Source organism: Niallia sp. FSL R7-0648 (genome assembly GCF_038007005.1).
GTDB classification, from domain to species: Bacteria; Bacillota; Bacilli; order Bacillales; family Cytobacillaceae; genus Niallia; species Niallia circulans.
The window spans coordinates 3,343,147-3,400,817 of record NZ_JBBOWE010000001.1; the positions used below are offsets into that span (position 1 = coordinate 3,343,147).

56 protein-coding genes and 1 riboswitch (2 of these 57 only partly in view) are annotated in these 57,671 nt (G+C 35.0%); of the genes, 14 read left to right on the plus strand and 42 right to left on the minus strand.

What is annotated here, in order from left to right; all coding sequences use genetic code 11:
- The 13 genes from sufD to NSQ89_RS16575 form a co-directional block, all read right to left on the minus strand.
- Window positions 1-1,300, minus strand: partial view of a Fe-S cluster assembly protein SufD gene (gene sufD, locus NSQ89_RS16515; RefSeq protein ID WP_095259305.1) — the 5' portion only. The gene continues 8 nt to the left of window position 1, outside the view; 1,300 of the gene's 1,308 nt are visible here — the first part of the coding sequence; its start codon is at window positions 1,298-1,300; its stop codon lies off the left edge, out of view.
- A gap of 19 nt (window positions 1,301-1,319) precedes the next feature.
- Window positions 1,320-2,114, minus strand: a complete 795-nt coding sequence (gene sufC / locus NSQ89_RS16520) for a Fe-S cluster assembly ATPase SufC (RefSeq protein WP_047942270.1) — start codon at window positions 2,112-2,114, stop codon at window positions 1,320-1,322.
- 491 nt (window positions 2,115-2,605) lie between these two features.
- Complete coding sequence (locus tag NSQ89_RS16525) at window positions 2,606-3,454, minus strand: MetQ/NlpA family ABC transporter substrate-binding protein (protein ID WP_047942271.1); 849 nt, start codon at window positions 3,452-3,454, stop codon at window positions 2,606-2,608.
- Between the two features lie 12 nt (window positions 3,455-3,466).
- Window positions 3,467-4,135, minus strand: coding sequence for a methionine ABC transporter permease (locus NSQ89_RS16530; protein ID WP_047942272.1), 669 nt, complete (start codon window positions 4,133-4,135; stop codon window positions 3,467-3,469).
- Window positions 4,132-5,154 (minus strand): methionine ABC transporter ATP-binding protein, encoded by a 1,023-nt coding sequence (locus NSQ89_RS16535; protein WP_047942273.1) that lies wholly within the window; start codon window positions 5,152-5,154, stop codon window positions 4,132-4,134. Before NSQ89_RS16535 ends, NSQ89_RS16530 begins: the two co-directional genes overlap by 4 nt.
- A 147-nt stretch (window positions 5,155-5,301) precedes the next feature.
- Window positions 5,302-5,407, minus strand: a riboswitch (SAM riboswitch).
- Between the two features lie 276 nt (window positions 5,408-5,683).
- A protein-coding gene (locus NSQ89_RS16540; protein ID WP_341132683.1) for an IS3 family transposase occupies window positions 5,684-7,242 on the minus strand; the annotation gives its coding sequence in 2 pieces (ribosomal slippage) (window positions 5,684-6,603 and window positions 6,603-7,242; 1,560 coding nt in all).
- A 103-nt stretch (window positions 7,243-7,345) separates the two neighbouring features.
- Window positions 7,346-7,696: an alkyl sulfatase C-terminal domain-containing protein gene (locus NSQ89_RS16545; protein WP_172866040.1), complete on the minus strand. Its 351-nt coding sequence runs from the start codon at window positions 7,694-7,696 to the stop codon at window positions 7,346-7,348.
- A 194-nt stretch (window positions 7,697-7,890) separates the two neighbouring features.
- Entirely contained in the window at window positions 7,891-8,202 is a 312-nt protein-coding gene (locus NSQ89_RS16550) for a thioredoxin family protein (protein ID WP_144581279.1), read from the minus strand.
- Complete coding sequence (locus tag NSQ89_RS16555) at window positions 8,199-8,552, minus strand: toprim domain-containing protein (RefSeq protein WP_082138325.1); 354 nt, start codon at window positions 8,550-8,552, stop codon at window positions 8,199-8,201. The genes NSQ89_RS16550 and NSQ89_RS16555 overlap by 4 nt, the downstream gene beginning before the upstream one ends.
- Before the next feature lie 228 nt (window positions 8,553-8,780).
- A complete protein-coding gene (gene gcvH / locus NSQ89_RS16560) occupies window positions 8,781-9,164 on the minus strand; it encodes a glycine cleavage system protein GcvH (RefSeq protein WP_047942277.1) in 384 nt (127 codons plus the stop codon).
- 67 nt (window positions 9,165-9,231) lie between these two features.
- Window positions 9,232-9,588 carry an arsenate reductase family protein gene (locus tag NSQ89_RS16565; protein WP_047942278.1) on the minus strand — a complete coding sequence of 119 codons (357 nt, stop codon included), beginning with the start codon at window positions 9,586-9,588 and terminating at the stop codon, window positions 9,232-9,234.
- 253 nt (window positions 9,589-9,841) lie between these two features.
- On the minus strand, window positions 9,842-11,596 hold the full coding sequence (locus tag NSQ89_RS16570) for an acyl-CoA dehydrogenase family protein (protein WP_047942279.1): 1,755 nt from the start codon (window positions 11,594-11,596) through the stop codon (window positions 9,842-9,844).
- 51 nt (window positions 11,597-11,647) lie between these two features.
- A complete protein-coding gene (locus tag NSQ89_RS16575; RefSeq protein ID WP_341132930.1) occupies window positions 11,648-14,020 on the minus strand; it encodes a 3-hydroxyacyl-CoA dehydrogenase/enoyl-CoA hydratase family protein in 2,373 nt (790 codons plus the stop codon).
- Between the two features lie 203 nt (window positions 14,021-14,223).
- On the opposite strand from NSQ89_RS16575, the gene NSQ89_RS16580 reads away from it, so the two are divergent.
- From NSQ89_RS16580 to NSQ89_RS16590, 3 genes are all read left to right on the plus strand, one after another.
- Window positions 14,224-14,358 carry a YuzL family protein gene (locus NSQ89_RS16580; RefSeq protein WP_082138326.1) on the plus strand — a complete coding sequence of 45 codons (135 nt, stop codon included), beginning with the start codon at window positions 14,224-14,226 and terminating at the stop codon, window positions 14,356-14,358.
- A 21-nt stretch (window positions 14,359-14,379) separates the two neighbouring features.
- The gene (locus NSQ89_RS16585) at window positions 14,380-14,652 is read left to right on the plus strand and encodes a hypothetical protein (protein WP_047942281.1); all 273 of its coding nucleotides are present in this window, start codon (window positions 14,380-14,382) and stop codon (window positions 14,650-14,652) included.
- A gap of 178 nt (window positions 14,653-14,830) precedes the next feature.
- Window positions 14,831-15,169 carry a spore coat protein gene (locus NSQ89_RS16590; protein ID WP_047942282.1) on the plus strand — a complete coding sequence of 113 codons (339 nt, stop codon included), beginning with the start codon at window positions 14,831-14,833 and terminating at the stop codon, window positions 15,167-15,169.
- Window positions 15,170-15,253: 84 nt separating this feature from the next.
- On the opposite strand, the gene NSQ89_RS16595 is transcribed toward NSQ89_RS16590, so the two are convergent.
- The 3 genes from NSQ89_RS16595 to NSQ89_RS16605 all read right to left on the minus strand — a co-directional run bounded on the left by NSQ89_RS16595 (window position 15,254) and on the right by NSQ89_RS16605 (window position 18,489).
- Window positions 15,254-15,502: a DUF2573 family protein gene (locus NSQ89_RS16595; protein WP_047942283.1), complete on the minus strand. Its 249-nt coding sequence runs from the start codon at window positions 15,500-15,502 to the stop codon at window positions 15,254-15,256.
- Window positions 15,503-15,710: 208 nt separating this feature from the next.
- Window positions 15,711-16,856 (minus strand): rod shape-determining protein RodA, encoded by a 1,146-nt coding sequence (rodA, locus tag NSQ89_RS16600; protein WP_047942284.1) that lies wholly within the window; start codon window positions 16,854-16,856, stop codon window positions 15,711-15,713.
- Between the two features lie 346 nt (window positions 16,857-17,202).
- Window positions 17,203-18,489 carry a methyl-accepting chemotaxis protein gene (locus NSQ89_RS16605; protein WP_341132931.1) on the minus strand — a complete coding sequence of 429 codons (1,287 nt, stop codon included), beginning with the start codon at window positions 18,487-18,489 and terminating at the stop codon, window positions 17,203-17,205.
- Between the two features lie 452 nt (window positions 18,490-18,941).
- Between NSQ89_RS16605 and NSQ89_RS16610 the strand changes: the two genes are divergently transcribed.
- Window positions 18,942-19,133, plus strand: coding sequence for a hypothetical protein (locus NSQ89_RS16610; protein WP_141231662.1), 192 nt, complete (start codon window positions 18,942-18,944; stop codon window positions 19,131-19,133).
- A gap of 147 nt (window positions 19,134-19,280) precedes the next feature.
- Here NSQ89_RS16610 and NSQ89_RS16615 read toward each other — a convergent pair whose 3' ends face one another.
- The 5 genes from NSQ89_RS16615 to NSQ89_RS16635 form a co-directional block, all read right to left on the minus strand.
- Window positions 19,281-20,015 (minus strand): amino acid ABC transporter ATP-binding protein, encoded by a 735-nt coding sequence (locus tag NSQ89_RS16615; protein WP_047942286.1) that lies wholly within the window; start codon window positions 20,013-20,015, stop codon window positions 19,281-19,283.
- Window positions 20,016-20,072: 57 nt separating this feature from the next.
- Window positions 20,073-20,774: an amino acid ABC transporter permease gene (locus NSQ89_RS16620; protein ID WP_095320544.1), complete on the minus strand. Its 702-nt coding sequence runs from the start codon at window positions 20,772-20,774 to the stop codon at window positions 20,073-20,075.
- Complete coding sequence (locus NSQ89_RS16625; protein ID WP_047942290.1) at window positions 20,761-21,582, minus strand: amino acid ABC transporter substrate-binding protein; 822 nt, start codon at window positions 21,580-21,582, stop codon at window positions 20,761-20,763. The genes NSQ89_RS16620 and NSQ89_RS16625 overlap by 14 nt, the downstream gene beginning before the upstream one ends.
- A 199-nt stretch (window positions 21,583-21,781) precedes the next feature.
- Entirely contained in the window at window positions 21,782-22,327 is a 546-nt protein-coding gene (locus tag NSQ89_RS16630) for a hypothetical protein (RefSeq protein WP_047942291.1), read from the minus strand.
- A gap of 310 nt (window positions 22,328-22,637) precedes the next feature.
- Window positions 22,638-23,603: a carbohydrate kinase family protein gene (locus NSQ89_RS16635; RefSeq protein WP_047942293.1), complete on the minus strand. Its 966-nt coding sequence runs from the start codon at window positions 23,601-23,603 to the stop codon at window positions 22,638-22,640.
- Window positions 23,604-23,869: 266 nt separating this feature from the next.
- Between NSQ89_RS16635 and NSQ89_RS16640 the strand changes: the two genes are divergently transcribed.
- Window positions 23,870-24,709, plus strand: coding sequence for an undecaprenyl-diphosphate phosphatase (locus tag NSQ89_RS16640; protein WP_047942294.1), 840 nt, complete (start codon window positions 23,870-23,872; stop codon window positions 24,707-24,709).
- A gap of 56 nt (window positions 24,710-24,765) precedes the next feature.
- Here NSQ89_RS16640 and NSQ89_RS16645 read toward each other — a convergent pair whose 3' ends face one another.
- From NSQ89_RS16645 to NSQ89_RS16655, 3 genes are all read right to left on the minus strand, one after another.
- Window positions 24,766-25,794, minus strand: a complete 1,029-nt coding sequence (locus NSQ89_RS16645) for an AI-2E family transporter (RefSeq protein WP_047942295.1) — start codon at window positions 25,792-25,794, stop codon at window positions 24,766-24,768.
- Between the two features lie 244 nt (window positions 25,795-26,038).
- Window positions 26,039-29,164, minus strand: a complete 3,126-nt coding sequence (locus NSQ89_RS16650; protein WP_047942296.1) for an MMPL family transporter — start codon at window positions 29,162-29,164, stop codon at window positions 26,039-26,041.
- A 26-nt stretch (window positions 29,165-29,190) separates the two neighbouring features.
- Window positions 29,191-29,640, minus strand: a complete 450-nt coding sequence (locus NSQ89_RS16655; RefSeq protein ID WP_082138327.1) for a MarR family winged helix-turn-helix transcriptional regulator — start codon at window positions 29,638-29,640, stop codon at window positions 29,191-29,193.
- Between the two features lie 177 nt (window positions 29,641-29,817).
- Here NSQ89_RS16655 and NSQ89_RS16660 point away from each other — a divergent pair, with 177 nt between their 5' ends.
- Window positions 29,818-30,216 (plus strand): hotdog fold thioesterase, encoded by a 399-nt coding sequence (locus NSQ89_RS16660; RefSeq protein WP_082138328.1) that lies wholly within the window; start codon window positions 29,818-29,820, stop codon window positions 30,214-30,216.
- A gap of 401 nt (window positions 30,217-30,617) precedes the next feature.
- On the opposite strand, the gene NSQ89_RS16665 is transcribed toward NSQ89_RS16660, so the two are convergent.
- The 3 genes from NSQ89_RS16665 to NSQ89_RS16675 all read right to left on the minus strand — a co-directional run bounded on the left by NSQ89_RS16665 (window position 30,618) and on the right by NSQ89_RS16675 (window position 34,002).
- Complete coding sequence (locus NSQ89_RS16665) at window positions 30,618-32,282, minus strand: glycoside hydrolase family 13 protein (RefSeq protein WP_095259298.1); 1,665 nt, start codon at window positions 32,280-32,282, stop codon at window positions 30,618-30,620.
- Between the two features lie 57 nt (window positions 32,283-32,339).
- Window positions 32,340-33,365 carry a LacI family DNA-binding transcriptional regulator gene (locus tag NSQ89_RS16670; protein WP_047942299.1) on the minus strand — a complete coding sequence of 342 codons (1,026 nt, stop codon included), beginning with the start codon at window positions 33,363-33,365 and terminating at the stop codon, window positions 32,340-32,342.
- Between the two features lie 262 nt (window positions 33,366-33,627).
- On the minus strand, window positions 33,628-34,002 hold the full coding sequence (locus tag NSQ89_RS16675; RefSeq protein WP_047942300.1) for a winged helix-turn-helix transcriptional regulator: 375 nt from the start codon (window positions 34,000-34,002) through the stop codon (window positions 33,628-33,630).
- Between the two features lie 178 nt (window positions 34,003-34,180).
- Here NSQ89_RS16675 and hxlA point away from each other — a divergent pair, with 178 nt between their 5' ends.
- Entirely contained in the window at window positions 34,181-34,813 is a 633-nt protein-coding gene (hxlA, locus tag NSQ89_RS16680) for a 3-hexulose-6-phosphate synthase (RefSeq protein ID WP_341132932.1), read from the plus strand.
- A gap of 4 nt (window positions 34,814-34,817) precedes the next feature.
- Window positions 34,818-35,375 (plus strand): 6-phospho-3-hexuloisomerase, encoded by a 558-nt coding sequence (gene hxlB, locus NSQ89_RS16685; RefSeq protein ID WP_095259297.1) that lies wholly within the window; start codon window positions 34,818-34,820, stop codon window positions 35,373-35,375.
- A gap of 55 nt (window positions 35,376-35,430) precedes the next feature.
- On the opposite strand, the gene NSQ89_RS16690 is transcribed toward hxlB, so the two are convergent.
- Entirely contained in the window at window positions 35,431-36,333 is a 903-nt protein-coding gene (locus tag NSQ89_RS16690) for a hypothetical protein (protein ID WP_047942304.1), read from the minus strand.
- 236 nt (window positions 36,334-36,569) lie between these two features.
- Window positions 36,570-37,148 (minus strand): class D sortase, encoded by a 579-nt coding sequence (locus NSQ89_RS16695; RefSeq protein ID WP_047942305.1) that lies wholly within the window; start codon window positions 37,146-37,148, stop codon window positions 36,570-36,572.
- A 367-nt stretch (window positions 37,149-37,515) separates the two neighbouring features.
- Between NSQ89_RS16695 and NSQ89_RS16700 the strand changes: the two genes are divergently transcribed.
- Window positions 37,516-38,217, plus strand: coding sequence for a YoaK family protein (locus NSQ89_RS16700; RefSeq protein WP_047942306.1), 702 nt, complete (start codon window positions 37,516-37,518; stop codon window positions 38,215-38,217).
- 47 nt (window positions 38,218-38,264) lie between these two features.
- On the opposite strand, the gene abc-f is transcribed toward NSQ89_RS16700, so the two are convergent.
- Both abc-f and NSQ89_RS16710 read right to left on the minus strand, forming a co-directional pair.
- Window positions 38,265-40,151 (minus strand): ribosomal protection-like ABC-F family protein, encoded by a 1,887-nt coding sequence (gene abc-f / locus NSQ89_RS16705; protein WP_095258651.1) that lies wholly within the window; start codon window positions 40,149-40,151, stop codon window positions 38,265-38,267.
- A gap of 286 nt (window positions 40,152-40,437) precedes the next feature.
- Complete coding sequence (locus NSQ89_RS16710) at window positions 40,438-40,575, minus strand: RAxF-45 family protein (RefSeq protein ID WP_162837580.1); 138 nt, start codon at window positions 40,573-40,575, stop codon at window positions 40,438-40,440.
- A gap of 218 nt (window positions 40,576-40,793) precedes the next feature.
- On the opposite strand from NSQ89_RS16710, the gene NSQ89_RS16715 reads away from it, so the two are divergent.
- Window positions 40,794-41,771: a LacI family DNA-binding transcriptional regulator gene (locus NSQ89_RS16715; RefSeq protein ID WP_176473299.1), complete on the plus strand. Its 978-nt coding sequence runs from the start codon at window positions 40,794-40,796 to the stop codon at window positions 41,769-41,771.
- A 59-nt stretch (window positions 41,772-41,830) separates the two neighbouring features.
- On the opposite strand, the gene NSQ89_RS16720 is transcribed toward NSQ89_RS16715, so the two are convergent.
- From NSQ89_RS16720 to NSQ89_RS16760, 9 genes are all read right to left on the minus strand, one after another.
- Window positions 41,831-43,117: a Gfo/Idh/MocA family protein gene (locus NSQ89_RS16720; RefSeq protein WP_341132933.1), complete on the minus strand. Its 1,287-nt coding sequence runs from the start codon at window positions 43,115-43,117 to the stop codon at window positions 41,831-41,833.
- A 359-nt stretch (window positions 43,118-43,476) separates the two neighbouring features.
- On the minus strand, window positions 43,477-45,462 hold the full coding sequence (locus NSQ89_RS16725; protein ID WP_186325706.1) for a beta-galactosidase: 1,986 nt from the start codon (window positions 45,460-45,462) through the stop codon (window positions 43,477-43,479).
- A 29-nt stretch (window positions 45,463-45,491) separates the two neighbouring features.
- Window positions 45,492-46,595 (minus strand): beta-galactosidase BglB, encoded by a 1,104-nt coding sequence (gene bglB, locus NSQ89_RS16730; protein ID WP_095258641.1) that lies wholly within the window; start codon window positions 46,593-46,595, stop codon window positions 45,492-45,494.
- 63 nt (window positions 46,596-46,658) lie between these two features.
- Window positions 46,659-47,531: a carbohydrate ABC transporter permease gene (locus tag NSQ89_RS16735; RefSeq protein WP_047942359.1), complete on the minus strand. Its 873-nt coding sequence runs from the start codon at window positions 47,529-47,531 to the stop codon at window positions 46,659-46,661.
- Window positions 47,532-47,569: 38 nt separating this feature from the next.
- Window positions 47,570-48,469 carry a carbohydrate ABC transporter permease gene (locus NSQ89_RS16740; protein WP_047942313.1) on the minus strand — a complete coding sequence of 300 codons (900 nt, stop codon included), beginning with the start codon at window positions 48,467-48,469 and terminating at the stop codon, window positions 47,570-47,572.
- A gap of 130 nt (window positions 48,470-48,599) precedes the next feature.
- A complete protein-coding gene (locus tag NSQ89_RS16745) occupies window positions 48,600-49,895 on the minus strand; it encodes an ABC transporter substrate-binding protein (RefSeq protein WP_047942314.1) in 1,296 nt (431 codons plus the stop codon).
- Between the two features lie 178 nt (window positions 49,896-50,073).
- Window positions 50,074-51,615 (minus strand): response regulator transcription factor, encoded by a 1,542-nt coding sequence (locus tag NSQ89_RS16750; protein WP_061799107.1) that lies wholly within the window; start codon window positions 51,613-51,615, stop codon window positions 50,074-50,076.
- Window positions 51,616-51,619: 4 nt separating this feature from the next.
- Window positions 51,620-53,371 (minus strand): sensor histidine kinase, encoded by a 1,752-nt coding sequence (locus NSQ89_RS16755; protein WP_341132934.1) that lies wholly within the window; start codon window positions 53,369-53,371, stop codon window positions 51,620-51,622.
- A gap of 19 nt (window positions 53,372-53,390) precedes the next feature.
- Complete coding sequence (locus NSQ89_RS16760) at window positions 53,391-54,029, minus strand: YesL family protein (RefSeq protein WP_047942317.1); 639 nt, start codon at window positions 54,027-54,029, stop codon at window positions 53,391-53,393.
- Window positions 54,030-54,275: 246 nt separating this feature from the next.
- On the opposite strand from NSQ89_RS16760, the gene NSQ89_RS16765 reads away from it, so the two are divergent.
- The 3 genes from NSQ89_RS16765 (at window position 54,276) to NSQ89_RS16775 (ending at window position 55,783) form a co-directional block, all read left to right on the plus strand.
- A complete protein-coding gene (locus NSQ89_RS16765) occupies window positions 54,276-54,470 on the plus strand; it encodes a hypothetical protein (RefSeq protein WP_047942318.1) in 195 nt (64 codons plus the stop codon).
- A gap of 26 nt (window positions 54,471-54,496) precedes the next feature.
- Window positions 54,497-54,781 (plus strand): spore coat protein, encoded by a 285-nt coding sequence (locus NSQ89_RS16770; RefSeq protein ID WP_053215677.1) that lies wholly within the window; start codon window positions 54,497-54,499, stop codon window positions 54,779-54,781.
- Between the two features lie 180 nt (window positions 54,782-54,961).
- Window positions 54,962-55,783, plus strand: coding sequence for an STAS domain-containing protein (locus NSQ89_RS16775; protein ID WP_047942319.1), 822 nt, complete (start codon window positions 54,962-54,964; stop codon window positions 55,781-55,783).
- 285 nt (window positions 55,784-56,068) lie between these two features.
- On the opposite strand, the gene cdaS is transcribed toward NSQ89_RS16775, so the two are convergent.
- Window positions 56,069-56,692: a sporulation-specific diadenylate cyclase CdaS gene (gene cdaS / locus NSQ89_RS16780; RefSeq protein WP_047942320.1), complete on the minus strand. Its 624-nt coding sequence runs from the start codon at window positions 56,690-56,692 to the stop codon at window positions 56,069-56,071.
- A 149-nt stretch (window positions 56,693-56,841) separates the two neighbouring features.
- On the opposite strand from cdaS, the gene NSQ89_RS16785 reads away from it, so the two are divergent.
- A complete protein-coding gene (locus tag NSQ89_RS16785) occupies window positions 56,842-57,384 on the plus strand; it encodes a hypothetical protein (RefSeq protein ID WP_053215674.1) in 543 nt (180 codons plus the stop codon).
- Window positions 57,385-57,447: 63 nt separating this feature from the next.
- Here the strand turns inward: NSQ89_RS16785 and NSQ89_RS16790 are convergent, their stop codons facing one another.
- On the minus strand, window positions 57,448-57,671 hold the final stretch of the coding sequence (locus NSQ89_RS16790; RefSeq protein WP_047942321.1) for an aldehyde dehydrogenase. 1,150 nt of this gene lie beyond the right edge of the window; 224 of the gene's 1,374 nt are visible here — the last part of the coding sequence; the start codon falls outside the window, past its right edge — the gene reads right to left on this strand; it ends in the stop codon at window positions 57,448-57,450.

Genomic DNA, 57,671 nt, shown 5'->3' on the forward strand with positions numbered 1-57,671 from the left:
CTTTCCTTTCAATTACCTCAACTAATTGCTTTTTCACACCTTCAATTGGCAATTGTTCTACTACAGGAGCTAAGAAACCATGAATAACTAATCTTTCTGCTTCATGTTGTGGAATACCACGGCTCATTAAGTAATACAATTGTAAAGGATCTACTCTACCAACAGATGCTGCATGTCCTGCCGTTACATCGTCTTCATCAATTAACAGAATTGGATTCGCATCGCCTCTAGCCTTTTCGCTTAACATTAGAACACGAGATTCTTGCTCAGCGTTTGCTTTTGTTGCACCATGTTCAATCTTACCAATTCCGTTAAAGATGGAAGAAGCTTTATCTTTCATTACACCATGCTTTAAGATATAGCCTTCAGAGCTCTTACCGTAATGAACTACTTTTGTAGTGAAGTTTTGTTTTTGATCGCCGCGTCCAACTACTACAGACTTCGTATCGCCATATGAGCCATCACCCATCAAATATGTTGTATTATCAGAAATCGTATTACCGTCATTCATGAAGCCTAATGCCCATTCTATTTTAGCATCACGACCTGCAACACCACGGCGATTTACATACGTAGTAACCCCATGCGCTAGATTATCAACAGCACCATATTGAACTTTTGCATTTGCATTGGCTATTACTTCTGTCACAATATTGAATACTGCTTCTTCAGGATCCACAGTAGAAACATAGTTTTCTACATAAACAACAGAGCTATTATCTTCAGCCACTACAATAACATGGTTAAAAAGGTTCGCTTCCTTGTCATCATGTAAGAAAATGGATTGAATTGGTTCTTCTACTACTACGTTCTTAGGAACATATAAGAATACTCCACCATTTAAAAGGGCTGCATGTAAAGCCGTTAATTTATGCTCATCTATCTTTACAGCATCTTTCATAAAGTATTTTTGCAGTAAGTCACTGTATTCTCTTGCAGCTGTGAAAATATCAGTGAAAACTACGCCGCTTTCTTTTAATTCATTAGAAACAGCTAAAAAAGTTGGACGGTTATTTCTTTGGATATAAAGTGTTTTATTTTTTTCTAAATCGATAAGTGCTTTTACTTGTTCTGGTAAATCACTTACATCTGAAAAATCTTCACTGCTTACAATATGCTTTTCAAATTGGGTAAAGTTCCAGTTTTTAATATTTGTTTTGTCCGGTCTTGGCATCGGAAGAGCCTCTGCTTGTTGTAAAGCATTTACACGCAGCTCTGTCAGCCAAGAAGGTTCATTCATATCTTTCGAAAAAGAGGAAAGATACTCTTGGTCAAATGGTAATTTAATATCCGTTGTCATTGGTCAATCCTCCTAACAATTACGCTTCTTGTTCAACAGTTTCGTCTTCAATACCAAGCTCTTTTTTAATCCAGTCATATCCTTCTGCTTCTAAGCGTTGAGCAAGCTCAGGTCCACCAGATTTAACAATACGACCTTGCATCATTACATGAACGTAGTCAGGAGTAATGTAGTTTAATAAACGTTGGTAGTGAGTGATAATTAAGCAGCCGAACTCTTCTTTACGCTCTTCACGCATTTTGTTAATTCCTTTTGAAACAACTTTCAATGCATCGATATCCAAACCAGAATCGATTTCATCTAAGATCGCAATTTTTGGATTCAACATCATTAATTGAAGAATTTCATTACGTTTCTTCTCCCCGCCAGAGAAGCCTTCATTTAGGTAACGTTGTGCCATATCTGGATCCATTTCTAGGTACTCCATGTTATCATCCATTTTACGGATAAATTTCATTAAAGAAATTTCATTCCCTTCACCTAAACGGCTGTTTAAAGCAGAACGTAAGAAGTCTGCATTTGTTACACCACTAATTTCACTTGGGTATTGCATAGCTAAAAATAGACCTGCACGCGCGCGCTCATCTACTTCCATTTCTAATACATCTTCGTCATCAAGACTTACATCACCGCTTGTTACTTCATACTTTGGGTGACCCATGATTGCAGAAGATAATGTTGATTTACCCGTTCCGTTTGGCCCCATGATTGCGTGAATTTCTCCACCCTTTATTTCTAAGTTAAGACCTTTAATAATTTCTTTTTCTTCGATTGAAACATGTAAATCATTAATGACTAATTTAGGTTGACTCATATTATATACCTCCATAGTAAAAAGAAGTTTTGTTCACAAAATTGTCGAAACTTCATTATCAATTTATTATCATTCTAATCTTATAACAAATAAAATCTGATAGCAACCTATTGCTTCCCGTTCAATAAGGAAAATTCGCATGAAACAAATAAATACGCTTGATTCCTTATAATTTCGCATGAGTTTGCTTTCTTTAAAATAATTTCTCTCCTTATTACGGTCCCGAACAATTCACTGGCATAAACGATAACGATAGACTCAAAAATATATTCACTTGAATAGTTTCGTTTTAGTATTTATACACGAAATAAATTTAGCCCTAGTACTTATTGGAAGACGATTCCGCTAAATATTATTTGATCATACAAAAATAAAAAATGTTCCTATAAAGACTTCTACACATGCTATATCCATTATTAATAGAATCAACTTAATTCTCAATTGGATATATACTATATGTTTAATCTTTTATAGGAACATCTTCTTACTTATTATTCACTAACTGGTACAACTGCACCTTTATACTCTTTATTAATGAAATCTTGAATTTCTTTAGAATGCAGTACTTCTACTAAAGTTTTAATATCTTCACGATTTTCGTCTCCTTTACGAACAGTAATGATATTCGCATATGGAGATTCGCTTCCTTCGATTTCAATAGAATCTTTCACAGGGTTTAAGCCAGCATCTAATGCATAGTTGGCATTAATAACAACTGCATCCCCTTCATTATTATTAAAAATTTGTGGAAGTAACGCTGGCTCATAATCTGCTTTTAATTTAACATTTTTCGGATTTTCCGCAATATCTTCAATCTTTGCATTTACTTTATCAATTCCATCTTTAAGCTTAATTAATCCACCTTTTTCTAAAAGAGACAGTACACGGCCATGTTCAGCAACAGAGTTACTAAAAATAATGGTTGCTCCATCTGGAAGCTCATCTAAACTCTTATATTTCTTAGAGAATACAGCCATTGGCTCAATATGAATTCCACCAGCATTTACAAAATCATAACCATTTTCTTTAATTTGTTGGTTTAAGTATGGAATATGTTGAAAATAGTTTGCATCAATTTCTTTTGATTCTAAAGCTTTATTTGGCAATACATAATCTTGGAAAGGAACGATCTCTAAATTAATTCCTTTTTCCTTCAAAATTGGTTTTGCTTTTTCCAAAATTTCAGCATGTGGTACATTGGAAGCACCTACTACTAATTTAGTTGATTCTTTGTCACTGTTAGAAGCGCCGTTTTCCTTGCTATCATCATTAGAGCTGCCGCATGCCGCAAGCACAAATACAAATGTTAATGCAATCAGTAAAGACCATAATTTTTTCATGTGTTTTTCTCCTTATCTTTTGTCTATTTTTTTTGTTATAAAATCACCAATAAATTGGATGATAAAAACAATGATTAAAATAATAACAGTTGAAACAAGTGTCACATCACCATTACCTCGTTGAAATCCTTGTAAATAGGCTAAATTCCCAAGACCGCCGGCACCAATTATTCCAGCCATTGCGGTCGATCCTACTAATGCAATTGTAGTAACCGTAATTCCTGAAACAAGTGCTGGCATAGATTCTGGCAAAAGAACTTTAAAGATAATAGTAGTTGGTTTTGCTCCCATTGACTTTGCCGCTTCAATAACACCTTTATCCACCTCTCGAAGGCCAATTTCCACAAGTCTTGCATAAAATGGAGCAGCGCCAATGATTAAAGAAGGCAGCGCCGCTTTCGGTCCAATCATTGTCCCGATTAGTAAAGTTGTTAATGGGATTAATAGAACTAATAAAATAATAAAAGGAATGGAACGGAAAATATTCACGACTGCACTGATGATTCTATTAAAAAATACATTATTCCACATATTCCCTTTATCGGTTAAAAACAGCGTAATCCCAAGAATAATTCCAAGTATAAAGGTAAAAATAATCGAGAATCCAGTCATAAATAGGGTCTCTTTCGTGGCATTCCACATTATTTCCCAATCTACATTTGGCAATAATCTTTCCATCATCCTTCAATCACCTCCACACTAATTTCTTGCGCATGAAGATATTGAATAGCTTTTTCTATTTCTTGTTTCTCTCCATCTAAATGAATATATAATGTTCCATAGGATCCATGCTGTGTCGGGGAAATTTTCCCTTGAATGATATTCACAGAAACAGCAAAAGTTCGAATGAGATTGGTGATTACAGGCTGTTCAGCACTTTCGCCGACAAATCCCAGCATGACAATACTGCCTGTTTTATATTGCGCTATTAAGTGTTCAATCGTATCCTTCGCCTCTTCTGGTTCAATTACTTGTTGAACAAAACGTTTCGTAATTTCTTTCTTTGGCTGCTTAAATACATCAATCACTGGTCCTGTTTCTACTACCTTCCCGTCTTCCATCACTGCCACTCGATGACAAATCTTGCGAATAACGTGCATTTCATGGGTAATCAACACAATAGTAAGACCAAGACGTTTATTAATGTCCACTAATAAATCTAAGATGGCATCTGTTGTTTGTGGATCCAATGCTGAGGTTGCTTCATCACAGAGAAGTACTTTCGGATCACTAGCAAGTGCTCTTGCAATCCCAACCCGCTGTTTCTGCCCACCACTTAATTGAGAAGGATAAGCATCTTCTCGTCCTTCTAATCCAACCAGTTTGATGAGTTCTAATACCTTCTTGTCTCTTGCTGATTTTTTTACTCCCGCTATTTCTAAAGGAAAAGCAATATTTTCTTTTACGGTTCTTGACCATAGCAGATTAAAATGTTGAAATATCATACTGATTTCTTGTCTCGCCTTACGAAGTTTGCTTCCTTTTATTTTAGAAACTTCGTGACCTGCAACCGACACACTTCCAGCAGTAGGAATCTCCAATCCGTTCAGCATTCTGATTAATGTACTTTTACCTGCACCACTATATCCGATTATTCCAAATATCTCTCCTGAATCGATGGTTAAATCCACGTGATCAACCGCAGTGACCTTCCCACTTCTAGAGGAGTATACTTTTTTTACTGAGTTTACATTAATCAATGTATTCACCTACTTCTTATTTAAAATCACTCTATCGATCACTATATTTAAATAGTTTTTAACAAAGCATATCATATCATTCCAGATAACAAAAAAACCTTTCTGCAAGAAGAGCAGAAAGGTTTTTATTATGATTAATATCCCTTTCTCTCATCTATCAAAGCATGACGCTTTGTGTGAATTGGCACCGTTTCAGTATACTGACGGTTGCCGGGTTTCATAGGGCACATCCCTCCACCTCTCTTGATAAGAGTTTCGTTATTTATATGAAATGTAAAAATCGTTAATATGATAGATGTAATTTACCATTTCCCGAAATGACTGTCAACACCTTTTTTAACATAATTTCTTTTCTGAATTTTCAATTAAAATAAGTTAGATTTTCTGACATAATTAATTCAATGAGAAAGCTTGGATTTAAAACCAATATGGGGAAAAATTCTTTCAAAAAAAATAACCCGAAATACCTTCACTTTTTGTTAGTTGAACTGCCCCCTGTCAAGTAGACAGTGGAAATAATAAAAAAGATCTAAGCGGCTTTAACTCTATATTCCATAGGGCTAAGGCCGTTTAATCGTTTTTGATATCTATTGTTATTATAAAATTGGATATAGTCATCTATCGCAAGAGAAAGTTCCTCAAAGGTCTTATATTTGTGTAAATAATACTTTTCGCATTTCAGTGTCCCCCAAAAAGACTCCATTGGACCATTATCAATACACTTTCCAACTCGTGACATACTGTGTGTTATCTCTGCCTTGTCTACTTTAATCTTAAAACCTTTTGAAGTATACTGATACCCTCGATCACTATGGATAATTGGATGTTCTTCCTCCAATAAAAGTACGGTTGCTTGATCAAGCGTTTGGAATACAAGTTCATTATTATTCGAATGTCCTAAAACATAGCTAACAATGGATCCATCATAAAGATCTCGAATGGCACTTAAATATGCCTTCTTTGATGAACCATACTTAAATTCTGTCACATCCGTCACCCACTTTTCATTTGGTTTTGTTGCGGTAAATTCCCGATTTAAGATATTCTCTGCCACTTGTTGGGGAACGGAGCGTTTATAACGTTTTTTCTTGATACGAATGATCGAGCGTAAGCCAACCACTTTCATTAGTCGATAAATTCTTTTATGATTCAATCTTTCTTTAAACTGTCTATTCATGTGAAGGGTCATTTGGCGATAACCGAAGATGCCCTCCACTTTTTCATGGAGAATTTTCATCTCTTTCATGATTTTCTCATTCAATATCTCTTGAGAAGAAGGAACGCGATGAAGCCACTTATAATAGGCGGATCGTGCAATTCCCGCTATTTCACTCAGTAAACGAATGCTTATATTCTCTTCCTGATGGATCTCTTGAATAGCGATATACTTATCCTCCGATTGGATTTGACTTATTTTTGCCTCCTTTCGATCTCCTCTAACTTTTTTAAAAATAAGTTTTCTGCACGTAATCGCTCATTTTCTCTTTCTAACTTCTTCATTTGAAGAGTCATTTTCTCCTCTGGAGTTAGCTCGGATTCCTCTTTCGTAGAACCACGCCTATCTTTCAATGCATCTACTCCGCCATCTTCATACTTCTTAACCCATTGATAGATTTGTTGATAAGAAACCTGATGAGTATTAGCTGCTTCTTGATAGTCTTTTTTGTTCCCTAAACAATCTAGCACAATTTGTATTCGTTCTTCCCAAGTCGTTTTTCTTCCCTTAGTCATAGAGCTCGTCCTTCCTTGTGACGTATCTTTTATTTCACTATGACTATTATACTTCTTAATCCACCTTCTAAGGACAGATGGATCTGATATTTCATACATTCTCGTAATTTCACGAATCGAGTAATTTCCAGAGGCATAATCTTGAATAGCGGATAACTTTAGTTCTTTAGAATACTTTTTCCAGGAAGAAGTCTCTTTTAGTCCTTCTAAACCGAATGTATCAAATTTATATTTCCATTCCAAAACGGTAGAAAAGTGAACCTTATAAATCGATGAAACTTGGAGTGACGAATTTACTTCCCCTAAAGCTTTCACTATTTGATATTTCTCTTCTACAGAATAAGATTTTCTAGGCATAAAAATACTCCCCTACAAGTAACCAGATTTTTATTTTTTAATCTGTCTACCTATAGGGGAGCATATCATAGCAAAGGCGGATTCCAGGTAAACATCAAAACTATTATCCAGTGTGGGGAACTGAACGTGAACGGCTTAAGAAAAACAAAGATTCAAGTAAGAGGATTTTCCTTAAGGAGCCTTCTAATTGAATAGATCCATTCTTTTTTGCTTCTCTAAGAAGAAACTCGCCTTCCATAACGAGGCTAATACTAGTCATATCCCCCGTTAACCATATATCTGGATTATCATCATCCTTCATCCTTCTCCATGAAAAGCGATTGTTCTTAAGCTCCATATAATAGGATTCATTTTGACATGTTAACACTAAGGAAAGCGAAGCGTTTCGTAATAATGGTTTTAACGATTCTTTCCGATTCAGCTTTTCTACAAAATATTTCATCCAATCCTGCAAAAGCATCTCCTACTTTCTGCCGAACAATCTTATATTACTTATTCTTGCAGCAGCAGAAAAAAACCTTTTTTAAAAGTAATCTTTATAAAAAAGGCGATTGATGCTTTTAACCATGCTAGCTTTTTAAGGGCAGCATCCGTTTAATGGAATTGGCACTCTAATATAACCCTTTCATGAAAATGTCCATGTCCTGCTTATTTTATATAGTTATGGATAACTTCTACTAAATGAGGGACTGATTCAAAGCGATATACTTTTTCTTTTAACTCCCCCTTTTCCATAATAACTAGACAGGGAACACTTTCTACCTCATATTTTGCTGCTAAACCGGGGGCATAATTTAAATCCATTTTTCCTAAATTCAACTCTGGCTTCATTGTATGCAATACTGTCAACATTTTTGACGCAACCATACACGTACCGCAAAGAGGAGTATACAAGTAAAGAAAGGCAGCATCTCTATCCTTTACTTGTTTCTCCCATTGATCGAGGTTCCAATCTATCATAATCCATTCATCCTTGTATCTAAATATTTTGCTTCAATCTCAATATCAGCTTGTAATAATAGGGTTGCTAAGTGACATTCAGGAGAGGCAGCAACTTCTTTATATTTGCGATCTATATAAAGGAATTCTGCTTCAGGAAGTTCTCGTTTAAACTGTTTTCTTATCTTATCTCCTGACTTATCTGCATCCACTAAGATATACACATCTTTATCCATTAGCTCGTCTAGTAATTCATCCAGCTTTGAAACTCCAATTGTTCCATTCGTACAAATAATATCGACTGGTTCACGCACAATCTTCTCTACTTTTTGTTTGTCTGATTTGCCTTCAACAATGATTACTTTTTTCATATTGATCACCTAAAGGAGTTATTTCATTTACTTTAACATATTCAAACAGGAAGAGAAAGAAGTAGGTTTTCTGGTATATATCGGTGATAGATAGACATATCGCCCCTTTATATTCTCCTAAAAATTAAAAAAACCAAACAAGTATACGAAAATTTTTATTAGCATCTCCGTATACTTGTTTGGATTAATAGGTGGTTGAAATATCTTTATCCCGGTCTCTACATTAAATTAGCCTTCATTTGTCATTTCTTCATACTGCTCTGCTGACATAAGCGCGTCAATATCCGCTTTATCACTTGGCTCAATAACAACCATCCATGCTTTTTCATAAGGAGATTCGTTCACAAATTCTGGATTGTCACTAAGCTCTTCATTTACTTCAACTACTTTTCCGCTGATAGGAGCATATAATTCAGAAACTGTCTTAACAGATTCTACACTTCCAAAAGGTTCATTTGCTGTTACTTCATCGCCTACTTCTGGTAGTTCAACAAATACGATATCGCCTAATTCAGATTGTGCAAAATATGTAATCCCTACACGTGCGTTATCTCCTTCAACTTTTACCCATTCATGTTCTTTTGAATATCGCAAATCCTTTGGTACTGCCATTATAACCCCTCCGTATTTATCATTTTTACTCTGTTAAACAGAGTTACTATTAAAAAAAGCAGGTCGCTTAAGCCCAACTTTCTTTAAACATCTCTTCTTTAAAGCCTAATGTTACTTTATTTCCATCTGTAGTTAAAGGGCGTTTAATTAACATGCCATCAGAAGCAAGCAAATCTAGTAATTCCTCATCCGACGCTTCCTTTATTTTATCCTTTAATCCAAGATCTCTGTATTTCTGACCTGAAGTATTGAAGAATTTCTTTAATTCAAGGCCACTTTTTTTATACAAATCCTCTAATAACGCACGAGAAGGAGGATTGTCCACAATATGTACTTCTTCATATGACACATGATTTTCATCCAGCCACTTTTTCGCCTTGCGACAAGTTGAGCATTTTGGATACCAATAAAAAGTAACTTTCATTCCATCACCCATAATCTATGTATTTTGAAACATTCAACTAAATATTATCACAATTTGATATAAAGTAAAACTTCAATCAGTGCCCACTTGTGCCAACTGTTATTTCCTTTCTTGCATTTTTCAGCTATTTCTTTAAGCAGGATAGATTACGACAGAATCAAACTAGATGAATCCCTCAATCGATTGACTAAAAAGAGGGTTCTTCTGATTCGTTTATTCCAGAAGAACCTGTTTGACTATTTATGATTACGCCTTACCCAAGATACTCTCCAGCTGTTAATAAATGTTTAGCAGCCTCTCTTTTCCTTGCAATGATTGGCTTTGGTGTGTATCTTGTATATTTCTTTAATACAGATAGTGCTAATCTTAGTTCATCACCGCTCAGCATATATGCTAACGTGTCTATTGCCTCTGTGATTACTTGTTGAAAGGCCTCTTGGCAATATATTTCGGTATATAATAATTTTTGTTTTTCTTCTTGCCCATTTTTCCCCATTGCCTTTTCTGTTCTTAAAATACAAGAATCCATTGCAAATACAGCATTAAAAATATTTGCTAGATTGACCATAATCTCTTGCTGCTCTTCCAATTTTTCTTTATATTTTTTCAACATCATTCCAAATAGCAGATAACTGATTTTTCTAGTATTGGAAAGAAGCATTTTTTCTTGGGATAGCAGCTTATCATCCGGCTCTTTCGGTAGGAAGGAGAGCATTTCCTTTTCCGTCATTTTGGCTAGTGCCAACAATGGGATTTCTCCTTTTAAACTCTTTTTAGCTAAGGTAGGAGGAATTAATAAGCGATTAATTTCATTTGTTCCTTCAAAAATGCGGTTGATACGCGAATCGCGATACATTCTAGCAATATCATAATCTTCCATAAATCCATTGCCACCATGGAGCTGCACACATTCATCTACTACCATATCTAATACTTCTGAGGCAAAAATTTTATTTAAGCTGCACTCTATAACATATTCATTTATGATTTTCGCCATTAGTGTCCATTCTATATCTGCATCTACTCCATCCATGGCTGAGGACAGTAATCCTGCTGTACGATAGACACTACTTTCTGCCGCGTAAATATATGCTGCCATTGTTGCATACTTTTCAAGCGTAAGCGGAAAATGAGATAATGGAGCCGAGAATTGCATCCGCTTATCCGTATAAGCAATCGTCTTTTTTAATGCTTCTTTACTAGCACCAATTGCTCCCAGACCAAGCTTATAGCGACCAATATTTAAAATATTTAGTGCGATTAAATGGCCTTTTCCGATCTCTCCTAGCACGTTTTCCACTGGTACATCGACATGATCAAAACGAACGGCGCAGGTGGAAGAGCTCTTGATTCCTAATTTATTTTCTTCTTTCCCTATTGAAACACCTGGAAAGTCTTTTTCTACAATAAACGCAGTAAAATGTTCTGAGTTTACTTTTGCATAGACGATAAAGACATCTGCAATTCCTGAATTAGTAATCCACTGTTTTTCGCCAGTAAGGGAATAGTGCGTGCCTTCCTTATTTAAGACTGCAGTTGTTTTTATACTAAGAGCATCAGATCCTGCTGAAGGTTCCGTTAACGCATAGGAGGCGATTTTTTTACCAACGGCTAAATCCGGTAAATATTTTTCCTTCTGCTTCTTATTTCCAAATAAAACAATTGGTAATGAACCAATCCCTATATGAGCCCCATGGGTTACAGAAAATCCCCCTGCAACAGACATTCTTTCAGAAATAATGGCTGTGCTGATTTTATCTAAACCCAAACCGCCATACGGTTCTGGAATATCTGAACTTAACAGACCCAGATTCCCTGCCTCTTCCATCAGCTGTTTTGTTATTGTAAATTGGTGATTTTCCATCTCCGCCAAATGAGGTAGTACTTTTTTCTGAACAAACTCACTTGTCATTTCTGCAATCATTTGATGCTCTTCTGTAAAATCCTCTGGAGTAAAAATTGCGTCTGTGGTGACCTGTTCCGTTAAAAAACTTCCACCCTTTTGCATAGTAATCCTATCCTTCCTTTCTTCCAGCACTTAATGTTTATGATCAAAATATTATATCTTTTTCGTCGTTAATGGTTTTCCTGTTTGCAATAGATAAAGCATTCTTTTTTGTGTCTCCTGCTCTTGTATTAATTGGATAAACGCTTCTCTCTCTAAATCTAATAAATAGTCCTCTTCCACTAATGTACCAAATTCTACACTGCCACCTGTAAGAACCGTAGCAAGATTGCTGGCAATCTCGGCATCATATTCTGAGATAAAACCTATTTTTTTAAGTTTATCAACTTCTTTCATTAAGAAGTCATAACCCTTTTTACCTGTAACCATAATCTTTTCTTTTTTAGCCGCTTGAAACTTTTCATCCGCTAATTGTAGAACTGCTCTTTTTGCATCTCTTAATAAAAATCGATCATTATTAGTTATCCCATCTCTCTCTGTTAAGAAGCCTAGTTCTTTCGCTTGAACCGCAGAGGCAGCTACCTTAGCAGTCAAAATGGTCTGAAATACTTCTACAGTAAGCTTCAGCATTTCCTCTGGTAAAAGTTGTTGATTTCCCTGCCACTTATTGCAATATAAGGCTGTTGTTCCGCCTCCGCCAGGGATAAGCCCTACCCCTGTTTCTACTAGTCCCAGATACGTTTCTAACGATGCTTGCACCTTACCTGCCGCCAGACAAATTTCTGCTCCTCCTCCCAATGTTTTTTGATAAGGGGCAGCTACCACTGGCTTCTGGCAATATTTTATGCGCTTCATGGCTTGCTGAAAACGGCGGACGGCTATCTGCAGCTCTACAATATCCTCATTTTGGGCTTCTAATAGCATTAAAGCTAAATTAGCCCCTAGACTAAAGTTCTTTTTTTCACTGCCTATAATCAGCCCTTTATATGCTTCTGACTCTACTTTTTCGATCGCCTTATCAATCATCGCGAGAATATCCATGCCAATGCTCATATTGGAGCTGTGTAATTCCAGTAATAATACTCCGTCTCCGATATCCATTAAACTTGCTCCATTATTGGAAAGAAGCACGCCTCTTTGCTTCTTCCATTCTTGTATGCATATTTGGTCCTCACTTTTTGGAATAGGCAGATAGTTGCCTTGATGGTAATAATGTTCTACTCCATTAATCTCTTTATAAAAGGATTCAAATCCTTGATCCAACATTTCTTTAATCCATCCAGGAATCTCTCGTGAATCTTTTTCCATTCGTTCTACTGTAGATTTTAGTGATAGTTCATCCCATAAACGAAACGGCCCATTTCTCCAATTAAATCCAGACTGAACAGCTTGATCTATCTCATAAATAGAATCGGAAATCTCCCCAACCATTTTGGCTGAATACAGTAAAAATGGAGCAATTCCTTTCCAGAGAAATTGTGCTTTTGGATTTTTTTGTTCTAAAAATAGAGGAAGCGATTGTTTCGCTGCTTTCTTTTTCATTCCAGTCAAATTCTTATACGTCCATGTACGATAATCTAGAACTTGTAGCCCCTCTTCCGTTTTTCGATAAAATCCCTTTTGTACCTTTCTGCCCAACATTTTTTTCTTAAGCATTTCTTCTAATAAAACAGGAATTTGGTACATCTCTATTTCTTCTGTGTCATTCATTTTTCCTTGCATATTATGAATAACTTGATAAAAAGTGTCTAATCCAACCATATCTAGCGTATGAAAGGTGGCACTTTTTGGACGACCAATTAGTGGACCTGTTAATTGATCAACCTCTTCGATTGTTAAGTCTGCCTTTATCATTTCTTTTACAATATTTAAAAAAGCAAAGGAACCAATCCTATTTGCAATGAAGTTAGGAGTATCATTCGCTTTTACTACTACCTTTCCTAATTCTTCTTCTGCAAATTGACTGATTGTTTTTACAACATTTGAGGCAGTAACTTTAGTAGGAATAATTTCAAGTAATTTAATATAACGAGGTGGGTTAAAAAAGTGTGTACCTAAAAAATGGGCCTGAAAATCTGGAGAAAGATTTTCTTTCATCTGGTTAATCGATATACCAGAAGTATTGCTGCTGATAATAGATCCTTTTTTACGGTACTGATCTATCTTTTTAAAGAGTTCCTTCTTTATTTGCATATCTTCAATAATTGCTTCCACAATCCAATCTGATTCTTTTAATAAGGCAAAATCATCTTCTAGATTCCCAATTGTTAGTTGCGCTAAATTATTTAAAGATGTAAGCGGGCTGGGGGATTCTGATTTCATTTTTTCAATAGCAAGCCTGCCAAATCGATTCCTCACAACCTTATCTTTTAATGTAAGTCCTGCTTCTATTTCTTCTGTTAATAACTTAGTTGGCACGATATCCAGCAGAACCGTAGAAATTCCTGCATTAAGAAATTGTGCTGCAATCGCTGCCCCCATAACTCCAGAACCAATAACCGCAGCTGATTTTATCTCTTTCACCATGCATCCTCCTTGAAAAATGTATTAAAATTTGATGGTTTTCAAATGGCTTTAAAAAGGCTCCATTACTCTTTGTACGTCCAAGTGACGTGATTTTTAACAATAATTGTGTCAAATTATTCGTTTTTTCTCCATGCCGTGTACTCATTAAATAAGAAAAATAGGAAATGCTAGTAAAGAAATAGTAAAGGGAGGTGTATAAATAAATGGCTCGTCTTAAGAAGAACCCTTCTAAAGCAGGAGTTAGTGCGGCAAGTGTAAAAGGTAACGCTGGTCCAACAGTTGAAACAGATGGTGGCGGAAAAGTTAACAGTCAAAATAATCAATATAAAAAGCAATAGTTTAACAGGAGGTCGATTTTGATGCAGCAGCAACCAACTAATATGACACAACCTAACGGGATGATGATGAAACCACCTGTTATGGTAACAGTCAAAGATTCCCTTTACTTAACAGATATGCTTTCTTGGAATTTACTAGCAATGAAAAAAGCGCATTTTTTTGCACAAAATGCCCAAGATCCGGCAATTAAATCTCAACTTGAGAAATGTGGACAAATGCATCAGCATCATTATGAAAGAATACTTAGTCACTTAGATACTAATAGTCAGCCAATGGTACAGCAACAGCAATAGATAGTAACGAAAAAAATTAGTGATTGTTTATTCAATTTTGCTCATTCTGCTAAAGAGATTGCCAAACCTTTTTTAGTTGACTATGCCTTTTGTAGAATGAGCACCTTTTCTTCGTAAAGGACTTTGAATAAGCAATCATCTTACTAAAACAATGATTTTATGAGGGAGGACAAAGAAAATGGATCAACAAAAGCCAATTCAAAACCCTGAGTCACAGGTTCCCAAAACACCGCAAATGAATGATCGCGATTTTACTAACGACATGCTTTCAACAGAAAAATACATGACTGATGCTTATTCAACAGCTTTAAACGAAGCTAGTAATGAAACACTCTATCAAGATTTATTATCCATTTTTACCGAAACACAAAATATGCAAAGAGAATTGTATGATTTAATGTTTCAAAAAGGATGGTATAAGCTTGAAGCTGCTGAGCAACAAAAAATCCAGCAATCTTATCAGCAATTCAAAGGATACAGTAACCAATTTCCATATGGAAACACCACTATTCAGTAAAACTCTCATTTTTTATCCACCCAAACACATTGTTATGGGTGGTGTTTTTTTACGCTTTGTCCAGCTTTCTTTATAGCATATGTTTTATTTTTGATTTTGTTTTCTTATCTCATTCATTTTTTTTATTTCCGATATAATTTGAACTATTGTTTGTTTCCCATCAGGGAATTTAGCATTCCAATGTTTTACTAAACCTGGCATATTTTTGGACATATAGGTATAGAGCATCCATATTTGCACTTTTTCCTTTAATTCCTCATTCTCTTCTCCAAGAAGTAATTCCGTATAATTACTCAATAAGGCGTCAAACTCCTCTTGAAATTTCTCGTCCAATTTCTATTCCCCCTTCGATTTTCATTGACAACGTGATTGAGTTGCTCTATTATAAGAGTACACCTAATGATAATGATTATCAATATCATTAACTTCCCATAATTGATATTCTTTCCTTTTCTTTCCCCCTCATTTAAAGAATCGAGAAAGAATACACAAAAAGAGGCTGCTTCCCTGTCAGCCTCTTTTTGTCGTTAAATAAAAACCGTTATTCATCACTAGAAAACATATATTTTTTATAATGATATCGAATGGAAAAAATCAATCCCATCGAAAGCATATTTCCCATCAAGGAACTACCTCCATAGCTAATAAAAGGGAGTGGTATCCCTGTAATAGGAAGAATTCCTACCGTCATCCCAATATTTTGGAAAACATGAAAACAAAGCATACTAATAATCCCTACGCTCATACAAGTATAAAAAGTATTTTTTGTTTCTAAGGCAACTTTTGTTATGTGATAAATAAGCAAGAAAAATAAACTAATAATAATACTAGCTCCAATGAAGCCAAATTCTTCGCCGACTACACTAAAAATAAAATCAGTGTGATTCTCCGGAAGCACTACTTCACTTGTGCCAACACCCTTTCCCGTTGTCTGGCCAGAACCAATTGCAAGCAAAGACTGTGTTAAGTGATATCCCGTTGTACTTTGGTATGTATAGGGATCTAACCAGGAATAAATTCTTCCCATCTGATATTCCTTCACTCCAAAATACATGGTAATCCAATCTGGATGCCAAATAACAAGGTAGAGGACAGCTGTTGCAATCACAGCAAAACTAGAAAAAATCGGCGTTAAAATCTTCCAGGAAATACCGGATATAAAAATCATCCCCAGCATAATAGCAAGAAAAACTAAGGAGGTTCCCAAATCTGGCTGCTTCATGACAAGAAGAAGTGGAGGTACCGTTACAGCTCCAATTTTAAATAAGAGAAAAAAGTCACTTTGTATCGTCTTTACTATATACTTTTCCTGATGATCTACAATGATTCTTGATAGTGCCAGTACTAAAAATACCTTTACAAACTCAGAAGGCTGCAGAGAAAAACCAGGTAAAGTGAACCAACTTTTGGCACCATTAATTTCTCGGGCAATACTGGATGGGGCGAATATAAGCACTACCAATAAGAATAGACCAAAAGCATACAGATACCAGGTCAGTTTCTTCAACTGATCCGAATCTAAACGAATTACGCCAATAATAATACCTATACCAACTACATAATACATAACTTGCTTTAACACATAGGATGAGTTTGCTCCATATATAGCAATAAGGCTAGTTAAACATAGAAGCATTAATATTAGAACAAGTGTATAATCTATTTTCGATGAATTTTTTGGGGACATATTGTCATTGCTCCTTGTTCAGTAAAACTTTTAATAGCTTATCATTCTTCCATTCAGAAATAATCATTTTTCACCATTTATATTTACCCCTAAATAAATAGAGTCATTCACACACATTTACAATTCTCCATTATATTTGTATTTGCATGAAATAACAACTTTCGACAATCATTTTTATAAAATTATTTATTTTCATTTCTAACTTTAACCAAATTAATAAAAAACTGTTTAAAATGTCATATAACTTACTCTTTTTATTTTCCCCCAAAAAAAGAGAATGATCAAATTAGCTCCACACCCAGAAAATATTCTGGGATGTTAACTGCTACTTTGACCACTCTCTTATTTAGCCTTCTACATGTATGGTTTTTGTCAACTCCACTAAATCGTCTGCAATTTTAGCTAATGATTTAGTGGAGGAAGTGATTTCTTCCATTGCCGCCAGTTGTTCCTGAGAGGCTTCTGACACGTTCATGGAATTTTGACTGTTTTCCTTGGCAATGCCAGTAACTTGATCTACCGAACCTGCAACCTCTACTATATTCGTAGAAATTTTATGAGCAGCCTCTAAAATACTTTCCATTTGCTGACTCATGGATAACATCGATTCCGAAATTATCGTAAACTTTTCTTTTGTATCATTGGTAATATCAATGCCGTCTTTTACTTCCTCTGTCACTCGTTTCATTGTTTTAACAGAAGATAGAGTATCTTTTTGAATTTCATTTACCAGAACAGCGATTTGCTCAGCGGACTGATTGGACTGTTCTGCCAATTTCCTTACTTCCTCTGCTACTACTGCAAACCCTTTGCCTGCTTCGCCAGCCCTAGCAGCTTCGATGGCTGCATTTAATGCCAATAAATTTGTCTGATCAGCAATTTCTGTTATAACATTTAAAAATTGACCAATCTCCTGGGAACGCTCTTGTAATAATACAATAGAGTCATTCGATTCTTGCACTGAATTTTGAATCAAACTCATTTGCGTTACAGTATTATCAACAACTGCTTGTCCTTCTTTAGCTTTCAATACAGTATTATGAGTGCTTTTCACCATTTCTTCTGTATTCTTCGCAATATCTTTAATTTCATTATTCACAACAGCAACCGAATCAACAATGAAATCCATTCCTTTTGTCTGCTCTTCAGAACCAGCAGCAACACTTTGAATGGCAGCTGAAATCTGCTCTGATACATGGTTTGTTTCCACTGTATTAGCAGTCAGCTTTTCGGCAGAAGCATTTATTTGTTCAGATGTTTCATTCACTTTTTGTACTAAGTTGCGAATAAATTCTTTCATCAAAATAAACGCATCTGTTAGTTGGCCAATTTCATCATTAGAAGCTTTATGAATTTCAATATCTAATTCGCCTTCTGTAATTTTCTTTGTTGAATGCAATAATTTTTTCAGAGGAGAAATAATGATTCTCCGTGTAAATAATGCGACAATAACAGTTACAAAAATTAAATTAATGACAGTATTAACAAAAATACTGAATTCTTGTGGGAAGAAGCCGGCTTCTAGAATCATCTCATTTAGCTTAAAGGATACCATGGTGCTAAATAATGTAGCAAAAAAGATAATCACAATCATTTTTGTTCGTAAACTGCGAAAAATACTTCGTTTCTTCATATATATTCTCCTTCTTACCCTATAGTTATATATAGCTGTTTTTATACCAAGATAAAACTTTAACAATTATGTAATAAGACCTATTAATATCCAATATTAATAAATTGTTATAAATTAAATAGTTGTTTATACCTATTTTACAAAAAACAGTGTATTTAAGCAATTTTTATCCTTTTCCAAAAAAAAGGGGTATAGCCAAACGTACGGCTATACCCAAAGTGAGAGGAGGTTATGGGGTTACGGTATAAAGAATATGCTGTGTATTCAGCTTCTAAGAAGGTGATACAAGCTATTCTTTATACTTATTAGATATGCTTTTTTATAAAATCAGTGAGGGCTTATCCCCTTTATTAATAAAAAAGGGCAATCATCCTTTTGCCTTTTTAACGGTAGTATATTTCATTATTCGGACATATACTACATTATAAAGATTAGCGGAAAGAAGGTTCTAAATGAAAAACACCTTATATGTAAACTCCATCATCTATTGCTGTTTGTTGACTGTCTTTGCGACGACTCTTTTTTATATACTGACTGGTTTAACCGTTTTTACTATTGCCTCCTTGATTTCAGGGGTGTTAGTAGCTTTCATTAGTTTATTAGAAGAAGAGGTCATCCATAAGAAAATCCATGACGAACATTGAGTTTATTAAAAAAAAATAAATTAGTCTTTTATGTATAAAAAAAGAAAAAGGGGACCACAATGATACTACAAAGTGTAATTCCCCCTTTTGTTTAGAGCTGTTTCAGATTAATTCTCGCTTTTGAGAAATTCCTGACCAGCTCTTTTTTTATTGAATTAATTGAAGAAATTGCCGTGTTCTTGCTTCTTTAGGGTCAGAGAAGATTTCATGCGGGCTGCCTTTCTCTACAATATAGCCACCATCCATGAAAATTACTTCGTCCGCAACTTCTTTCGCAAATTTCATTTCATGGGTAACAATAATCATCGTCATGCCTTCATTCGCAAGTTGCTTTATTACTTTTAAAACTTCTCCAACAAGCTCTGGATCCAACGCAGATGTTGGTTCATCGAATAACATTACTTCTGGTTCCATCGCAAGTGCTCTGGCAATGCCGACTCGCTGCTGCTGCCCACCTGACAGTTGGAATGGGTAAAAATCGATTTTATCACCCAGTCCTACTTTATTTAGTAAATCAGCCGCTTTCATGCTTGCCTTTTCTTTTGATTGCTTTTTCACCGTGATGGGACCTTCCATCACATTCTCAATGGCAGTTTTATGGGGAAAAAGATTATAGCTTTGAAAAACCATTCCTGTTAATTTTCGAAAATCTGTTATAGCCTTTTTCGTTACTTTCGTCGAGAAATCCAATTGCTTATTCTCTATTGTAATATGACCACTAGTTGGTATTTCTAATATGTTTAAACATCGAAGCATCGTCGTTTTTCCTGATCCAGAAGGACCAATAACAACAATGACTTTCCCTTTGTCCACTTCTAAATTTATGTCCTTTAATACTTGTAAATCGCCAAAATGCTTAGACAACCCTTTAATTGAAATCATGATGTTCGCTCCTTCCTCTATCGATTATTTTAGTCTTCCTGCCTAATAGAAGCTTTTTTATTTACTTAAGTGACGGCCGAATCGATTTTCCAGTCCTTGCTGGATAATAGAAAGAGGGAAACAAATAAGCCAATACAATAGGGCTACCTCTGAATATAGCAATAAGAACTCATAATTCGTACTTGCGATTTCCTGTGCCTTTCGAAACATTTCTGTTACTAGAATTAAGGCTGCTAGAGACGAATCTTTAATTAAACTGATAAATGTATTAGACAATGGCGGAATCGAAACACGTGCAGCCTGTGGCAAAATAATTCTTTTTAAATTTTGAACATAGCTCATCCCAATGGAATAGCCAGCTTCCCATTGACCATTAGGAATACTTAAAATGGATCCTCTGACTATTTCCGATCCATACGCTCCAACACTTAATGAAAAACCTATAATAGCTGCTATAAAAGGTTCGAGCGTAATACCAACATTGGGTAACCCGTAAAAAATAATAAAAAGCTGTACGAGTAATGGTGTTCCGCGAATGATGGAAACATAGATTCCAGCAATCGCCCGAAAAATTTTTATACTGGATAATCTAGCTAAAGCGGTTAATACAGCTAAAATTATCCCAATAATAAAGGATATAATGGATAGTGGTATCGTATATAAAATAGCCCCCTTCACCAAAGGAAGAAGGGAACTAACTGCTATATCATAATATCGTTGGAATGCTTCTGGGTCAGTAAAAATGCTATTTAAGTACATCTTCTCCGAACCATTTCTCTGATATTGATTTATACGTACCATCATCAATCATTTCTTTAAGTGCTTTATTTACCGCTTTAACTAATGTATCATTTCCTTGTCTAAACATTAAACCACTATGCGCTACATCATCAGCAGTATCGACAATTTTAACTTTTACATCTGGCTTTTGCTTTTTAAAATCTAAGAAAGATAATTTATCATTAACGGTAACATCTACTCGTTTGGCGTTAAGAAGTTCAATCGCTTGATTAAATCCATCCACTCCAACTAACTCTGCACCATTCGTTTTGGCAATTTCCGCATAATTACTTGTTAATGATTGTGCTGACTTTAATCCTTTCATATCTTTAAAACTTTTCACATCTGAATCTTCTCTCGTGATAAGAACAGCAGCAGAAGAAATGTAAGGATCAGAAAATGTATACTTCGCTTTTCTTTCATCATTAATCCCTACTTGGTTTGCAATCATATCAAAGCGCTTTGCATCAAGGCCTGCAAACATGGCATCCCATTGTGTTTCCTTAAATTCAGCTTTCACCCCTAAACGTTTTGCCACTTCTTGTGCAATTTCCACATCAAATCCAGTTAGCTTCCCAGAATTATCATGAAAAGTAAAGGGAGGGTATGTACCTTCCGTACCAACTATTAATGTGCCCTTATCTTTAATTTGTGCCAATAAATCTGCGTTGCTATCAGCTTTTTTATCTGCAGAATCTTTTGATCCCTTATCTGAATTGCTGCCACAAGCAGCTAATACAATGGTAATACTTACCAACAAACTTAATAATATACTAAATTTTCTCATATTATTCCTCCTTATTCCGATAAGACTTGTCAGCAATAGCTATCATAGTATAGGGGATTACCATTTGTCAAAGCATTGATTCTCCTTTTTATTTTCACCAAAAGTTCTGACATTAACCATGTGAAATATATCCATTTGATACAAAAAAAAGCGACCTTTTAAACGGTCACTTTTTTCCAATTATATAAAAATAAATGCATTAGGCTGCCGGCTTTCTGAAAACAAGTGAGTATTGATGTAATTTCCCTTCATAGACTTTTTGCATTTTATATTCATCTAATAAATCATAGGGGGTCATTAAACATGGAGGCTTATTAAAAAATAGGACACCACTGTCATGCAAAATCGATGCAACAAATTGCGAACAAAAATAAGCATTTTTACGATTATATGGGATTTTTAGTAAAATAAATAAAAGCCCAAGTAAATTGTAGCGATAATTTCTTTGTTCTTTTTCCATCTGCTCAATTTTTTTCTTCATGTTTTCATATTGTGTTTGCGTAACAGAAATGGAATAAATAATACACCTACTGTTTCGAAAAAAACTATGCTGGACATTTTCCTTCACAAATCCACCGATAAATGGATTGCTTGGCTTTCTTCTTCCAAAACTATAAACTTCATTTAATTGCGGATCAAAAGAAATAGATGCATGATTATGGGGCTTTCTTGTAAAAAATTTAATACAACGTGTAAATAAAGTGCCTGTATCCGTTAAAATAATATATACCTTTCTTTCAGTCACACAAACACCCCTCCTTCGCATTAATATTTACTTATCGAAAAAGCTGTTAATCCTGGCTTCTTTTGTAAACACCTTCGAATAAAAGTTATAATCTTTAGGACTCCTCTTTGTTATCATATAGAGTTTAACCCCGGCTGGAAACAAACTCTTGTATTATTTTTATCTACGTCTTTAGACTTAAAAAGGTTACAAAAAAAAGCATACTTACTTAGATATATAATAATTCTCTATAAGTAAGTATGCTTGATAGAAAAAAGCATGCCTTTTTCCAGTTTTCAAATTCAACGCAATATCTATGCAATCCTATCTCCTATACTTCGTTTTCACAGGGCAATGGTGATTCAGCTCTTCCCATAATCATTTGATAATCTGGAAGAATCGGCAAGGAACCAGCCTTTGTAGCTACTATTGCCCCCAACCGATTAGCTTGATCCATATAAGACTCCATCTCTTTTTTGCAAGCTGGAAATCCCTTTTTATAAATACATGCAAGAATCGTTGCCATAAACGCATCGCCTGAACCATTCGTATCTATTGCCTTTACCACCTTTCCAGCCATTTGGACTTTTTCTTCGTATAATAGTCCAATTGCCCCCTTTTCGCCCAAAGTAATTAGCTTGAGAGGTATTTGGAACTTCTCCAAATTTGCTAAGCCCTTCTCTACCGATTGAACCTCTAATAGAAAGAGAAGTTCTTCTTTTGACATTTTTAGAATATCTACAAAAGACAAAAATTCCATCATCACTTGTCTACATTCCTCTTCATTTTTCCATCTTTTAATCCGAATATTTGCATCAAAAGCAATGAATAAGCCTTTTTCCTTTGCGATTTCAATCGCCTTCTTTGTCGCTGCTCTTGCACTTGGATGAAAGAGTGTCCCAGAACCAAAATAAAAGATTGATTTATTTTCAAAAGATGATTCCTTAAGATCTGATTCTAATACAACTTCATTTGGCGTTTCATTTTCATATTTATGAAAATATCTTTCTCCAGATGCATCTAAATGGACATATACTTTCGATATTTTCTTGGTTGGTGTACGAATGCTGTCTTCAAGATTTATTTTTTCTTTTAACATTTCCTTTTCGACAAATTGGCTATCTTCTCCGCTTCCTAGTTTTGTAAGATAAAAACTAGGAATAGTAAATCTACTGATATGTACAGCAACGTTCACAGAAGCTCCCCCTAAACTTCTTTCAAAACAATTATTATCACTCGATCGTGAAACATAATCGATAAACGCATCGCCAAGAGACAGGATTCCTTTTCGTTCCATTTCATGATTCTTCCTCTCTATCTTTTTCTATCTTTCTAGTATATCTTCTTTTATTTCTTTCGCTAATATTAATTAGTGAAACTTCTGTATTTCTTTCTGCGTTATACTTTATGTGTTTTTATACCGAAAAATGGAATAGGAAACCAAGTCTAATTTAATATTCAATATAGCATTCAGCTTTTGCTAAATTTTTGATATGATAGATAGGCGTATGCTTTCGAGTAAGAATATAATTTTGAAATGAATGGATAAATAGGAGTGAAAAAATGTTGGATAAGTTATGGGATTTGATAGTGGCCTTTATTTTGGGCATAGTAGAAGGTTTGACGGAATTTGCACCTGTATCATCAACTGGACATATGATACTAGTCGATGATTTATGGTTAAAGTCAGGGGAGATTTTTTCACCTGAAGTAGCTAATACCTTTAAAGTTGTTATTCAATTAGGGTCGATTTTGGCAGTAGTAATTATCTTTAAAGATCGTTTCTTAAATATTCTTGGTTTGAAAAAAACAATTAATGGTGAAAAAGTAGTCGGACATAAATTAAGCTTAGTACAAGTTCTTATTGGGTTAATTCCAGCTGGTGTTTTAGGACTTCTTTTTGATGATTACATAGATGAACATCTATTTAATTTTGAAACAGTTGCATATGCTTTAATTGTGGGTGCAGTCCTAATGATTATCGCAGACTTTACGCAAAAGAAGAAGAAACCAACCACAACTTCTTTGGATCAAATTACAAATAAGCAAGCATTTTTCATTGGTTTATTTCAATGTATCGCCCTATGGCCAGGCTTTTCAAGATCTGGATCAACGATATCTGGCGGTGTACTTATGGGGCTAAGCCACCGGGTAGCAGCTGACTTTACCTTTATCATGGCAGTACCAATTATGGCTGGTGCAAGCTTTATCTCTTTACTAAATAATTGGGAATACATTACATCTGCTGCTCTCCCATTCTTTATCGTTGGATTTATCAGTGCATTTATTTTCGCATTAATTTCTATACGCTTCTTTTTAAAGCTAATCGATCGAATTAAATTAACACCATTTGCGATCTATCGTATTGTGCTTGCTATCATTATCATTGTTGTGTTTATTTAATAATATTTATAAAGAAAAAGTCATCTCCCCGGAGATGACTTTTTCTTTATACCCACTTATTTTTCTATTATGGATTCTTTTCGTTGTTTTTCACTCTTCACTTCTAATATATCTAACAAGAATATAAAAATCGGAATACCTACAATTAATCCCCATACTCCAAAGAAGTGTTCGGAAAATATTAAAACAATGAATGTGAAAAAAACTGGTAAATCGGTCTTAGAAGACATTAGTTTAGGATTTAATATATATGCTTCAAGCGCATGAATTACAACAATTAAGATAACAATTGAAATGACATGTGTTATTCCTCCGACCGTATAACCGATAATACATAATGGAATAAAGGAAATAATAACCCCGGCAACTGGTATTAAACCCAGTAAGAAAATCATAATACCTAATCCAAATAATTGAGGAAAGCCTAAGAAATACAAGGAAGTTGTCGTTAACACACAATTAATAATGGCAATAATAAATTGTGCTTCTATTACTTTTCCAAAGGTTGCTACAAATTTTTTACAGAAATATTTACATTCAAAGTAAATTGGTGCTATTTTACTAGTATGAAAACGAGTAGCAAACAACCGTAATCTGTCTTTTTCTAACAAAAAGAATAGGCTTAATACTATCGCCATAAACACTTGAAGCAGATTTCCCCATATATTTGTAAAATACTTAAATATAAAGGTAAAGCCCTGATGTAAATAGGTCGTTACATTAAGATTATTTATTGTATTTACTATAAAATTCAAGACTGCATTGTCATGTGGCTGCATATAAAAGTCTGTGATTTGGATAACCAAAATCGAGATTTGCTGGATGACAACAGGTAAATAGGTGGAAATCCCATATATGAGCAAAAATAATACAGTAAAATATAGCAAAATAACCGCAATTGATCGCTTTATCGCAAATTTGCTTGTAAAAAACTGAACAAGTCGATCCATTAGGTAAGAAAATATAAAAGTAAATAAAATGAGATTTATCATACTACGTACAAAATAAAGGCTTAAACCAATTAAAAACAAAATTAAAAATCTTTTTACTGCTTTTTTTTGAAAAAAATGAAGCAACATCTCCATGCAAAAGACTCCTGACGATTTAAAATACCTAACTACTATAAAATATCTTTTCTTTATCCTTTATTATCAATCCAAAAATGAAAAATAACAAGAAAAAACGTTTTTTTTCACAGATTAATTTCAATTCCATTATCTAGGAAAAATTTCATTTAATCCGATTTCCTTCATCCACTTACAACAACATCATAGCCTATATGAAAAGGAAGGCTTTAAGTATATACCCTAAATGCCTTCCTCTTGCTTATTAATCCTTTATTCGTTTAAATGGCCACCAGTTTGCTTCTCCAAAATTCTTTACTAGAACAGGTATAAGCAATGGCAAAATGATAAATGCATATAGGAATAATCCAACTAATACAATGCTTGCTATCTGTAATAGGGATAACATTCCTGATGGCATCATCGCTGCAAATGTTCCACCTAAGATGATAGCTGCAGAAATGATGACTGTCCCCATCTTCTTCATCGCTTCTAACATCGCATCTTTTATCGTTAAATTCTTATATTCATTAAATCGATCCATAAGGAAAATACTATAATCCACACCTAAAGCTACTAAAATAACAAATCCAAAGAATGGTACTGCCCAACTGATCCCAGAATAGCCCAGCAGATTCACGTAGATTGCCTCATTTATTCCAAGCGTTGTATAGAATGTTAAAATTAACGATCCAATAATATAAGCCGGCATAATGATTGACCGGAATAAAAAGATTAAAACAATCGAAATCCCAATCATCATCCAAATAACAGTATTTGTATAATCAGCATTGGACATAGTGCGAAGATCTGCATTGGTACTAGTAATCCCGGAAACAGCAATTTCCGCATTTTCAAGCTTGGTTCCTTTTGTTATTTGATCAACTCTATCTTTTATCCTATCAATTTGATCAATTGCTTCATTTGAATATGGATTGTCTGAGAATACAACGTCAAATGTCATGATTTTGCGATTTGGAGATAGGTACGTATCTAATGCCCCTTTAAATTCATCACTCGCTAATACTTCATCTGGAATATAGAAACTGTTTGTTTCGTTTTTAGATAATCCAGATAAATAATCCGTAGCAGAACCTAAACCTTCAGAAACTTGATCTAATCCTTCAGCACTTTGTGTTAATCCGTCCGTTAATTGGCCAAGCTGACCACCTATATCACTAAACCCATCTAGTAATTGCTTCTGTCCCTCATTAATACTACTTAATCCATTCGTTAATTTAGGCATATTGTTCACAATCTGCCCTTGGCCATCTGCTAATTGGTCTAATCCTTGTTGCTGTTGATCGATACCAGCAATTAATTGCTCCAGTCCAGCCGAAATATTTGCTTGATTTTTTAATATTTCTGCATAGCCTGCATTCGCTTTACTCATTCCTGTTTGTAATTTAGCTAACCCTGTATTTAATTGATCGATACCAGCATTAATTGCGGGTAATTGTTGTTGTGCTCCTAAAAATCCTGCTTTAATTCCTATATATGCTGGGTTATCAGCTAATCCAGCATATGTCCCTTCTAAAGAACCAAACGATTCTTTTGGTACTTTATTTAGCCCCTGTGCCAATTGCTCTAAACCTGAATTAATTTTTTGATATTCCCCGAGAATAGCAGATAGACCTTTCTCTGCCTCTTTATATCCAGTTTGTAATTTATTATGCTCATTCAACAGTGCTTCTGCCCCTGTTTTTGCCTGTTGTAATCCTGACTTTATTTGATCAGAACCAGCAGAACCTTGGCGAATACCTTGTTCAATTTTTTCTAAGTTAGACTGAATTTCTCCCAAACCAGATTTCACATCATTTGTTCCTTTAATGAGCCCATTAATCCCATCTGCTGCGTCATTCAACTGTGGTCCTGATTTTTGCAGTTCATCTCCGGCACTGTGAAGCCCCTCACTTATTTGATCAATTCCTTCTTTTCCTTGGCCCAAACCTTCTTCTAAGGTTTTCGCTTGATTAGAAATATAAAGATCTTCAATGGAGTCTCCCATTGGTCTCGTTACAGACCGAACTCTATCCACCAAATCTACTTTAGCTAATTCATTCGTAATTGTATCTGCTAAAGATAAATACTCTATTGTATCTAATTGGTCATCATTTTTTAAAATTACGGTTGTTGTCATGGACTCGCCTGGTCCAAAGCTGTCCGCAATTGCATTAAATGCTTTTATCGATGAATAATCATCCCCAATTTCTTCTAAAGAATTAAAAGAAATATCACCATCATAGGTAACAAGGAAGGGAACACAAATACATGCTACAACCAATAAGGATAGCAGCGGTCTTTTTATAGAGAAATTACCCGCCACTTCCCAAATCTTGCTGTCTCCATGCTCTGCCGACCCTTTAGATGGCCAGAATAATTTCTTCCCTAATAACAGCATAAAAATTGGTACAACCGTAAATAAGGCGATAAGTAAAATAGCTACCCCCACTGCTACGGCAGAAGCAGATTGATAAAGCACAAATTTAGAAAATCCTATCGCAGCAAACCCAATCATTACCGCAATACCGCTAAAAAAGACTGTTCTTCCCGCATTTTTGTACGTTTCGACTATCGATTCCCAAATACTTTCCCGATGCATCATTTCCTCTTTAAACCTACTTAATAGTAGAATACAATAATCCGTCCCTATTCCAAAGAGAACAGCAACCAAGAAAATTTGTGTATACGTGGAAAGTGGGAAATTAAATTGATCTACTAGAATAGACACAATAGATTGGGATGCTAAGTATGTAAGTCCTACTGTAATTAAAGGAATAAATGGCGCAATTACAGATCTAAAAACAATTAACAATACAGCCAGAATGAAGACAACTGTGATTCCTTCTGTCTTCTTTAATCCCTCTTGAGAACTATTTACCAAATCCTGATCAATCATCCAGTTGCTGGTATAATAGTGATCCACATCATATTTTTCAATTGTTTTATATAATGCGTCGCTGACCTCTTCCGCTTCTCTATCATTCCAACTAATAGTCAATGATGTGAGGATGGTTTTTCCATCATCTGAAACCAACTGGTCCTTTAATTCCTCCTTTTCAAACGAGGAAAGTATATCTGTAATTCCTAACTTTTTCTTATTGGCTTCTAATGCATCCACTGCTTTTTTCGCTTCCGCAATATCTTTTTCCGTCAACTTCTTATCATTATGAAAGACTAAAGCCACTGTTGACTGTTCCCCTGCATTTTTCTGATTCTGAATTTCATCAAGAATTTTTCCAGCCTCAGAAGAAGAGTATTCATCAGGTATAGTAATCTGTCCTTTTTCCTTCACTAAATCTCCCATATTTGGAGCTATTAAAAATAAACCGACTATAGCGATAATCCATGCTCCAAGAATAAACCATTTTCCCTTTAAAATAGCATTCAACTTTATTCCCCTCCAGCTTCTATTCTCTATTTTTCTTCAATTAATCTATCTAACTTGGCATACGTGTCTATAAAGTTTTGAATTTCAGTATGATCAAATTGCGAAATAACAGACACAATCACACTTTGAATTTTTTTCTCCATCTCGCCAAATATTACTTTTCCTGCTGAAGTTAAAGTTAAATAAATAACACGCCTATCCTTTTCATCTCTTGTTCTCTCAACCCATCCCTTTTCAACTAAGCGGTTGATGATAGGAGTAATGGCACTTTTTTTCACCCCAAACACAATCGCAAGCTCTGTAGATGTACATACTTCGACATTGTTGATATGGCGCATCGTAAAATGCTGTTCTGTTGTTAGAACATCTCCTATTTCCTGTCTAATTAACTGATCAAATTTACGATTAACAGAAAAATTTATACTTACATATCGATCAATAATCTGATTTATCTCTGTTCGATTAATAACATTCACCCCACATCTATTTAGTTAAAGGGTTTAACTATTAAACATTTTAACTTTATTTTTATTTTTATGTCAACACAAAATTTTCATGCCAAAAAGGGAGATATCAACAGCACTAGGATTGCAATAATTCCTCCTTTAATTGATTATGCTATAATAAGAAAAAAATTAATGGAGAATAAGAATATGTTTCCAAATATCTCAATAAAAAATACACTTATGGAAAGTCTAGGAATCAATATTGTTGAAGTTAAAAATGGGGTATGCATTGCGACAATGCCAGTAGATGAACGAACAAAACAACCTTTCGGCTATCTACACGGCGGGGCTTCCGTAGCTTTAGCGGAAACTGCTGCAAGCGTTGGAGCAGCTAGTCTAATTGATGCCAAAAAACAAGCGGTGTTTGGCCAAGAAATAAACGCAAACCACATTCGCTCGGTAAAAGAAGGAATTGTAACCGCAACTGCTACAGTTATTCATCAAGGAAAATCCAGTATGGTTTACGAAATTAAAGTAGAGAATGATAAAAAGGAATTAATATGTATCTCACGGTGTACGCTGGCAGTAATTTCTTTAGAGAGATAGTTTGTCTTTAAGGAATTTGGAGGAGAAATTTAATTTTAGTTGATATATTGGGAGGTTGGCTGATTCCTCCCTCCTTTTGGCTGATATTTCGGCACTTTGGCTGATTTCTCCCTCCTTTTGGCTGATATTTTTGCACTTTGGCTGATTCCTCCCTTCTTTTGGCTGATATTTCAGCACTTTGGCTGATTCCTCCCTTCTTTTGGCTGATATTTCAGCACTTTGGCTGATTCCCCTCTCCTTTTGGCTGATATTTCTGTTCTTTGGCTGATTTCCTCCTCCTTTTAGGTAATTTCTTCGATCTTTGTTCCCTATCCAGCACTTATTTTTTCAAATCAATACAAAAAGTGCATTTCAAAAATCAATTTGCTGATTTTTGAATGCACTTTTCTCTTAACTATCTCTTATTTACAAGTATACATTCTTGCTTCATATGGTTTCAATGAAATGGAAGTTGTTGGCTCATGTTCTTCAACTGAGTAATTTGCTAACAGTAAATTTTCATGCTCCAATTCGACGACACGATTTTCAAACACTGCCTCTTCTGCTGATAAATTAGAAATGATCACTATCTTTTTATCATCCAGGGTCCGAGTGTAGGCAAAAACCTGTTTATTCTCTTCATCCACTAAATCAAAGGTTCCATATGTTAAAATGGGACCAGATTTTTTCAAATCTATCATCTTCTTATAAAAATGATAGATAGAATCTGGATCTTGCTTTTGACTTTCCACATTGATATCTAAATAGTTTGGATTCATTCCCATCCAAGGCTTGTGTTCAGAAAAACCAGCATATTCATCACTAGACCATTGCATTGGGGTTCTGGAATTATCACGGCTAGTAGACCAAATAATCTCCATCACTTCCTTATGGCTAAATCCTTCTTCCCGTTTCAATTTATAAAGGTTTTTCGTTGCCACGTCATCATATTCCTCAATCGTTGGAAATTGAACATTCGTCATTCCTATTTCTTGACCTTGATAAATGAATGGAGTTCCTTGCATAAAGAAATACATCATCCCTAAAGCCTTGGCACTTTCTTTCCAATATTCCTTATCATTACCCCATGTGGAAACAGATCTTGCTTTGTCATGGTTTTCAATAAACAAAGCATTCCATCCCTTGTTTTCTAAACCTTTTTGCCATTTATTTAAAACCTGTTTCAATTCCATAACATCGACGCCATAATTTTTTTCGTTATCCCATAAATCTAAATGTTCAAATTGGAAAACCATATTAAATTTTCCCTTTGTTTCTCCAACCCATAGCTCTGCTTCTTCTACCTTTACACCATTGGCTTCTCCGACTGTCATAATATCATATTTTGCAAATGTCTCATTCTTTAACTCTTCTAAAAATGGTTGAATTCCTTCTACATTCATATGCTTATCAAAAGATGGGACATAGTCTAAGCCTAGTGGATTATCCATATCTTTTAATCCTTCTTCTTTTTTAATATGACTGATGGCGTCAATTCGGAAACCGTCAATACCTTTGTCAAGCCACCAATTAATCATATTGTATAGAGCTTTTCTTACTTCTTCATTTTCCCAATTTAAATCTGGCTGTCTTGTTGAAAAAATATGCATAAAATATTGTCCAGTTGTCTCATCCAGTTTCCAAGCAGAGCCTCCAAATATACTTTCCCAGTTATTCGGCTCTTTCCCATCTACTCCATCTCTCCAAATATACCAGTCTCTTTTCGGATTATTTAAGGAAGACCGAGATTCTACAAACCATTCATGCTCATCACTTGTATGATTAATTACTAAATCAATAATTAACTTCATTCCACGTTGATGTACTTCATATAGAAGCAAGTCAAAATCATCCATTGTTCCAAACTCATCCATAATATCTTGATAATCACTAATATCATAGCCATTATCATCATTTGGCGATTTATACATTGGACAAATCCAAATACAATCAATCCCAAGTTCTTTTAAATAATCTAATTTAGTTATAATTCCTTTTAAATCCCCTATTCCATCTCCATTTGAATCCATGAAACTTCTAGGATAAATCTGATAGGCTACTGCCTCTTTCCACCACTTTTGAGTCACTCTAATTTCTCCCTTTCTACATCTAATTTCTGTTTTATTACCACATTAAAGGTCGTTTTATTCCGCTACTCGACAACAAGAGTTTCTTTCCACCATTTTCGCAGGTACGGTAATTCGCTTAGTTACAGCATTAGGATACGTAATATCATCGAGTAAGCACTTGGTTGCTTCAACACCAAGCTGAAAAATATTAATATCCACACTTGTTAAAGAAGGCTTCATATACTTACCAGTTGAAATATTATTAAATGCAACAATGGATAAATCTTCTGGAATAGATATGGAAAGTTCCTCTGCATAGCTAATTAATTCAATGGCAATAAAATCATCGGAGACAACAAGCGCTGTCGGTCGGCTTTCCAAATTCAAAATCTCTGTAAGCTTCTCTTTTGTTCGATCCACTAATTCCTTATCATAAATGATTAACTCTTTTTGATAAGCAATTCCATTTTCCTTTAATGCTTGTTTAAAACCTTTCAAACGGTCAATCGTAAAAACCATTTCCATATTGGCTCCAATAAAGGCAATTTTCTGATGACCTAATTGAATTAAGTACTCGGTAATTTGTTTCGTAATAAACACATTATCGTTATCCACAAATGTAATTCTTTCAGCATTTTGATAGGGCCTCCCAATAACAGTAAAGGGAAATTTATTTTGTAAAAGATAATCCATAATTTTATCATTCGTTTTACTATATAATAGAATAATGCCATCTACCCTTTTCCCCTGGACCATCTCGATTACTTCCTGCAATATTTCCTCTTCTGATGCTCCGGTTGTTAAATAAATGCCAAACTGACTTTTTCTTGCCTCCAAACTAATACCTCTTAAAACTTCTGGAAAAAATGGGTTTTCTAGCACCCTTTCTGTCGAATGCGGCATAACAATTCCGATTGTTTTCGTGCTCTTAACTACTAAGCTTCTTGCTTGAAGGTTTGGATGATATCCTAATTCCTCCATTGCTTCCCGGACTTTGCGCTTTGTTTCATCACTTATTTTCGGATGATTCGCCAGTACCCTTGAAACAGTGGATGGAGAAACATTTGCTAATTTACCAACATCTTTAATGGTTACTGCCATACTTTCCCCTCCGTTATTTTTAGCACAATAATGGTAAACGCTATCATTTTATATTAAAAAAATTGTTCTATCATTCACCTTTTCGTGCAAACGATTGCACTAGCATATGTAGAATATACCATAGGAAGAGCTTTATATCAATAAAAAATATTAAAATGGTAGCCAAGATTTATATTCCCATTTCTATAATATAAGCACTGAGAGTCACTCTCTGTGCTTATACTGTCACATATCCTCTCGTTCATTATTTACTATCCTAACATTATTTGTCTATCGATTCTAATTCCTTTATCACAGGAGGACTTTCAAGTACCGTATCCATATAATTTCGTCCCCAGCTATACATAGCATCTAAAATAGGCATAAGCGATTTTCCTTCATCTGTTAAGGAATATTCTACTTTTGGAGGGACAACTGGATAAACAACTCGTTTTACAATATAGTCATTTTCTAACTCACGCAATTGGTTGACAAGCATACGCTGTGTAATTCCGGGAATTAAAGCTTTTAGTTCTCCAAAGCGCTTTGTTCCTTCCTTACCCAAATGCCAAAGAATTAACATTTTCCACTTTCCACCAATTATACTTAAGGTTAGTTCTTTCTCACAATTAAATTCTTTGCCTGCCATTCGTTCCATCATCATTCCTCTTTCCTTAATTGATACTTAGTATACTTTTAGACACTATATAAAAAAAAAGTGCGTACTTACTTAAATGGATTATAAAACGTATAATAACGGTTGTACAGAAATTAGACATATTTCCAGTATTCTGCGTGCAAGATAAAATGAAAAAAAAGAAAAGGAGTTAAACAAAATGAAATTACAATTAGCATTAGATTTAGTTAATATCCCACAAGCAATAGAGGTTGTTTCTCAGGTTGAACAATATGTTGATATCGTTGAGATTGGTACACCTGTAGTAATAAATGAAGGCCTTCACGCTGTTAAGCAAGTAAAAGAAGCTTTTCCTAATTTGTCTGTATTAGCGGACTTAAAAATTATGGATGCAGCTGGTTATGAAGTAATCCAAGCAGTTAATGCTGGTGCTGACCTTGTCACTATTTTAGCTGTTGCTGAAGACGAATCTATTAAAGGTGCAGTTGCTGAAGCGAAAAAGCTTGGCAAAGAAATTCTTGTCGATATGATCGCTGTTAAAGATATTAAAACACGCGCACAACAACTTGATGAGTTTGGTGTTGATTACATTTGTGTTCATACTGGCTATGACTTACAAGCAGTTGGCAAAAACTCTTTTGAAGATTTAAAAGCAATTAAGAGTGTTGTCAAAAAAGCGAAAACTGCTGTTGCAGGTGGCATAAAACTAGAAACATTGCCAGAAGTTATTGCTGCTCAACCAGATTTAGTTATTGTTGGTGGGGGAATTACTAGCCAAGAGAACTTAAGTGAAGCTGCTTCTAAATTTAAAGAACTAATTGCTCAAGGATAAGTAAATGAAAACAAGCGATTATCTTGACCAAGTCATTCAGGAATTAACGCAGGCAGGAGCACTTATTGCAAATGAGGACTTAGAAAAGCTTGTCGAGCGTATTCTGCAATCAAAAAAAGTTTTCGTTTATGGAGCTGGTCGTTCTGGATTTATGCTTAAATCATTTGCAATGCGAATGATGCACATGGGAATTGATGCTTACGTTATTGGAGAAACGGTTACTGCTACCTATGAAAAGGATGACCTTCTCATCGTAGGAACCGGTTCTGGCGAAACAAAAAGTATTCTAACCATAGTAGAAAAAGCAAAAAGTATTGGTGGGAATATTACAGTCCTAACTATTTCTCCTGATTCTACTGTTGGGAAACTGGCTGACCAAGTTATTAAAATGCCTGGTTCACCAAAAGATCGAGGTAATAAAGAAGCGAAAAGTATTCAACCAATGGGTTCCTTATTCGAACAGTTACTCCTTATCGTCTTGGATAGTGTGATTTTAAAATACATGGAAATAAAAGTATTGGATTCCAGTAAAATGTATGGGAAGCATGCTAATTTAGAATAGATTTTTCCTAAAATAGAAAAAGATAGACATATGCTTTATCTATCTTTTTCTTCTACTAATCAGAACCTCCACCACAGCTTGAACAGGAGCTATCAGAGGAGCAAGCGCTATCAGACGAACAGAATACCGACCCAGTTCCACAACTAGTGCAGCTTGCTGAACTATCACTACTCATTTTCATATAACTGGAAAATTCAGCGTAATGAAAATAAGAAACAGATAAGTAAGGAATAAGCATGGAATTGAATTTTTGTTCCCTTTTACTTTTTTTCATTTTGTCATAGATGGTACTTTTTTGATAATCTCTAACCTTCTTTACCGACTTTTTCATAGCGGTAATCAGCGCATAAACAGTAGTATGATATTTCGTGTCCGTTTTAAAATATCGATTTAATAAGTCGTCTTCAGCTAAGTTTTTAAAGTCTTCGATAATAGTTGGATGAACTGGATGTCGAAAAAATCCCTTATATAAATAGATATTCTCTTTTCTTATAAGAAAAAGCTCTGCATAAACCCAATCAAAGAATCCCCGTAGATCAGGATTAGATTTCCCCTTTACATTAGGACTGTGATGGAGAGTAGAGCCTAAGTATTTATGGGAGAAATCCTTATATTCTCGGGTAAACATGAGCATCTGATGCCATAATTCATCAACTTTCACGCTAAACATAGGAGATTCTTTTAAAAGAGAGGTTAAAACAAAATATCGTTTTAAATCAAGTAAGCGCCATTCATACTCATTTTCTCTTAACTTGTTCTCCCTCCTTACTCGTTCTTCTACATTTTCCATATAACTTCTAGTAAGAGAATGTTCTAGGTCTTCACTTAGTTTTTTTAACCCTTTAATTGGCTGAATCTCTAATACTTTAGGAGATACACCAAATTTAAAGGTGAGTCTTGTGCGCAGAAATAAAATAATCCAAACCATAATAGCGGTAAGTAGAAGCAGCCATGCCATCTCATCTCTCCCCTTCCATTTAGAAACATTATCTAATTTATAAAGCATAAATTAGATATTAATAATACGAATTTTATTATGTAAAGTTCCGCCTTTAATAATTTTTTTATGCATTTAAAATGTAGCAGATAAAAAATACACCACTAATAACTAAGTGGTGTACGTATTAAGATAATATGTGTAGATTCTTATCTGCTGTTACGAGTATTTTTTCATTTACAGAGTTGGTATAATCACTATATTCTTTTAGCATAAATAATATAACGCTGCGGTGCATTGCCTACAAAGCGAAATGGATAACATGTTGTCAGGATAAGTTCTTCTTGTGAATCATCTAGTGTAATAATCGATTGATCATCGGCCTCGACTATTTTAGTAGAAGTGATTTGATAAGAGAATTCCCCATATGGCAAAATAATTTTAAGCTCGTCTCCTATTTCTAATTCTCCTGCTCTCCTAAAAACCGTATCACGATGGCCCGATAAGACGATTTGTCCATTTTCATCTGGATAGAAGCTGCCTTTATAATGTCCGACCCCTTTTTCCAAATCATCTGGATCTGTCCCTTCCACAATTGGTAACTCCCCATCAATTTTGTCAATCTCTAATAGCCCAACAGCATCTCCAATAGATGGGACAAAACGTTTACTTTCTTTATCCACCCACTTTTCATTCCCCTTGTTAATGGCTGCCTTAGCTTCGGATAAAGAGTTCTCCGTTTGCGCTTTCGTATCCATTATATTCCAAACGCCATACCCAATAAAAAATACTCCGCCTATTATAAGCAGGAGGGATAACCATTTAGTCCACTTCATATCATCCTATGCCTTTCTTCATTAATTTATTAAAACAACTATTTCGTATTACGACCAGTATAATTTCTACTTTGATTAAATTGTAAGCTATTGTCACAGTATCTGGCAATAGCTTTCCTTCTCTACTTTTTGTTATTTGTACTCATTACAAACATACATGTTATTCACACGTACTTACTATCAAAAAAGTAGAAAAAAAATAATTGACATTTTTTACTTTGTTTAAAACAAAGAGAAAGCGTTTAATATATAAATCCATAAAAAATTCGGTTTTTATTCAAATCCTCCTGAAACGATTTATGTTAAGATAGTAATGTTTTTCCTTATAGCTTTCAGGAAAGAATTATCTCGCAAGGAGCGTAATACCATGATTGATAAATTAAAACCAATTCCCTCTTTATCTTCTAATTCTGTATTCTTAGCCGCTTTATTGGGAATGGTTGGCGGCTTTTTAGATGCGTATACCTTTATTAGCAGGGACGGCGTATTTGCCAATGCGCAAACAGGGAATATTGTTTTGTTTGCAGTGAACGCAGCGACTGGCGAATGGAGAGAATCCCTTCATTATATTCCACCGTTAATAGCTTTTATTTTAGGAGTCCTAGTCTCAGAAATTGTGAAGATTCCTTCTTTAAGAGAGATCTTATACAGCTATAGACGTTCGATTCTAATATTGGAATGTATTGTCTTAATTACCGTTGGCTTCTTGCCGGCATCTATACCAAACATTATTGTGACAACAAGTATTTCTTTTGTATCTTCCTTACAAATATCTACTTTTAATAAACTCGATAAATGGGCCTATAATTCTACTATGACTACTGGTAATTTACGAACTGCGACACAAGCGGCTTATGCTGCTTTTATCAAACAAAGTCAAGAGGCAAGAATCCAATTTAAAGAGTTTTCCCTTATAATTGGCTCTTTTATTTTCGGAGCGCTACTAGGAACGTTTACAACCACTCAATTTGGCAATAAAGCTATCTGGATATCTGCCATCATTTTAATTATTGCATTAGTTCTCTATCATAAAGATAAAGGATATATTCGTAAGCGTTGTGCACAATAATTAATGTAAAAAGGAGAAAGGCTGAGTCTTGGCAGCCTTTCTCCTTTTTATTTGCTATTCATAAGGGTATACAGTTCCTCCCATCTTCTTTCCAGCCTTTCCTTTTCCGATAAAAATTGCGCTAAGCTCTCCCATTCCGTCTCTGTTTCTATTCTTCTCTCTACTTCTGATATCTCCTTCTCCAATCCTTCCAGTTCATTTGCCAAATCCACTGGATTAACGGCAGATTCGGTTCTTTGTCTTTTCTTAATCGGCTGCATCCTCTTTTTCGATGTTATTGTTTCGTCTATAGGCACTTGTGTCCTTTTCCTTTCCTGTGACTTTTCTCGCGCATACGTATAATTTCCTTCATAACATTGAATCTCTTGTGACTCAATCCAATAAATCTTTCGAAAAAGCTTATTTAAAAAGTAGCGATCATGGGAAACAGCAAGAATAGTACCATCAAAATTCTCTAGAGCATCTTCCAATACTTCACGAGAATCAATATCTAAATGATTCGTTGGTTCATCTAATACAAGCAGATTAATTTCTTGATGCATCAGCTGTGCTAATCGCAGCCTCATTCTTTCTCCGCCGCTTAAATTGGCAGTCTTTCGAAAAACAGAATATCCATAAAAGAGAAATTGCGCTAAAATATGTCGAGCCTCCCCTTCTGTCACAGATACTTCATTTCGAAAAGCCTCGATAACTGTTTCTCCTTCCATTTCTGTTAAGGTATGCTGAGAAAGATAACCGATTTTAACATTACTACCGATCTTTATTTCTCCTTCATCTGCCTTGATTTGCTGAAGAATCATTTTTAATAAAGTTGATTTCCCTGTGCCATTCTCTCCAATAATAGCTGCCCTATCCTTGTAGCTAATCTTCATCTGTACATCTTGAAAGAGGATTTGCTCTCCAAATTTTTTGGAAACATTACGAAGTTGAATCACATCCTTGCCACTTCGATCACTTGATTCCATTTCAAAATTCATTTTCTTTCTATTCATATTTGGCCGAGACAATTTCTCCATTCTCTCTATAGCCCGTTCCATGTTTCGCGCACGCTTATGCAGTCCTTCATTAGGCGGGTTGGCACGATTGGCCCATTCACGCAAGCGTTTAATCGCTTCCCTCATTTTCTTGATTTTCTTTTGCTGCTCCTCGTAAGCTTGGAATTCTCTTAAAAGTCTTTCTTCCTTTTCCTTCGTAAAATTGGTGAAATTAGTATGATAGGTCGTTACTTCTCCATCCTCTAAATCGATGACTTTTTGAATTACTTCATCTAAAAAGTAGCGATCATGAGAAATAAGTAAAATGGTTCCACTATAATCTTGAAGAAATCTTCCTAGCCACTCCACTGCCATTAAATCTAAATGGTTCGTCGGCTCATCTAATAAAAGGAAATCTGGTTCTTCCAGAAGAATCATGGCTAAACCAATTTTAGTTCGTTCTCCTCCACTTAAATCTCCATATTTTTTGGTTACTAAATGTTGAATGTTTAACCCGTTTACAATCTTTTCAATTTTGGCATCCATCTCATATCCGCCAGCATTTGTAAAAAACTCTTGCAGTTTTCCATACTCCTCGATTAAAAGCTGTAATTGGCTTGGAGAATTGTCCTTCGCCATTTCCTGTTCCATCTGTTTCATCTTCTCTTCGATGATAACTAAATTTGAAAATGCTTGCTTTAAAACATCCTTTGCCATCCATTCTGGTTTATATTCTGGTATTTGCTCTAAATATCCAATTTTCATGCCCTTTTTCCAATGAATTTGCCCAGCATCTGGTGTTTCCTTCCCAGCTAGAAGCCTAAACAGGGTTGTCTTTCCACTTCCGTTTCTGCCAACAAGACCTATTTTTTCCTTCTCCTTGATCTCTATAGAAATATCTTCAAATATGGTATTTCCTCCATACATTTTCGCTATCTTATTTACGCTGCAAATAATCATTTTACCGCTCTCCTTTGTTATGATTATCTCTTTTCCCAACCTCTAAACGGACGATTCCAGTCCATTTAAAGCAACACAAAAAGCCATGGAAAACAACTTCTCCATGACTTATCTGTTATAGAAAAGACCTATCTTCTTTTCTATCCATATAACCCTCTACATCTATAACTATAAAAAATTTCCATGTACTTTTCTAAAGACTTTTGATTTTTATAAATCTATGCAAAAAGGAGCGCATGAAAATGCACTCCTTTTACCGTCCATTAGATGTGGGTAAGAGATGTTTTCACCGTTTTAATTTGCTATTTAGTTGTTTAAAAAAGGACACACTTATCCCGTTAACAACTACAATCGCAAATTTCGCACGGTTAATATAAAGACTTTCCATCATATAACCTTGCACTAAAACGGTTGAACTTAACATCCTTTCCCACCTCTTTTCTTTGTAAGATAAATTTATTATACCTTTATCAGGCATACTATACAAGAAAAATCAGTAAACTTCGAATCAAAATAATATTCACTAATTTATCAAGTTTCTTTCTATCGAAGAGGCCTTCTTGTTAAAAAGCAAAGCAGTGGATATAATAAAATGAAAACAACGTTGTTATTTTTATTTATGGATGAATCGGAGGGATGAAGATGAGTGTCACTATTAAAGATATAGCTAAAAGTGCTGGAGTAAGCTATTCCACCGTTTCAAAGGCACTTCGTGATAGTCCATTAGTAAAGAAACCTACGAAGGATCTCATTATGGCAGTTGCTAATGAATTAGGTTATCAACCCAATATTGCAGCTAGAAGCCTTGTTTCCAAAAAATCCTTTACTATTGGTGTTGTGTGGCCTACCATTGAACAAACCGTTCTCTCAAAGCTTATTACAACTATTAACAAGGAATTGGAGGAGCTTTCTTATACAACATTGATATCTATAAATGAAGTAGAGTCTGCTTTAAAAATCTTTAGCCGCTATCAAGTAGATGCCATACTAGTATTTGATTCTAGTCAATCCATCGTTTCTTCTTATTCAGATGTTCCTATTGTCATGCATGGACTAGCCAATAAGCAAACTCCTTATCCTGTTATTGATGTAAATCGCCAAAAAGCAACTTATCAAGCTGCGCAATATCTTTATAAGATGGGGCATCGTTACATTAGCTATATTGGAGATGTAGAAGGTGATAAACTGCAAAAAGAAAAGGTCAAGGGATTTGAACAGGCGATTTTAGAGTTGGAATTACCGACTTATTCTTTTCAAAAAATACGAGTGAATAATTTTGAACAATATGACGGCTATGAGGCTGCTAAGCAATTACTAACTTTAGCCAAACGGCCAACTGCCATTCTTACAGGGAGCTATGACCTTGCGCGCGGTGCTCTTCAAGCTATTTATGAATCTAACTTATCCATACCAAATGATATTTCTATAATTAGTTATGATAACTTTCCAGCACTAGAGCATTTTGATATACCCCTATCAACAGTCGGAGTTCCACTAGACAAAATTAGTGAAAAAACAATTGAAATATTGATGAAAGTGATTAACGACGAAGAAGTAGAAACTAAAATTTTTATGGAACCAGAATTAAAAATTACAAATTCCTGCACAAAAATCTCCTAGATAATAAAAGGAAACTTCTATGAAAATAGAAATTTCCTCCTGTCAAACTAACACTCTATCTAAAAGTTCACCAATGAATCTAGTTTTACTGGCATGCCAGTTTTTATAGAAATATTTCCGGCAATCCCTGTTAAAATAGATTTCACGCCGTCAATATGGGTGGCGGCACGATGAAACCGATCTTCGACAGGCTCCCCAAATATATCGCGAAGCAATATTGGATCTCCTCCACCATGACCACCCTCTCCCTCTTCTATCTCTACTTCATATGGTTTTCCTAGTATGGGATGCACAGTAATAGATTTTGAAGATAAGGCTCCTTCCTCTTCCTTATTACCTCCTGAATTAACATATGATTTTTCGACTACGTTGACTTCTAATCTGCCCTTTGATCCATTAAAAACAACATTGAATCCTTCCCACGGTGCATAAGCATGTAAAGAATAAGTGAGAATCGCTTTATTTTTAAACTTAGCTATTAACCCTAATGTGTCTTCTGTGCTAATACCATCTCCAAACACACTTTGATCTCGCTGATATCCATCTTCTTTTTCGGCATTCAGATACATTTCCTTTAAGTGCTCATTTTTTTCTAAGTGTAAGGCAAAATGATCCGATTTTGCATATTTACTGCCATAAGCTCTTTGATAAAACTTAGTTTCTCCGCGTTTTTCCGCATTTTCTCTTCCATAAAACATCAAGTCCCCCATTGCTAAAACAGTATCTGGATAGGACTGCAGCCAGAAATTAACAAGATCAAAATGATGAGTTGATTTATGAACAAGCAAGCCGCCACTATTCCGTTTATCGCGATGCCATCTTCTAAAATAATCAGCTCCATGCTCTGTATTCAGCAGCCATTCAAAATGTACAGCATGCACATCTCCAATTACTCCATCTTCAATTAATTCTCTAATTTTGGTATTATGGGGAGCATAGCGATAGTTAAAAGTTACTCGTAGTTTTCTATTTGTACGTTCCACTGCATCTAAAATAGACTGTGCCTTTTCTTCGTCAATCGTCAATGGCTTTTCTGTAATAACGTCACATCCCAATTCCATCGCTTTTATTATATATGTATGATGGGTGCGATCCATTGTTGTAACAATGCAGTAATCTGGGGTTTGGTCTTTCAGCATTTGTTCAAATTGATCTGCTGTATATGTTGGAACCTTTTTATAACTATACTTTGATTCTAATAGATGGTTAGCATAATCCATTCTCGTTTGATTTAAATCACAAAAACCTACTAAATCTGCAGTATCTCGAAAATCTCGCGCAACTGCTCCATAAAAAAATTCCGCCCGTCCACCTGTTCCCACTAATGCATATGTTTTCTTCTTCATAATTTTTCCTCCTTATTGTTTAACCATTTTGATTACTGCCTAACATAAACTTATTGTTGTTTTTAACCACATCAAGAAACTTTGTATACATGGAAAGTACTATAAGCACACACAATAGAAAACGTTTACATTTTATTAATAAATTAATGAAGCTATCTGCTGTGCAATATTTACAATCGAGGATCAAAATAAATAGAGAGTACAATTGAAAATAACAACGTTGTTATTTTCGATTATAAAGGAACTTTCCCTATATATCAACCATCTAAAAGTCCCCTTTTACCACATCCTTATGTGAAAATACAACATAATTAGATTGATAGCTCCTAATACCACTTTGTTATTAGGAGCTACAAGCATTATATTTGGGACATTATTATTTTGTAGCTATAGGCCGGAATTTTATATGTTCCCTCCACTAATTTTTTCTTACTTTTCCACTCCCAACTATTTTCTGGCACGGTTATGTCACCAGTTCCTCCATCCATATTTATCGCAACCCAGTAAGTGGCATTCCCTCCGATTCTCGGGATAAGAACAGTACCAGGAGTGGCTTTTATCTCCCGTCTTATAGCAGCTATTTCTGCATAATGCTGAATCAATGCCTCCAGCATTTCTTCTCCTGATTTGCCAAGGGGAAAACTGCCAAGCATAACTATTTTTCCTTTGCCCCTTTTAGTCTCTTTGATAAATGTTCCTCCAGCACCTAGTCCTTCTTTGATTAAGCCTATATTTCCTTCTTTTTCGGTATTAAAAATAGTGCTCCATAAGCCTAACTCTGCTGTGATTCCAAACGCTTCCCCTAATGTATTCGTTCCGTCTAATGGATTTGTAAATAAAGCCTCCGTACCTGCTGCCTTTTCTAGCTCTCCAAGTGCACAATCTGTATGGATAGTATGTTCACTCGTACGTCCTCCGGTAAGCGGGCCCACAATCCAAATCCCTCCTTTTTCAACAAATGTTTCGGCTCTTTTTATATACTCTGTTGAAAGATAAGGAATAAATGGGGTAAACAATATTTTATAACCATCTAAGTCTGCTTTTTCCATAATCAAGTCACGTTGAATGCCCAAAGAAAGGAAGCGTTCATAAAAACTCGTTAAAATCTGTTTATATTGAACTCCATTAAATGGCTCTGTTTGAAAATAGGCTTTAGCCTGGTCCGAATAGCAAATCGCCACCTCTGCTTGCTTTGGCCTCGTATGAAGCAGAAGCGGTTCTAATTCTTTTCGAATTCGTTCTACTTCTAATACATTTTTATAACCAATTGTTGGATTTCCCCAAGCACTAATAACAGATCCATGAGAAATCTCACAACCGCTTCGCTGTTGTCTCCAAAGCCAGTAGCAAAAACCTTCAGCTCCTGCAGCATAAGCATATGCTGCTTCTGCCTGCAAATAACCATCTAAATGTGGATTTGCATATCTTTCCAGTGATGCACTAAAAGAAGTACTTGTTTCCATCAGCCAAAATGGGCTATCTTTCTTTATGTTTCTATACAAATCACACAGCATCATAAAGGAACTAGCATTTTCCTGGACCGCATATGTATCAAAAGAAGCAAAATCTAGATTTTCAAACAATAATGCTTGATCCAGATCAAAAAAGACTGTTGCATTATGTGTAATAGGTGCATTTGAATGTTGACGAATAATAGCGGCTTGCTCTGTTGCAAACTCTGCTATTTTTTCATGTGTGAATAATTTATACATTGTTAATAAAGATGCATTATGCAAAAAAGGTGTTTGTTTAGGCTGTGGAATTTGTTCAAATGTTTGATAGTATTGGCTCCATATATGTGTGCCCCACGCTTCATTTAAATTTTCAATTGTTTCATACTTTTGTTTTAACCAACGATGCCATTCAGATTTACAAGTATCACAAAAGCAGTCTCCGACATGACATTTAAATTCGTTATCTAACTGCCAGGCAATGATACCAGGCAGCTCACCTAACTCCTTTGCCAGTGTCTCCGTTATAATGGCTGCCTTTTCACGAAAATAGCCATTATTTGTACATACATGCTGCCTTGCTCCATGACTCATAACAGTACCATTTTTATCTACATGCATACGTTCTGGATGTTGATAGGACATCCAGATTGGCGGTGTTGCAGTCGGTGTGCATAGGATAGTATCAATACCATTATCTTTCAATTTCTTAATCACTTCTTTCAAAAAAGAAACATTCACATTTCCTTCTTCTTTCTCGATAAAGGACCAAATAAATTCACCTATACGCACCACATTAATTCCTACTTCTTTCATTAGTTGGATGTCTTCTTCAATAATTTCTTGATCCCATAGCTCTGGATAGAAGGCTGCTCCATGATATAACTTTTGCAAATTTATTTCCTCCTCCTTATAACTTTCTGCTAACAATAACTGTATAAAAATTCGGATAGACATAAAATCGCTAATGACTGTCCATATGGCATCGTAGTCATCGGAATTTGGCGATAAAATTCCAGTGTTTCTCCCATTCCAGTTCCTACTGATACTTTTTGTAAAGCACCTTGTTCATTTATTTCTTGGATAATTGCCTGTACTGCCTTTAAAGCAACCTCTTTATATTCCGAGCCAATGTACCTTTTGTGAACTGCTTTCAATATTCCGTACGCAAAGCCAGCCGTGGCGGATGCCTCTAAATAGGAGGATCGATCGGTAATCAAGGTATGCCACATACCTGTTTCATGTTGATATTCTTTTAATCTCTCTATCTGCCTAGTTAGTGTCTCTAATAAATATTCACGAAAGAAATCTCCCTTTGGCAGTTCAAGCAAATCGATTATTTCAGGAATAGCAATGGTAATCCAGCAATTACCTCGTGCCCATAGAGCCTCCGCAAAATGGTGATCCCCCTCAAACGTCCAGCCATGGAACCATAATCCCGTTTTTCGATCACACAGATATTTTGTATGAATTAGAAACTGCTTTTTCGCTTCTTCTATATACATTTGGTTATGAAGCAGTTTTCCAATTTTTGCAAGAGGTAAAACAGTCATCATTAGTGTATCATCCCATAGCTGATTTTTATTTTCAGGTCCATAGGTCATGTGCTGAAGTCCACCTTCTTTTGTCCTTGGCATTTCATATAGCACCCAGTCAGCCCACTTCTCTAAATAAGGTAAATACGTTCGATCCCTTGTATCTTCATATAGGTATGCCAAGGTAAGCAGAGGCGCCATCGTATTGACATTTTTAGGTGGAACTCCCTCTTTTAATCTTCGGTAATACCATTCTGTGATTATTTGCTTTGCCTTTTGATCATTCGATATTTTCCAATAATTATAGATTCCATATAAGCCTACACCCTGTGGCCAATTCCATACTTCCCAGCTTTTATCATCCACCACAACTCCATCAAAATGTAGTAAGTACTCACCTGTTTGATCTTTAATACTCGCTAAATTCTCCATCAACTTTTCTATCGAACCAACCACTTTTTGTTTTTCTAACAAAAGTCTTGTATCAACCATCTCTTTCCCTCCATGTAAAGAATAAAGAAAATGTTCAACTGAAAAGATCTCTTTTTTCCGCTGCTATTTTAAGCCACTTGTACTGATACCTTCCACAATATACTTTTGGAATACGAAGAAAATCAAAATAACTGGTAATAATGAGACAACAGACATAGCAAACATTGCTCCCCAATTTGATGCTGACTCCGTATCTAAAAATAATTTTAGAGCTAGAGAAACAGGGTACAATTCTGCTTTATTTAAATATAAAACTGGATTGATTAAATCCTCCCATTTCCAATAAAACGAAAATATAGCAGATGTTGCTAACGCAGGTGTTATCAAAGGTAATATGATGCGAAAGAAGATACTAAAGCGGCCGCACCCGTCTATTCTAGCTGCTTCATCTAACTCTACAGGGATGGTACGAATAAACTGGACAATTAAAAAGATGAAAAAGGCATGCCCAAAAAACTGTGGAACAACGATTGGTTTAAAACTATTTATCCAGCCTATTTTGGCAAAGATGATATATTGAGGAATCATTAATACTTCGTGTGGAAGCATCATCGTCACCATCATGCATGCAAACCAAAAGCTTTTGCCTTTAAACTGAATTCTCGCAAATCCATAAGCGATTAGCGCAGATGAAACTACCGCACCAATGGTGGAAAGTCCAACAATAATCAAGGAGTTTTTAATGAAAGTACCAAAAGACTGTCCAGCAATTCCCTGCCAGCCATCTGCATAGTTGGTCCAAATAAATCTTTCCGGAATAAGCGAATGAGCAGTAACAAAGATAGAGGAACTTTCTTTAAAGGAGCTCACAATTAACCATATAACAGGATAGAGCATAATAATAGCAATGATGCTAGTAATCAGATGAAAGAGTATTTTTTTCGGTCTGATCTTTTTTCTTTTCTTTTCTATTGTTGGCCTGATGTCTGGTTCGATAACATTATTGGTTGCTTGTTTAAATGTCTCCACCTTTATTAATCCTCCTTCGACTCGTAATAAACCCATAAAGATGATGTTTTAAATAAAATGAGTGTGGTAAGGCCTACGATAATCAACATTACCCATGCCATGGCAGAAGCATATCCCATTTGGAAAAAGTTAAATGCTTTTTGGAATAAATAAAGTGGGTATAGTAAAGTACCATCTAGAGGACCACCCTCCCCTTTAGAAATAATGTAAGCTGGTGTAAAAGTCATAAAGGCAGATATTGTTTGCATGACTAAATTAAAAAAGATAATGGGGCTTAAAAGCGGTAATGTAATTTTGAAAAATTTGCGAATAGCATTTGCGCCATCTACACTTGCCGCTTCATAATATGTTGGCGGAATATTTTTTAGTCCTGCCAGGAAGATAAGCATGGAAGAACCAAACTGCCATACAGCAAGTAGAATCAATGTCCATAAAGCGCTTGTCGGATCTTGATACCACAGAATCTTGTTATCAATCCCCATAAAGAACAATAGCGCATTGATTACTCCTTCGTTACCAAAAATATTACGCCACATAATCGCAACTGCCACACTACCTCCGATAATCGATGGAAGATAAAAAAGTACGCGGTAAATCCCTATTCCTTTCATGTTTTGGTTTAAAAGCATTGCTACAAATAAAGCAAACATTAAACGTAGAGGAACCCCTGCAAGTACATAATAAAAAGTAACACTTAATGATTTCCAAAACTTCTCATCTCCAAAGAACATTTCTTTATAATTACCAAGCCCTATCCATGTCGGGGTTGTAAATAAATCATAATTAGTGAAGGATAAGTATAAGGAAATAAGCATCGGAACAACCGTAAATGTTGTAAATCCAATAATAAATGGTGATATAAAAGCATATCCGGATAAATTATCTTTTAATGCACGTGATTTCATAACGAAGACAACTCCTCTCTAATCAGAAATAAAGCACGAATCATTCAAAATAGAACTTTTCGTGCATTTGGTCAAGGTTGGATATGTGCTTTCATGAAAATGTTCTTTAATAGAAGGCTACAGGAGCTCTCTATTTATTTCTTCCTAGAATTTCATTTGCTTGTTCTCTAAATTTCTCTGCACCTTCTGCTGGCTTAATTTGTTTAAATAATATTTGATCGGAAACATCTTTCAGTGCTTTAATTACTTCTGCACTTCCAATCGGATCTGGCGGATCTGCCTGGCTTGCATGTTGTGCCGCAGCTTCTACGTATTCGACAATTTTTGTTTCTGACTCGCTTAACTCTGGCTTGATTGCCTCAGATACTTCAGTAGAAACTGGTACTCCTCTTTCTCCTTTAATCAATTTATTTGCTTCCACATTATTCACAAAGTAATCAATAAATTTTGCTGCCTCTTCTTTTACCTTCGAACTTTTCGGAATAGAGAATAACATACTTGGTTTTAAGAATAAGGCACTTTCCTGTTCTTGGGCTGGAGGAAAGTTAATGGTAAGAGAATCATCGGTTAATTGAGAGAATGCTAAGTATTGATTAGAGTAATTCCATGTAAATCCAGTAGCACCTTTTACGATAAAATCATCTTCCATCCCTTTTATTTGTGCTTGTTCATCTGGTGTTGGAGATGCATCTGCCTCAATTAAGCGCAATTGTCTTTCAAAGTAATCAATAAATAATTGATCATCCTCGTAAGCTAACCCTGTACCATCTTCCTTATAAAAACGCTCCCCTTGTGTTCTTAAATAATACGGAAAGAATACATCTGGGGGATGCATCCCATTCGAACCATAGATTCCTAGTTTTTCTTGTAGCAGCAAGGCTGTTTTTTCATAGTCATCCCATGTCCAAGTTTGGCTGTCAAACTCAATTCCAGCCTCTTTTAATAAGCGATCATTGGAAATAACGGATAATACATTCACACCTGCTGGTAACCCATAAAGGCTATCATCGATTTTCCCTCCTGAAATATTATTTTCAGGAATATTTGCTGTATCTATTGTTCCATTTTCAAGATAAGGTGTTAAATCTTCCAATTGTCCTTTTTCACCGTACTGAGATAAATAGGCCATATCCATTTGAATTACATCAGGTAATTGGTTTGCCGCCGCCTGCGGAGCTAACTTTTTCCAATAATCATCCCAGTTAGCAAACTCTGGCTCGATGTTCACATTAGGATTTTCCTTTTCATACATCTCAATAACTTTTGTTGTGTAATCATGACGAGGCTGACCACCCCACCACGCAAACCGGATGGTAATCTTGTCGCTGCCATTTTTTCCATCTGATTCGTTACTGCTAGATGCACTACAACCGCTAAATGCTGTTACCACAAACAGACTTAAGGCTAAAATGAGAATCTTCCTCACCAAATCCCCCTCTTCCTTCTTTATTGTAAGTGCTTTCATCATGATTCTAAATGTTATTACCACATGATGGAATATAAAAAATAGAGAAATCCTGTTTAAAAAACAGAGGTATTTATTTTAGAAAATTCATCAGTAAAAAGCTCCTAATCTCTTCTTTCCCAAAGAGATTAGGAGCTTTTTATCGTGCGTTCTTATATTCAGAAGGGGTATATCCCGTATGTTTTTTAAATACCTGACTAAAGTATTGCGGATTATCGCCGAATCCAATCATTTCTGCCAGTGTTAGTATTTTTACATCATCCGTCTTCTGAATTTCTTCCATTGCCTTATTTACTCTCATTCTCGTCACATATGTCGAAAACTTTTCCCCTGTTTCTTGCTTAAATAATTTGCCTAGATAATCTGCATTCATATAAACCTGTTTAGCAACCCACTTTAAAGAAAGGGCTGGATTGCTTAATTCACTATTAATTATTTCTTTCATTTGCTCGATTATATGCGACTGAGAAGATTTATGTTTTTCATAATAGATAAAGGTGATTTCCTTTGTATGATGGAGTAAAAACTCCTTCATGGCCTGAATGCTATCGACTTCTAGTAAATAAGAGATTTTCCCCATATAGTCAGGCAGACTTTTAGCCCAGCATGTTTGGATCATGGTGAGAAAAAGTTGAATAACATAGGTTCTTGTCAAATGAATCGGATCTCTTTTAGCTGCAATCTGCTGGAATATATCGTCCATCTCTTGCTTTACTTTATTCCAATTTCCTGATTTTATTTCTAAAAACAATGGTAAATCTCCAAATTCCAAGTTATTTATTTCCTGTTCCTGCTGAATATCTTTTTTTGTTATTATGCTTCCCTCTCCTAAATAAAAACGATGACTTAGACATTCAAGCGCTTCTTGATAAAGTTTTCGCGTTAATGTAATAGGACCTGCTCCGCTCACAGCAACCGTCATATCCATTTCGTAGACAGCATAGAAATTTTTACGGATCTCTTCAATTCTCTCTTGTAATTCATCCTGGCCATTATTTTCATCTACTAGAAACAAAATATATTCTCCGATATTAGACGATAGAATAGGTGATCCAAAAATGTCACTTCCAACATTCTCTAACATAAATAAATGTTCATAGTTAAAATCTCCTTCGAGATGAAACAGCACAACAAAAACTTTCTTACCTTCTAATCTAGTATGAAAAATTCTTTGATAATAGGCTAAAACGTTTTTTTCTGATTTTTTACTAGTAACAAGCTCTGTCAGTAATTGCTTTTTTACAAAAGGCTGCACAGTATCCATTTTCTTTTTCATTTCTAGCAAGTAACGCTTTCTTTTTTCTTTCATCCGAATTTCACTAATCGTCTGTTGAATCGCTTCCATAATTTGCTTTTCGTTACAAGGCTTTAATAAATAATGTTTAACTCCATACTCCATTGCTTTTTTCGCAAAATGAAATTCGGAAAATCCAGATAGAAGGATAAAATGAATAGAAGGATATTCCTTTTTAATTTTAGAAACTAACTCAACGCCATTTAATCCCGGCATCTTTATATCACTAATAACAATATGCGGCTGTAAATTTTTAATTAATTGATAGGCTTCCATCCCATTGGCAGCCTTACCCACGAGCCTTGTATGTAACATATCCCAGTCAATAATACTAGAAATGCCATCTAAAATGATTTTTTCATCATCTACTAGAATTACCTTATACATGTTCTCACCGCCATTTATTTGGAATAATTAGATGTACTTGTGTTCCTGTTCCTCGTTTACTTTTAATTATTAAACCAAATTCCTCACCGTATAGAAGCTTTATCCGTGAATCAATATTATAAAGGCCGATTCCAGTTCCTCTTGTTTTTACTTCCTGCTTTCTAACTTTTGCTAATAGTTCCTCCTCCATTCCTGGTCCATTATCCTCTACTGTAATATGCAAATTATTTTCTCTAAGAACAGCACGGACCGTTATTTTGCAAGGCTCTATCATCTGTTCGAGCGCATAATGAATAGCATTTTCTACGAGCGGCTGAATCATCAATTTAGGTATATAGCAATTCTTCGTCTCTGGAGGTATCATTTTATGAAAAGTTAAGCGGTCACCATATCGATATTTTTGTATTCTTATATAATGATCTACAATAAATATCTCCTCTTCTAACAGAACTGCATCATTTTTTGCACTAATGGCATTCCGCAATAAGTAACCCAATGACTCCACCATACTGGAAATATCAGTTTGCCGATTCATCTTTGCCTGCCAATTAATCGATTCCAATGTGTTGTATAAAAAATGGGGGTTTATTTGTGCCTGTAATGCTTTAAATTCTGTATCCTTAATTAATAATTGTTTCTCATAGTTTTCTTTGATTAATGTATTAATACGTTCAATCATCAAGATAAAATGATCAGTAAGAATGCCGATCTCATCTTTCGCTTGCACAGGCTGCAATGTATTTTTTATGGATAAATCTCCTTTTGGGACATTTTTCATCGCAGACACTAACTGTTCTATCGGCTTTGTCAGTTTACTAGAAAAAACGACTGCCATAAATAAAACAACTAAGTTCAGCAAAAAGAAAATCGCCAGCATAATGTATTTTGTTGTTTGCACTTTTGCAATAATCGAATCAAATGACACAATATTCCAATAAACCCAGTTAACATAGGAGGAAGAAGTATGTGTAATAAAGTATTTCTGACCGCCTATTGACTGAATTTCATAGCCGACCTTCTGATTCGGCAAATAGGGAATATTTTCCATTTCTTTGAATATTCCTTTATAAAAGAATTGATTATCTTCTCCGCTAATCATCATATTACTTGTCACTTTATTATTTTCTGATACACTGTCTTCTACAATTTTATCTACATTGACTTGAATAAGGAGTGTGCCTAAATTATCTAAACTCAAGTTCTGATGGGTTCTGATTTTGCGAATAGCAAAGATCTTATTGCTGTCTGTCTCTGTTACCCACTGATTAGCTCCTTTTTTTCCTTCTCCTATCTCAATCCATTTTTCCTTTTTGTTTGAAATCATGGATGATGTATATCCGCCAGCTCGATATTCCCTTCCATTTGCATCAAATATGTGAATCGCATGAATATATTTTGAAGAGCCCACGTACTCTGTCAGCAGATCCCAAAGCTGATTATCCAGCTGATAGCGCTGGTAAGGATTGGAGTCCATCTTTATTTCCGAAAGAATTTTTTGAATTTTATTATCTGACATGAGGGAAAAGGAGACTTCCTCAATACTTTTTAATTCTTTTTCTAATTGCTTGGATGACATATGCAAGACATCCGTTGTCTTTTGATAATACAATTGATCGTATACATGAAAGGCATATTGAAATCCAATTAATAAAAAGGATAAGGAACCAACCATTATGAATAAAATGGTTAACGTCAACTTTTTCTTTATTTTTAACTGTCGGTATTTATTTATAATAGAAAAAATGAAATGTTTCATCGTTAACCCCTTTTCATTTTTAAACAATCCTTTGTTGGGTCATTTTCTTTAAACGATGATCAATACTGCCAAAAGCTCTGGCAGCCAGCCAAGTAATAACAAATGCAAGGGTACTAATACTAAAGAATAGAAGAAGCGTTATATGAAGTGATGCCAGAAAAGCTATACAAAATACAGCCATAAAGATTCCTACTGTATGGGCGGGACGTAGAAACCCGATAACAAATGCATATTTTATGTATTCTAATAACTTGAGATCGTAGTATGTGTAAACTGGTAGAAGATATAAAAAAGTCGTACTAAAAAAAAGAAGTAATCCACAAATAAAAAAAAGAAGAAGTGTTGTGGGGCCATCCAATATGCCGATAATCCGAAAATCCATATAAAGTAACAGGAAAATAAGCATGAAAATCATCCCAAGAATATTGCCTTTCCACCAATCTTGCTTATAGCTGGCCCAAAATAGAGGAAAAATGCGGATATCCCTTTCCCCATTCACCCATTTTTTTGTAATGGAAAACATAGCAATACTTGCTGGCATCCATCCAAAAAAGCCTAATCCTAAAAATGTAAAAAATATCCATAGTAAATTTACATAGGCTAGTCGTGTTACCCATTCGCAAAACTTATAAGCACCATTTGTTAAACTGTGTACCAATCTCCCATCTCCCTTATTACATTTTTATTTATTGTACACCAAATCTGTAAGCCTTTACATACTATTATGTAAAGAAAAGGAAAGCAATCAAAAAATTTTAATAACTATCAAAGACTGGAGTGCTTTAACTGACTCTATCGCTCCCTTCGGATAGGATTCATTCATAAATGAAAAAAATTGGTTTAAGCCTATCCAATTGCGGATATATCAAATACTGAAAAGACAAGTCCAACAGGAGGAGAAAACATGGCTTCTACTAAATTAGCAATACATGAAACGTTAGAAGTACATGAAGTACTGACGTTAAAACAGAGTTGTCTCGTAAAATCCTATGCATTACAATCCCTGGTTGATGATGATACTTTAAAAGCAATTTTAGATAATGATGTATCTAGTTCAGAGAAAGCAATCAAAGAACTACAGGAAATTCTAAAACAATAAAGGGACGGGTGATGGGAATGAGCTTCATGGATAAATTAAAGGCCACTGGAAAAATGTGTGATGAGTTAATTGCTACAGAGCTGCTGATTTCTGCGAAAGCAACGGTAAGAACATATGCTGTTGCCATAACAGAGACAGCTTCTCCACAAGTAAGAGAAATCCTAAAGAAACAACTCAATGAAGCGATTGACAATCATGCTAAAATCGCCAATTATATGATAAAAAATGATATGTATTATGCCTATGATGTGGATAAACAATTAGAGCATGATAAAGAAAAAATAGACATATCATTAGAATTAGTAAAATAAATTAAAAGAAGGAGATAAGTGATATAGTCAGCTTATCTCCTTCTTTTTAAACTTTAAATCAATATTTTAATATTTTGGGTTTAATTATGTTTATAATAGGGTAAAGTAGTTTATCGAAAACTATTATTTGTGTAGTTTAGTATATTTCATACTTAAATTAAATCCATGGGAGTAACGAAAATGAACACAATAATGTACATAAAGGACGAATTAAAAAATTTCATTAATGAGAATGGGAACACCTTCAATCAAAAATTATTGACAGAAGCAACAAATGTTTCTATAAAAATTACCGATATATTAAATAAAGGAAATATTGATTTGCTAAAAAATGCCAAAAAACTGATATTTTACACAGTAGATCAACAAGAGTCAGATTTAATTTCTTTTGCCAAAGTAGAAGGAATTGCATGGGCTAAACACTCTTTGACCTTAGAATTAAAGCTAGAATGGGTCCAAGCCATCAGAAGAACCTTATGGCATTTTATTAGCATGATTGATGAGGAAAAGGATATCATACATAATCGCGAGGATTATTATGGAATGGAAAAATTATTTAACGAAAAGATAGATCAATTTTTAAATAATTTTTTCCTTAGCTATTCGCATTATAAAGATGAGATGTTGAATAAACAAAGAAAAATGGTTGAACATTTATCTGTTCCCATTATTCCGATTAAACAATCTATTTCCGTTTTACCATTAATCGGTACCATTGACTCATATAGAATTAAAGTTATTGAAGAGAAAGTTTTAAACGATATAGCTGATTCAAAAATTCAAACATTAGTGATAGATCTTTCGGGTACAGCAAAAATGGAAATGGATGTTATTGATTATTTTGAAAAAGTATTAGCTGGTATTTCGATGATGGGCTGTAACGCCATCCTTACTGGACTTAGACCAGAGTTAGTAAAAAAAATGGTGCATGCCGGTATTCATTTTGAAAAAAATGCTGAAACAAGAGGCACCCTCCAAGAAACCTTAAAGAATATTCTTTAAAACTCCTATTGAAAATACTTAGCAAGGGTATTCAACCAAAGATAGTCATCTGAATATTGGTTGGATACCCATTATTTTTATTTTTCAATCGTTATAATGGTGGTTATTCCCCCGCAGCCTGAATACATTTTGTTTCCTAATGTGGCGAGTGTGGTTTCGTTTATCCTAAAAAGTCTCAGCCATTCTTGCAGCTGCTAAGGAGGGGCAACGTATATTAAGTTGCTTAATTTTAAATAATATATTTTTTATGCGAAATTTTCCAATTCTCTTTCTATACTGGCTATCTTACATATTTATATCACCTGGCTGAATGGGATATAATGCTCCACCCAATGTAAACGATATTCTCCCTGTTTCCTCTGACACAACAATCACTAATGCATCTGATATTTCACTTAACCCAATGGCTGCTCTATGTCTTGTTCCTAATTTATCCTTGCCGTTAAATTTACTTGCAGTTGGAAATATATTGCCTGCAGAAATAATCGAATCCTCTTCGATTAACACTCCCCCATCGTGCAATGGGTTTCCAGGATAAAAAATTGCTTCTAGTAAAGAAGCAGATAATTTTGCATGTAAGGGGATTCCAGAATGAATCAATCTGTCTAAAGAATCCTTACGCTTAATAGCTATTAACGCTCCATGTCGTTTATCAGAAAGAGCTTGGGCGCTAGCAGTAAGGATTTCTAAATTCTTAGTATATGGCTTTAAATATAATTGTAAATAAAATGTAGCTGCACGATGATGAATACTTTTAAATAACTTATTTACTTCCTCAAAATCGTTTAAAATACAGCAATCTTTTTCATCCAGCGTATTTTTTAGTTCGCTAAGTTCCGCCTCTAAATCCTCCAGTAATTGATGCATCTCTTGGTTAAACTCATTAGGTAAATGGTTGTCTCCTTCCATACCAACACTCCCTTTTTTGTTACCTTGTCCAGCTTTAATGAATTTATACAAGCAAGATAATCATTCAAAGGGTTTTGCATGATTGTATTCCATTTTCACTAATGATAGACTGATAGTTGAATATTACTATGGGAGGAAAAATTTCACATATGAAATTTTGGACTTGGACTATTATTATTTTACTATCTGTTACCGCAATAGGTGTTTCTTCCTATTTTATTTTCCAATCATTATTTGACAGCAAATCACCCTTGCAGTCAGAAAACGACCGTCCAGTTGTGAAACAAGCTTCATCAGAGACAGAAGAAAGCTTTGATAAAGAACAGGTCAATACACCAGTCAATGAGGAAGTGGTTGTTCTGGCAGATGGCACAAGTGGACACACCTTTATTTCTAAATGGCATGATTTTTATAACAAAACATTAGGCTGGGGCAGACTAGAAACAACAAACTACGAGAAGCAAAAAGAAGCAGCTTCATCCATCCTGGAGGCTCTAAAGAACATAAAGGTTAACGATGAGCAAATTAAGCATGATATTAATGATATTGGCGCAAATGCTCAAATAGTAGCAGAGAAAGATGATCGTATCGCCATGCGAAATCTACATCGCTATTTTCATGATTTAGATATTTATTTTAATGGCTATAATTATGAGCAAACTTTTGGAATTACTGAATTTAGAGGGAACTAATCTTTAAGACGTTCCACTCTCTTTCCGTTTTTTTTAATGTTATTGGGCATTTTTACTTCATCATTATTTAAGTACTTTACGAATTATCTTCTCTTTCTTATTCGTGTATGGTGGAAAAAGAAAGGGAAGATCTACTTTAGTACTCTTTCTAAGGATACTTTTTTGATGAGAGAATGTTTTAAAACTGTATTCACCGTGATAAGCTCCCATTCCCGAGGCACCTACACCGCCAAAAGGCAGACTAGGCGGGACAATGTGGGTTAACACATCATTAATACAAACACCTC

What these genes read in the sequence shown, in the direction of transcription:
- abc-f (WP_095258651.1), bottom strand. Translation starts at nt 40,151, where the DNA reads ATGATTATTTGCAGCGTAAATAAGATAGCGAAAATGTATGGAGGAAAT.
- NSQ89_RS16755 (WP_341132934.1), bottom strand. Translation starts at nt 53,371, where the DNA reads ATGAAACATTTCATTTTTTCTATTATAAATAAATACCGACAGTTAAAA.
- NSQ89_RS16530 (WP_047942272.1), bottom strand. Translation starts at nt 4,135, where the DNA reads ATGATGGAAAGATTATTGCCAAATGTAGATTGGGAAATAATGTGGAAT.
- hxlA (WP_341132932.1), top strand. Translation starts at nt 34,181, where the DNA reads ATGAAATTACAATTAGCATTAGATTTAGTTAATATCCCACAAGCAATA.
- NSQ89_RS16710 (WP_162837580.1), bottom strand. Translation starts at nt 40,575, where the DNA reads ATGTTAAGTTCAACCGTTTTAGTGCAAGGTTATATGATGGAAAGTCTT.
- NSQ89_RS16610 (WP_141231662.1), top strand. Translation starts at nt 18,942, where the DNA reads ATGAAAAACACCTTATATGTAAACTCCATCATCTATTGCTGTTTGTTG.
- NSQ89_RS16690 (WP_047942304.1), bottom strand. Translation starts at nt 36,333, where the DNA reads ATGGCATGGCTGCTTCTACTTACCGCTATTATGGTTTGGATTATTTTA.
- NSQ89_RS16565 (WP_047942278.1), bottom strand. Translation starts at nt 9,588, where the DNA reads ATGAAAGTTACTTTTTATTGGTATCCAAAATGCTCAACTTGTCGCAAG.
- NSQ89_RS16570 (WP_047942279.1), bottom strand. Translation starts at nt 11,596, where the DNA reads ATGCAAAAGGGTGGAAGTTTTTTAACGGAACAGGTCACCACAGACGCA.
- NSQ89_RS16675 (WP_047942300.1), bottom strand. Translation starts at nt 34,002, where the DNA reads ATGGAACGAATGGCAGGCAAAGAATTTAATTGTGAGAAAGAACTAACC.
- NSQ89_RS16550 (WP_144581279.1), bottom strand. Translation starts at nt 8,202, where the DNA reads ATGATAGATTGGAACCTCGATCAATGGGAGAAACAAGTAAAGGATAGA.
- NSQ89_RS16575 (WP_341132930.1), bottom strand. Translation starts at nt 14,020, where the DNA reads ATGGTGAAAGAGATAAAATCAGCTGCGGTTATTGGTTCTGGAGTTATG.
- NSQ89_RS16590 (WP_047942282.1), top strand. Translation starts at nt 14,831, where the DNA reads ATGGATCAACAAAAGCCAATTCAAAACCCTGAGTCACAGGTTCCCAAA.
- NSQ89_RS16645 (WP_047942295.1), bottom strand. Translation starts at nt 25,794, where the DNA reads ATGGAGATGTTGCTTCATTTTTTTCAAAAAAAAGCAGTAAAAAGATTT.
- NSQ89_RS16620 (WP_095320544.1), bottom strand. Translation starts at nt 20,774, where the DNA reads ATGTACTTAAATAGCATTTTTACTGACCCAGAAGCATTCCAACGATAT.
- NSQ89_RS16625 (WP_047942290.1), bottom strand. Translation starts at nt 21,582, where the DNA reads ATGAGAAAATTTAGTATATTATTAAGTTTGTTGGTAAGTATTACCATT.
- NSQ89_RS16715 (WP_176473299.1), top strand. Translation starts at nt 40,794, where the DNA reads ATGAGTGTCACTATTAAAGATATAGCTAAAAGTGCTGGAGTAAGCTAT.
- bglB (WP_095258641.1), bottom strand. Translation starts at nt 46,595, where the DNA reads ATGGTTGATACAAGACTTTTGTTAGAAAAACAAAAAGTGGTTGGTTCG.
- NSQ89_RS16605 (WP_341132931.1), bottom strand. Translation starts at nt 18,489, where the DNA reads ATGAAGAAACGAAGTATTTTTCGCAGTTTACGAACAAAAATGATTGTG.
- NSQ89_RS16785 (WP_053215674.1), top strand. Translation starts at nt 56,842, where the DNA reads ATGAAATTTTGGACTTGGACTATTATTATTTTACTATCTGTTACCGCA.
- NSQ89_RS16615 (WP_047942286.1), bottom strand. Translation starts at nt 20,015, where the DNA reads ATGATTTCAATTAAAGGGTTGTCTAAGCATTTTGGCGATTTACAAGTA.
- NSQ89_RS16700 (WP_047942306.1), top strand. Translation starts at nt 37,516, where the DNA reads ATGATTGATAAATTAAAACCAATTCCCTCTTTATCTTCTAATTCTGTA.
- NSQ89_RS16775 (WP_047942319.1), top strand. Translation starts at nt 54,962, where the DNA reads ATGAACACAATAATGTACATAAAGGACGAATTAAAAAATTTCATTAAT.
- NSQ89_RS16640 (WP_047942294.1), top strand. Translation starts at nt 23,870, where the DNA reads ATGTTGGATAAGTTATGGGATTTGATAGTGGCCTTTATTTTGGGCATA.
- NSQ89_RS16720 (WP_341132933.1), bottom strand. Translation starts at nt 43,117, where the DNA reads ATGAAGAAGAAAACATATGCATTAGTGGGAACAGGTGGACGGGCGGAA.
- NSQ89_RS16635 (WP_047942293.1), bottom strand. Translation starts at nt 23,603, where the DNA reads ATGGAACGAAAAGGAATCCTGTCTCTTGGCGATGCGTTTATCGATTAT.
- sufC (WP_047942270.1), bottom strand. Translation starts at nt 2,114, where the DNA reads ATGAGTCAACCTAAATTAGTCATTAATGATTTACATGTTTCAATCGAA.
- NSQ89_RS16765 (WP_047942318.1), top strand. Translation starts at nt 54,276, where the DNA reads ATGGCTTCTACTAAATTAGCAATACATGAAACGTTAGAAGTACATGAA.
- NSQ89_RS16585 (WP_047942281.1), top strand. Translation starts at nt 14,380, where the DNA reads ATGCAGCAGCAACCAACTAATATGACACAACCTAACGGGATGATGATG.
- NSQ89_RS16670 (WP_047942299.1), bottom strand. Translation starts at nt 33,365, where the DNA reads ATGGCAGTAACCATTAAAGATGTTGGTAAATTAGCAAATGTTTCTCCA.
- NSQ89_RS16740 (WP_047942313.1), bottom strand. Translation starts at nt 48,469, where the DNA reads ATGAAATCACGTGCATTAAAAGATAATTTATCCGGATATGCTTTTATA.
- NSQ89_RS16770 (WP_053215677.1), top strand. Translation starts at nt 54,497, where the DNA reads ATGGATAAATTAAAGGCCACTGGAAAAATGTGTGATGAGTTAATTGCT.
- NSQ89_RS16660 (WP_082138328.1), top strand. Translation starts at nt 29,818, where the DNA reads ATGTTTCCAAATATCTCAATAAAAAATACACTTATGGAAAGTCTAGGA.
- NSQ89_RS16525 (WP_047942271.1), bottom strand. Translation starts at nt 3,454, where the DNA reads ATGAAAAAATTATGGTCTTTACTGATTGCATTAACATTTGTATTTGTG.
- gcvH (WP_047942277.1), bottom strand. Translation starts at nt 9,164, where the DNA reads ATGGCAGTACCAAAGGATTTGCGATATTCAAAAGAACATGAATGGGTA.
- NSQ89_RS16555 (WP_082138325.1), bottom strand. Translation starts at nt 8,552, where the DNA reads ATGAAAAAAGTAATCATTGTTGAAGGCAAATCAGACAAACAAAAAGTA.
- rodA (WP_047942284.1), bottom strand. Translation starts at nt 16,856, where the DNA reads ATGTCCCCAAAAAATTCATCGAAAATAGATTATACACTTGTTCTAATA.
- hxlB (WP_095259297.1), top strand. Translation starts at nt 34,818, where the DNA reads ATGAAAACAAGCGATTATCTTGACCAAGTCATTCAGGAATTAACGCAG.
- NSQ89_RS16750 (WP_061799107.1), bottom strand. Translation starts at nt 51,615, where the DNA reads ATGTATAAGGTAATTCTAGTAGATGATGAAAAAATCATTTTAGATGGC.
- NSQ89_RS16695 (WP_047942305.1), bottom strand. Translation starts at nt 37,148, where the DNA reads ATGAAGTGGACTAAATGGTTATCCCTCCTGCTTATAATAGGCGGAGTA.
- NSQ89_RS16580 (WP_082138326.1), top strand. Translation starts at nt 14,224, where the DNA reads ATGGCTCGTCTTAAGAAGAACCCTTCTAAAGCAGGAGTTAGTGCGGCA.
- cdaS (WP_047942320.1), bottom strand. Translation starts at nt 56,692, where the DNA reads ATGGAAGGAGACAACCATTTACCTAATGAGTTTAACCAAGAGATGCAT.